Source organism: Helicobacter pylori (genome assembly GCF_014496965.1).
In the GTDB taxonomy this organism is placed as follows: domain Bacteria; phylum Campylobacterota; class Campylobacteria; order Campylobacterales; family Helicobacteraceae; genus Helicobacter; species Helicobacter pylori_CZ.
In genome coordinates this window covers 1-55,560 of sequence record NZ_JACTCR010000010.1, presented here as the reverse complement: position 1 = coordinate 55,560, position 55,560 = coordinate 1, and the positions used below count along the sequence as shown (strand labels likewise).

At 39.2% G+C, this 55,560-nt stretch carries 56 protein-coding genes and 2 pseudogenes; 32 read left to right on the top strand and 26 right to left on the bottom strand.

The genetic code is table 11. The features are described 5' to 3' along the window. On the bottom strand, positions 1-900 hold a 900-nt coding region (locus tag H7O61_RS04995; protein WP_187875319.1), incomplete at its 3' end, for a DUF874 family protein. A gap of 98 nt (positions 901-998) precedes the next feature. Continuing rightward, complete coding sequence (ppsA, locus tag H7O61_RS04990; RefSeq protein WP_187875318.1) at positions 999-3,437, bottom strand: pyruvate, water dikinase; 2,439 nt, start codon at positions 3,435-3,437, stop codon at positions 999-1,001. A 357-nt stretch (positions 3,438-3,794) separates the two neighbouring features. Here ppsA and thrS point away from each other — a divergent pair, with 357 nt between their 5' ends. The 7 genes from thrS (at position 3,795) to H7O61_RS04955 (ending at position 9,154) form a co-directional block, all read left to right on the top strand. Further along, positions 3,795-5,633, top strand: coding sequence for a threonine--tRNA ligase (gene thrS / locus H7O61_RS04985; protein WP_001929141.1), 1,839 nt, complete (start codon positions 3,795-3,797; stop codon positions 5,631-5,633). Then, on the top strand, positions 5,630-6,241 hold the full coding sequence (infC, locus tag H7O61_RS04980) for a translation initiation factor IF-3 (RefSeq protein WP_000091340.1): 612 nt from the start codon (positions 5,630-5,632) through the stop codon (positions 6,239-6,241). The genes thrS and infC overlap by 4 nt, the downstream gene beginning before the upstream one ends. Next, complete coding sequence (gene rpmI / locus H7O61_RS04975; RefSeq protein ID WP_001125542.1) at positions 6,222-6,416, top strand: 50S ribosomal protein L35; 195 nt, start codon at positions 6,222-6,224, stop codon at positions 6,414-6,416. Before infC ends, rpmI begins: the two co-directional genes overlap by 20 nt. 94 nt (positions 6,417-6,510) lie before the next feature. Continuing rightward, positions 6,511-6,861 carry a 50S ribosomal protein L20 gene (gene rplT, locus H7O61_RS04970; protein WP_001264156.1) on the top strand — a complete coding sequence of 117 codons (351 nt, stop codon included), beginning with the start codon at positions 6,511-6,513 and terminating at the stop codon, positions 6,859-6,861. Between the two features lie 200 nt (positions 6,862-7,061). Then, positions 7,062-7,922: an outer membrane protein gene (locus tag H7O61_RS04965; RefSeq protein ID WP_187875317.1), complete on the top strand. Its 861-nt coding sequence runs from the start codon at positions 7,062-7,064 to the stop codon at positions 7,920-7,922. Between the two features lie 506 nt (positions 7,923-8,428). Continuing rightward, positions 8,429-8,860: a DUF1104 domain-containing protein gene (locus H7O61_RS04960; RefSeq protein WP_187875316.1), complete on the top strand. Its 432-nt coding sequence runs from the start codon at positions 8,429-8,431 to the stop codon at positions 8,858-8,860. Between the two features lie 153 nt (positions 8,861-9,013). After that, positions 9,014-9,154: a hypothetical protein gene (locus H7O61_RS04955; RefSeq protein ID WP_158511581.1), complete on the top strand. Its 141-nt coding sequence runs from the start codon at positions 9,014-9,016 to the stop codon at positions 9,152-9,154. Here H7O61_RS04955 and H7O61_RS08060 read toward each other — a convergent pair. After that, positions 9,155-9,345, bottom strand: a pseudogene (locus H7O61_RS08060) (hypothetical protein). Between H7O61_RS08060 and H7O61_RS04950 the strand changes: the two are divergent. Beyond that, positions 9,269-10,126 (top strand): hypothetical protein, encoded by an 858-nt coding sequence (locus H7O61_RS04950; protein ID WP_187875315.1) that lies wholly within the window; start codon positions 9,269-9,271, stop codon positions 10,124-10,126. The pseudogene H7O61_RS08060 and the gene H7O61_RS04950 sit on opposite strands and share 77 nt — an antisense overlap. 291 nt (positions 10,127-10,417) lie before the next feature. On the opposite strand, the gene H7O61_RS04945 is transcribed toward H7O61_RS04950, so the two are convergent. From H7O61_RS04945 to H7O61_RS04935, 3 genes are all read right to left on the bottom strand, one after another. Next, a complete protein-coding gene (locus tag H7O61_RS04945) occupies positions 10,418-10,597 on the bottom strand; it encodes a hypothetical protein (RefSeq protein ID WP_162148107.1) in 180 nt (59 codons plus the stop codon). 432 nt (positions 10,598-11,029) lie between these two features. Beyond that, on the bottom strand, positions 11,030-12,397 hold the full coding sequence (locus tag H7O61_RS04940; protein ID WP_187875314.1) for an L-serine ammonia-lyase: 1,368 nt from the start codon (positions 12,395-12,397) through the stop codon (positions 11,030-11,032). Beyond that, positions 12,397-13,638, bottom strand: a complete 1,242-nt coding sequence (locus H7O61_RS04935; protein ID WP_187875313.1) for a serine/threonine transporter — start codon at positions 13,636-13,638, stop codon at positions 12,397-12,399. The genes H7O61_RS04940 and H7O61_RS04935 overlap by 1 nt, the downstream gene beginning before the upstream one ends. A gap of 181 nt (positions 13,639-13,819) precedes the next feature. On the opposite strand from H7O61_RS04935, the gene H7O61_RS04930 reads away from it, so the two are divergent. After that, the gene (locus tag H7O61_RS04930) at positions 13,820-15,169 is read left to right on the top strand and encodes a class II 3-deoxy-7-phosphoheptulonate synthase (protein ID WP_187875312.1); all 1,350 of its coding nucleotides are present in this window, start codon (positions 13,820-13,822) and stop codon (positions 15,167-15,169) included. A gap of 289 nt (positions 15,170-15,458) precedes the next feature. Continuing rightward, positions 15,459-15,593, top strand: a complete 135-nt coding sequence (locus H7O61_RS07970; protein ID WP_001222899.1) for an HP0135 family lipoprotein — start codon at positions 15,459-15,461, stop codon at positions 15,591-15,593. A 230-nt stretch (positions 15,594-15,823) separates the two neighbouring features. Here H7O61_RS07970 and H7O61_RS04925 read toward each other — a convergent pair whose 3' ends face one another. From H7O61_RS04925 to H7O61_RS04910, 4 genes are read right to left on the bottom strand one after another with little or no spacing between them, the layout of a single operon-like run. Further along, on the bottom strand, positions 15,824-16,282 hold the full coding sequence (locus H7O61_RS04925) for a peroxiredoxin (protein WP_000412964.1): 459 nt from the start codon (positions 16,280-16,282) through the stop codon (positions 15,824-15,826). Between the two features lie 9 nt (positions 16,283-16,291). After that, complete coding sequence (locus tag H7O61_RS04920; RefSeq protein WP_079339313.1) at positions 16,292-16,927, bottom strand: LutC/YkgG family protein; 636 nt, start codon at positions 16,925-16,927, stop codon at positions 16,292-16,294. Next, the gene (locus H7O61_RS04915; RefSeq protein ID WP_000417267.1) at positions 16,920-18,365 is read right to left on the bottom strand and encodes a LutB/LldF family L-lactate oxidation iron-sulfur protein; all 1,446 of its coding nucleotides are present in this window, start codon (positions 18,363-18,365) and stop codon (positions 16,920-16,922) included. The genes H7O61_RS04920 and H7O61_RS04915 overlap by 8 nt, the downstream gene beginning before the upstream one ends. Before the next feature lie 28 nt (positions 18,366-18,393). Next, positions 18,394-19,122 (bottom strand): (Fe-S)-binding protein, encoded by a 729-nt coding sequence (locus tag H7O61_RS04910; protein WP_187875311.1) that lies wholly within the window; start codon positions 19,120-19,122, stop codon positions 18,394-18,396. A gap of 220 nt (positions 19,123-19,342) precedes the next feature. Between H7O61_RS04910 and H7O61_RS04905 the strand changes: the two genes are divergently transcribed. Beyond that, the gene (locus H7O61_RS04905; protein ID WP_187875310.1) at positions 19,343-20,992 is read left to right on the top strand and encodes an L-lactate permease; all 1,650 of its coding nucleotides are present in this window, start codon (positions 19,343-19,345) and stop codon (positions 20,990-20,992) included. 48 nt (positions 20,993-21,040) lie between these two features. Continuing rightward, the gene (locus H7O61_RS04900) at positions 21,041-22,696 is read left to right on the top strand and encodes an L-lactate permease (RefSeq protein ID WP_187875309.1); all 1,656 of its coding nucleotides are present in this window, start codon (positions 21,041-21,043) and stop codon (positions 22,694-22,696) included. Positions 22,697-22,719: 23 nt separating this feature from the next. Here the strand turns inward: H7O61_RS04900 and H7O61_RS04895 are convergent, their stop codons facing one another. Together H7O61_RS04895 and H7O61_RS04890 are read right to left on the bottom strand one after the other, a co-directional pair. Continuing rightward, positions 22,720-23,706 (bottom strand): adenine-specific DNA glycosylase, encoded by a 987-nt coding sequence (locus tag H7O61_RS04895; RefSeq protein ID WP_187875308.1) that lies wholly within the window; start codon positions 23,704-23,706, stop codon positions 22,720-22,722. Then, on the bottom strand, positions 23,707-25,155 hold the full coding sequence (locus H7O61_RS04890; RefSeq protein ID WP_187875307.1) for a DASS family sodium-coupled anion symporter: 1,449 nt from the start codon (positions 25,153-25,155) through the stop codon (positions 23,707-23,709). Positions 25,156-25,324: 169 nt separating this feature from the next. Between H7O61_RS04890 and ccoN the strand changes: the two genes are divergently transcribed. The 8 genes from ccoN to H7O61_RS04850 all read left to right on the top strand — a co-directional run bounded on the left by ccoN (position 25,325) and on the right by H7O61_RS04850 (position 31,492). Next, on the top strand, positions 25,325-26,791 hold the full coding sequence (ccoN, locus tag H7O61_RS04885) for a cytochrome-c oxidase, cbb3-type subunit I (RefSeq protein ID WP_001929161.1): 1,467 nt from the start codon (positions 25,325-25,327) through the stop codon (positions 26,789-26,791). 12 nt (positions 26,792-26,803) lie between these two features. Further along, complete coding sequence (ccoO, locus tag H7O61_RS04880) at positions 26,804-27,502, top strand: cytochrome-c oxidase, cbb3-type subunit II (protein ID WP_187875306.1); 699 nt, start codon at positions 26,804-26,806, stop codon at positions 27,500-27,502. 10 nt (positions 27,503-27,512) lie between these two features. Continuing rightward, positions 27,513-27,731 (top strand): cytochrome c oxidase, cbb3-type, CcoQ subunit, encoded by a 219-nt coding sequence (locus H7O61_RS04875; protein WP_001868213.1) that lies wholly within the window; start codon positions 27,513-27,515, stop codon positions 27,729-27,731. 1 nt (position 27,732) lies between these two features. Further along, on the top strand, positions 27,733-28,611 hold the full coding sequence (gene ccoP / locus H7O61_RS04870; RefSeq protein ID WP_187875305.1) for a cytochrome-c oxidase, cbb3-type subunit III: 879 nt from the start codon (positions 27,733-27,735) through the stop codon (positions 28,609-28,611). 10 nt (positions 28,612-28,621) lie between these two features. Continuing rightward, positions 28,622-28,828 carry a DUF4006 family protein gene (locus H7O61_RS04865; RefSeq protein WP_000670514.1) on the top strand — a complete coding sequence of 69 codons (207 nt, stop codon included), beginning with the start codon at positions 28,622-28,624 and terminating at the stop codon, positions 28,826-28,828. Between the two features lie 100 nt (positions 28,829-28,928). Next, positions 28,929-29,522 (top strand): hypothetical protein, encoded by a 594-nt coding sequence (locus tag H7O61_RS04860; protein ID WP_001933378.1) that lies wholly within the window; start codon positions 28,929-28,931, stop codon positions 29,520-29,522. Between the two features lie 13 nt (positions 29,523-29,535). Then, positions 29,536-30,117, top strand: coding sequence for a hypothetical protein (locus H7O61_RS04855; RefSeq protein WP_000660310.1), 582 nt, complete (start codon positions 29,536-29,538; stop codon positions 30,115-30,117). 607 nt (positions 30,118-30,724) lie between these two features. Next, on the top strand, positions 30,725-31,492 hold the full coding sequence (locus H7O61_RS04850; RefSeq protein WP_187875304.1) for a hypothetical protein: 768 nt from the start codon (positions 30,725-30,727) through the stop codon (positions 31,490-31,492). On the opposite strand, the gene H7O61_RS04845 is transcribed toward H7O61_RS04850, so the two are convergent. Then, entirely contained in the window at positions 31,489-32,355 is an 867-nt protein-coding gene (locus tag H7O61_RS04845; RefSeq protein WP_187875303.1) for a menaquinone biosynthesis family protein, read from the bottom strand. The genes H7O61_RS04850 and H7O61_RS04845 overlap by 4 nt on opposite strands. A 98-nt stretch (positions 32,356-32,453) precedes the next feature. On the opposite strand from H7O61_RS04845, the gene recA reads away from it, so the two are divergent. Genes recA through H7O61_RS04815 form a run of 6 tightly spaced genes read left to right on the top strand, consistent with a single transcriptional unit; the run spans position 32,454 to position 37,141 of the window. Then, on the top strand, positions 32,454-33,497 hold the full coding sequence (gene recA / locus H7O61_RS04840) for a recombinase RecA (RefSeq protein WP_000963126.1): 1,044 nt from the start codon (positions 32,454-32,456) through the stop codon (positions 33,495-33,497). A gap of 11 nt (positions 33,498-33,508) precedes the next feature. Continuing rightward, positions 33,509-34,789 (top strand): phosphopyruvate hydratase, encoded by a 1,281-nt coding sequence (gene eno, locus H7O61_RS04835; protein WP_187875302.1) that lies wholly within the window; start codon positions 33,509-33,511, stop codon positions 34,787-34,789. Then, positions 34,782-35,057, top strand: a complete 276-nt coding sequence (locus tag H7O61_RS04830) for a hypothetical protein (RefSeq protein ID WP_000841057.1) — start codon at positions 34,782-34,784, stop codon at positions 35,055-35,057. Before eno ends, H7O61_RS04830 begins: the two co-directional genes overlap by 8 nt. 16 nt (positions 35,058-35,073) lie before the next feature. Further along, positions 35,074-35,670, top strand: coding sequence for an AMIN domain-containing protein (locus H7O61_RS04825; protein ID WP_187875320.1), 597 nt, complete (start codon positions 35,074-35,076; stop codon positions 35,668-35,670). A 4-nt stretch (positions 35,671-35,674) separates the two neighbouring features. Further along, positions 35,675-36,163, top strand: coding sequence for a shikimate kinase (locus H7O61_RS04820; protein WP_187875301.1), 489 nt, complete (start codon positions 35,675-35,677; stop codon positions 36,161-36,163). Between the two features lie 21 nt (positions 36,164-36,184). Continuing rightward, positions 36,185-37,141 (top strand): PDC sensor domain-containing protein, encoded by a 957-nt coding sequence (locus H7O61_RS04815; RefSeq protein ID WP_187875300.1) that lies wholly within the window; start codon positions 36,185-36,187, stop codon positions 37,139-37,141. On the opposite strand, the gene rfaJ is transcribed toward H7O61_RS04815, so the two are convergent. Then, positions 37,138-38,241 (bottom strand): HP0159 family lipopolysaccharide 1,6-glucosyltransferase, encoded by a 1,104-nt coding sequence (gene rfaJ, locus H7O61_RS04810; RefSeq protein WP_187875299.1) that lies wholly within the window; start codon positions 38,239-38,241, stop codon positions 37,138-37,140. The two genes, H7O61_RS04815 and rfaJ, sit on opposite strands and share 4 nt — an antisense overlap. 151 nt (positions 38,242-38,392) lie before the next feature. Between rfaJ and H7O61_RS04805 the strand changes: the two genes are divergently transcribed. Next, on the top strand, positions 38,393-39,310 hold the full coding sequence (locus H7O61_RS04805) for a tetratricopeptide repeat protein (RefSeq protein WP_187875298.1): 918 nt from the start codon (positions 38,393-38,395) through the stop codon (positions 39,308-39,310). A 660-nt stretch (positions 39,311-39,970) separates the two neighbouring features. Here H7O61_RS04805 and H7O61_RS04800 read toward each other — a convergent pair. The 12 genes from H7O61_RS04800 to H7O61_RS04745 all read right to left on the bottom strand — a co-directional run bounded on the left by H7O61_RS04800 (position 39,971) and on the right by H7O61_RS04745 (position 50,625). Further along, a complete protein-coding gene (locus tag H7O61_RS04800) occupies positions 39,971-40,693 on the bottom strand; it encodes a YebC/PmpR family DNA-binding transcriptional regulator (protein ID WP_000532111.1) in 723 nt (240 codons plus the stop codon). Beyond that, positions 40,694-41,665 carry a porphobilinogen synthase gene (gene hemB, locus H7O61_RS04795; RefSeq protein ID WP_187875297.1) on the bottom strand — a complete coding sequence of 324 codons (972 nt, stop codon included), beginning with the start codon at positions 41,663-41,665 and terminating at the stop codon, positions 40,694-40,696. 21 nt (positions 41,666-41,686) lie between these two features. Further along, complete coding sequence (gene arsS, locus H7O61_RS04790; protein ID WP_187875296.1) at positions 41,687-43,018, bottom strand: acid-sensing histidine kinase ArsS; 1,332 nt, start codon at positions 43,016-43,018, stop codon at positions 41,687-41,689. A 25-nt stretch (positions 43,019-43,043) separates the two neighbouring features. After that, positions 43,044-43,721 carry an acid response regulator transcription factor ArsR gene (arsR, locus tag H7O61_RS04785; RefSeq protein WP_000573710.1) on the bottom strand — a complete coding sequence of 226 codons (678 nt, stop codon included), beginning with the start codon at positions 43,719-43,721 and terminating at the stop codon, positions 43,044-43,046. Between the two features lie 235 nt (positions 43,722-43,956). Then, positions 43,957-44,433, bottom strand: a complete 477-nt coding sequence (locus H7O61_RS04780; RefSeq protein WP_001929177.1) for a CiaD-like domain-containing protein — start codon at positions 44,431-44,433, stop codon at positions 43,957-43,959. Further along, a complete protein-coding gene (locus H7O61_RS04775) occupies positions 44,424-44,687 on the bottom strand; it encodes a hypothetical protein (protein ID WP_001929178.1) in 264 nt (87 codons plus the stop codon). The genes H7O61_RS04780 and H7O61_RS04775 overlap by 10 nt, the downstream gene beginning before the upstream one ends. 33 nt (positions 44,688-44,720) lie before the next feature. Continuing rightward, the gene (locus H7O61_RS04770) at positions 44,721-46,001 is read right to left on the bottom strand and encodes a peptidase U32 family protein (RefSeq protein ID WP_187875295.1); all 1,281 of its coding nucleotides are present in this window, start codon (positions 45,999-46,001) and stop codon (positions 44,721-44,723) included. Between the two features lie 2 nt (positions 46,002-46,003). Further along, positions 46,004-46,735, bottom strand: a complete 732-nt coding sequence (gene cheZ, locus H7O61_RS04765; RefSeq protein WP_187875294.1) for a protein phosphatase CheZ — start codon at positions 46,733-46,735, stop codon at positions 46,004-46,006. 69 nt (positions 46,736-46,804) lie between these two features. Further along, on the bottom strand, positions 46,805-47,896 hold the full coding sequence (prfB, locus tag H7O61_RS04760; RefSeq protein ID WP_139532629.1) for a peptide chain release factor 2: 1,092 nt from the start codon (positions 47,894-47,896) through the stop codon (positions 46,805-46,807). A gap of 60 nt (positions 47,897-47,956) precedes the next feature. Further along, positions 47,957-49,132, bottom strand: a complete 1,176-nt coding sequence (locus H7O61_RS04755) for a molybdopterin molybdotransferase MoeA (RefSeq protein WP_187875293.1) — start codon at positions 49,130-49,132, stop codon at positions 47,957-47,959. 9 nt (positions 49,133-49,141) lie between these two features. Next, positions 49,142-49,909 (bottom strand): flagellar biosynthetic protein FliR, encoded by a 768-nt coding sequence (gene fliR / locus H7O61_RS04750; protein ID WP_001929184.1) that lies wholly within the window; start codon positions 49,907-49,909, stop codon positions 49,142-49,144. After that, the gene (locus H7O61_RS04745) at positions 49,903-50,625 is read right to left on the bottom strand and encodes an EI24 domain-containing protein (protein ID WP_143427830.1); all 723 of its coding nucleotides are present in this window, start codon (positions 50,623-50,625) and stop codon (positions 49,903-49,905) included. Before H7O61_RS04745 ends, fliR begins: the two co-directional genes overlap by 7 nt. A gap of 478 nt (positions 50,626-51,103) precedes the next feature. Here H7O61_RS04745 and cbf2 point away from each other — a divergent pair, with 478 nt between their 5' ends. The 5 genes and pseudogenes from cbf2 (at position 51,104) to H7O61_RS04720 (ending at position 55,433) form a co-directional block, all read left to right on the top strand. Then, positions 51,104-52,003, top strand: coding sequence for a peptidylprolyl isomerase CBF2 (gene cbf2, locus H7O61_RS04740; RefSeq protein ID WP_079339359.1), 900 nt, complete (start codon positions 51,104-51,106; stop codon positions 52,001-52,003). A gap of 16 nt (positions 52,004-52,019) precedes the next feature. Further along, the gene (locus H7O61_RS04735; RefSeq protein WP_000960454.1) at positions 52,020-52,943 is read left to right on the top strand and encodes a class II fructose-bisphosphate aldolase; all 924 of its coding nucleotides are present in this window, start codon (positions 52,020-52,022) and stop codon (positions 52,941-52,943) included. A gap of 21 nt (positions 52,944-52,964) precedes the next feature. Then, positions 52,965-53,528: an elongation factor P gene (efp, locus tag H7O61_RS04730; RefSeq protein WP_000974266.1), complete on the top strand. Its 564-nt coding sequence runs from the start codon at positions 52,965-52,967 to the stop codon at positions 53,526-53,528. Between the two features lie 276 nt (positions 53,529-53,804). Then, a pseudogene (locus tag H7O61_RS04725) lies at positions 53,805-54,112 on the top strand (hypothetical protein); the annotation flags it as partial. Continuing rightward, positions 54,087-55,433 (top strand): McrB family protein, encoded by a 1,347-nt coding sequence (locus H7O61_RS04720; protein WP_187875292.1) that lies wholly within the window; start codon positions 54,087-54,089, stop codon positions 55,431-55,433. The pseudogene H7O61_RS04725 and the gene H7O61_RS04720, both read left to right, overlap by 26 nt. Positions 55,434-55,560 lie beyond the last annotated feature (127 nt).

The window sequence follows — 55,560 nt, the reverse complement described above, 5'->3', positions numbered from 1 at the left end:
AAGCTCTTGCGCTTTTGATCCTCTTTGAGAGCGGGGTTGTTTAGAGTTTGGGAGGTGTTTTGGCTGGATAGGGGTTTGATTGGTTTTTGTGGGTTTAGGGGTTTTGCATTCAGCTTCTATTTCTATAGCAATACCAGTAGTAATACCGGTCTTAATTCTTGCTTTTTTAATAAACAATTGGCCATGTTTTTCTTGGCAATTTTGTTCTGTTTCTTTAATGAAATCTTTCTGTTCTTTAATCAAATCTCTTTGTGTATTAATTGTCTTTTGTTTTTGCTGTTCTAACTCTATCTCACTCTTATTTGCTTTTTGTTTTTCTTGTTCTGTCTTTTGTCTTTCTTGTTCTGCTTTTATTTGACTATTAGCGAGTTCTATCCCACTCTTGTTTGTTTTCTGTCTTTCTTGTTCTAACTCTATCTCACTCTTATTTGTCTTCTGTCTTTCTTGTTCTGTTTTCTGTCTTTCTTGTTCTAACTCTATCCCACTCTTATTTGCCTTCTGTTTTTCTTGTTCTAACTCTATCTGTTTATCAGTATCACCAGTGCTACAAGCGGCTAATAATAAACTTGCCGCTATTGTTAATCCTGAATATTTCCACCAATTGATTTGATTTTCTTTTTCAGCTTGTTTGGATTTATCCTGGACTTTATCGTCCAATTCTTTTGCTTTTTTGCATGCAACATGGGTCAATACTACTAATGCCGCATTGCTTTTCTTGGGGTGTTTTTTTACAAGTTCTCTAACTCTCTTTGCGATCTTTGTAAAAATCCCACCAATTGATCTGAGCCCATTTGTAATGGCACTCACTTGTTTAAAAGAAGTCTCTTTATTTGTCTTTGTGTTAGCCATCTCTGTGTTCTTGCCAACTTTATTTGTTTTTCCTGTTTTTACTGATTTCATTACCAACCTTTTTTTTCAAAAAACAATCCCACTTTTCAAAATTATATCATGGAAACTAATACGAAAAACCCACTCAAGTTAGATCAACCCATTTATTATCAACATACAGTTAAGCCATGGTCTTTCAATTCTTTTTCTAACTTGGCTACGGCGTTCCAAGTGGGGATCACGCTATCAGGGTTTAAAGAAATGGAAGTGATGCCCTCTTTGACTAAAAACTCTGTCACTTCAGGGTAATCGCTTGGGGCTTGCCCGCAAATCCCACAATATTTGTTGTGCCTTTTACAAGCTTCAATCGCTTTTTTAAACATTTTTAGCATCGCTTCATTCCTTTCATCAAAGACATGGCTGACTAATTCGCTGTCTCTATCCACGCCTAAAGTGAGCTGGGTTAAATCGTTTGATCCAATAGAAAAGCCATCAAACAAGCTTAAGAAATCATCAGCCAAAATGACATTCACCGGCAATTCACACATGATATAAATTTCAAGCCCGTTTTTACCGGACTCTAAATTGTTTTTTCTTAAGATTTCTAGGACTTTTTTACCCTCCTCAATGGTGCGTAAAAAAGGGATCATCACTTTCATGTTCGTTAAGCCCATTTCTTCCCTCACTAACGCTAAGGCTTCACACTCCCATGAAAACGCTTCATTATAGCTTTCTGAATAATACCGACTAGCCCCCCTATAACCAAGCATGGGGTTTTCTTCATTGGGTTCATAGCTAGAGCCGCCAAGCATGCGCATGTATTCGTTGGATTTGAAATCGCTAGTCCTTACAATGACAGGTTTAGGGTAAAACGCCGCACTGATCATGCCAATGCCTTCAGCGATTTTTTTCACAAAAAAATCTTTAGGGTTAGCATAGCCTGCCATGAGGTTTTCAATTTCATTTTTTTCTTTCACGCTTTTTTTGTGGTGCAAATCCACTAAAGCTAAGGGGTGGGCTTTGATTTGATTTAAAATAATCATTTCCATTCTAGCTAACCCTACGCCGTGATTAGGGAGCTGAGAAAAGCTAAAGGCTTTTTCAGGGTTTCCAATGTTAATGTAAATTTTTGTTTGAGTTTCTTGCATGTTAGAAAGCTCCACCCTTTCAATTTCATGCTCATAAATGCCTGCATACACATAGCCCTCTTCGCCCTCAGCGCAAGAAACCGTGATTTCCATGCCGGTATAAAGGCTATCAGTCGCCCCGCTCACCCCAACAATGGCTGGCACGCCAATTTCTCTAGCCACAATAGCGGCATGGCAAGTGCGTCCCCCACGATTGGTGATAACCGCGCTCGCTTTTTTCATGCAAGGCTCCCAGTCTGGGTCGGTGTTATCGGTAACTAAAATTTCGCCCTCTTTAAAAGAATTCATATGCTCCAAATCATTGATGATGCGCACTTTCCCTGATCCGATTTTACTCCCAATCGCTCTGCCTTGCAAGATAATCTCTTTTTTTTCGTTAGGGTTTTTGAATTTGAATTTTTCAAAAACTTGATTTTCTTCTTTACTTTTTTGGCTTTGAACGGTTTCTGGGCGCGCTTGAACGATAAAGATTTCCCCGCTATCGCCATCTTTGGCCCATTCTATATCCATAGGGCGGTATTGTTTGGCTTCTTTAGAGTAATGTTTTTCAATTTCAATGGCGTATTTGGCTAAAATCAGCACGTCTTCATCGCTCAATGAAAAGGATTGCCATTCTTTTTTGGTGGTTTTAATGTTTCTGGTAGGGTGTTCGCTGCCTCTTGGGGCATAGACCATTTTTTGCGTTTTATTGCCGAGCTGCCGTTTGATAATGGGGCGTTTGTTTTGCTCTAAAGTGGGCTTAAACACATAAAATTCATCAGGGTTTATCGTGCCGCCCACCACATTTTCGCCTAACCCCCACGCTGAAGTGATAAACACCGCGTCTTTAAAACCGGTTTCAGTGTCAATAGAAAACATCACGCCCGCGCTGCCTTTATCCGCTCGCACCATTTTTTGCACCCCCACGCTCAGCGCAACTTTTAGATGATCAAACCCACGACTCGCCCTATAACTAATCGCTCTGTCGGTAAAAAGCGACGCCAAACAGGATTTGATATAGTGGATCAATTCTGTTTTACCCTTAATGTTTAAGTAAGTGTCTTGCTGCCCGGCAAAAGAAGCGTCCGGCAAATCTTCTGCAGTAGCGGAACTCCTTACCGCCACATCGGCTTCTTTCATGTTGTATTGCTGGCTTAAAATTTCATAAGCTTGAAAAATCTCATCTCTCAAATCGCTAGGAAAAGGCGTGCCAAAAATAAGCTCTCTGATTTGTTTGGAGCGGATTTTTAACACATCAATTTCGGTGGCATCAACATTTTCTAAAAGCTCTATGATCTTTTGTTTAGCCCCCCCTTGCTCCAAAAGATACCAATACGCTTCGCTGGTGATCGCAAAGCCATCAGGCACTTTAATCCCAATTGGCACTAATTCTTGAAACATCTCGCCAATGCTAGCGTTCTTGCCCCCAACCAGATTCACGTTCTTATTGTTCAACTCTTTGAAAAACTTGATATATCGCACAAAACTCCCTTAAAATGATCATTAAGTTTCTTAAAACAAAAATATAACAATAATAGCATGATAGAGCTTTAGTTTTAGCCAGTTTGTATTCTAAGCTTTGTTAATAAGGGGTGTATTTTTTTGGTTTATGATTTTATTGTATAATGGGCGGTTAGTTAGGTATTTTTGAATATAGGAAGGGTGGTTTTGTATAGGCGGTTGTTATTGAATTTGTTTTGTATGGTATTTTTACAAGCGTGTTTAAAGCCTATGAGCGACCCTAAAGCTGAGAAAGTGGATTCGCAAGTGCAATGCGGGTTTGGATCAAAAGATTGCTGAATTTTAAGGTTTAAAGAAAGGAAACATAAGTTTTAAAGAATGAGTGCGGAACTGATTGCCGTTTATAAAGACGAGCAAATAATAGATTTAGAGAGCGCGAAAGTCTTAGGGCTGAGCGATGGGATCAAGGCGTTAAAAGGGAGCGAGCCGGTATTTTTTGATGATTCGCCTTTGGCTTTAGAAGTGATCAGGCATTCATGTGCGCATTTGCTCGCACAAAGCTTGAAAGCCCTTTATCCGGACGCAAAATTTTTTGTAGGCCCTGTGGTAGAAGAGGGGTTTTATTACGATTTTAAGACCGCTTCAAAAATCAGCGAAGAGGATTTGCCTAAAATTGAAGCGAAAATGAAAGAGTTTGTGAAGTTGAAGCTCGCTATCACTAAAGAGACTTTAACCAGAGAGCAAGCCTTAGAGCGTTTTAAGGGCGATGAATTAAAGCATGCGGTGATGAGTAAAATCAGTGGCGATATATTTGGCGTGTATAAACAAGGCGAGTTTGAAGATTTGTGTAAGGGGCCTCACCTCCCAAACACTCGTTTTTTAAACCATTTCAAGCTCACTAAATTGGCTGGGGCTTATTTGGGTGGCGATGAAAACAATGAAATGCTCATTAGAATCTATGGCATCGCTTTTGCCACTAAAGAGGGCTTAAAAGACTATCTTTTCCAAATAGAAGAAGCGAAAAAACGAGATCACAGAAAGCTGGGCGTGGAGCTAGGGCTTTTTAGCTTTGATGATGAAATAGGGGCAGGCTTACCTTTATGGCTGCCTAAAGGGGCAAGGCTCAGGAAACGCATTGAAGATTTATTGAGCAAGGCGTTACTTTTAAGAGGCTATGAGCCGGTTAAAGGCCCTGAGATTTTAAAGAGCGATGTGTGGAAAATCAGTGGGCATTATGACAACTATAAAGAAAACATGTATTTCACCACGATTGATGAGCAAGAATACGGCATAAAGCCTATGAATTGCGTGGGGCATATTAAAGTCTATCAAAGCGCTTTACACAGCTATAGGGATTTGCCTTTAAGGTTTTATGAATACGGCGTGGTGCATCGGCATGAAAAAAGCGGCGTGTTGCATGGGCTTTTAAGGGTTAGGGAATTTACCCAAGACGATGCACATATTTTTTGCTCTTTTGAACAGATCCAAAGCGAAGTGAGCGCGATTTTAGATTTCACGCATAAAATCATGAAAGCGTTTGGTTTTAGCTATGAAATGGAATTATCCACTAGACCGGCTAAATCCATAGGCGATGATGAAGTTTGGGAAAAGGCCACTAGCGCTTTAAAAGAAGCCCTAAAAGAGCACCGCATTGATTATAAGATTGATGAAGGGGGAGGGGCTTTCTATGGGCCTAAGATTGACATTAAAATCACCGATGCTTTGAAGCGTAAATGGCAGTGCGGCACGATTCAAGTGGATATGAATTTGCCTGAACGCTTCAAGCTCGCTTTTACCAATGAACGCAATCACGCTGAACAGCCGGTGATGATCCACAGAGCGATTTTAGGCTCGTTTGAAAGGTTTATTGCGATTTTGAGCGAACATTTTGGGGGGAATTTCCCTTTCTTTGTCGCGCCCACTCAAATCGCTCTCATCCCTATTAATGAAGAGCATCATGTTTTTGCTTTGAAATTAAAAGAGGAATTAAAAAAGCGCGATATTTTTGTAGAAGCGCTGGATAAAAACGACAGCTTGAATAAAAAGGTACGCTTAGCCGAAAAGCAAAAAATCCCTATGATTTTAGTGTTAGGGAATGAGGAAATGGAGACCGAAATTTTATCCATTAGAGACAGAGAAAAACAAGCTCAGTATAAAATGCCCTTAAAGGAGTTTTTAAACATGGTTGAATCTAAGATGCAAGAGGTTAGTTTTTGAGTAGAAGCGAAGTGTTGTTAAACGGAGACATTAATTTTAAAGAAGTGCGTTGCGTGGGCGATGATGGCGAAGTGTATGGGATTATTTCTTCCAAAGAAGCGCTAAAAATCGCTCAAAATTTAGGCTTGGATTTGGTTTTGATTTCAGCGAGCGCGAAACCCCCTGTGTGTAAGGTGATGGATTATAATAAATTCCGCTACCAAAATGAAAAGAAAATCAAGGAAGCCAAGAAAAAGCAAAAGCAAATTGAAATCAAAGAGATCAAGCTTTCCACTCAAATCGCGCAAAACGATATTAACTACAAAGTCAAGCATGCGAGAGAATTTATTGAAGCCAATAAGCATGTCAAATTCAAAGTGGTTTTAAAGGGTAGGGAGAGCCAAAACTCAAAAGCTGGGCTTGATGTGCTTTTGAGAGTCCAAACGATGATGCAAGATTTAGCCAACCCTGAAAAAGAGCCAAAAACCGAGGGGCGTTTCGTTTCGTGGATGTTTGTGCCTAAGGCTAAAGAAGCCCCCAAAAACGAAAAGAAACCTAAAGAAAATAACCCGCCTTTTAATCGTATTAACCTTATGAAAGGAGAAAATCATGCCAAAAATGAAGACTAATCGCGGCGCGTCCAAGCGTTTCAAAGTCAAAAAAAACTTGATCAAGCGTGGCAGCGCTTTTAAAAGCCATATTTTGACTAAAAAAAGCCCTAAGCGTAAAGCCAATTTAAACGCGCCAAAACATGTGCATCACACTAACGCGCATTCTGTCATGTCGTTGCTTTGCAGGGCTTAGGAATGCTCATTAGAAAGTGGAGTTAATCCCCTTATTTAAGGGAAAGTCGTTTGAAAAACGCACCTAAAAATATTTTAAAAAGAAAGGTAAAGAAATGAGAGTTAAAACAGGCGTTGTGCGCAGAAGACGCCATAAAAAAGTCTTAAAACTCGCTAGAGGGTTTTATAGTGGCAGAAGAAAGCATTTTAGAAAGGCTAAAGAACAGCTTGAAAGGAGCATGTATTACGCCTTTAGGGATCGCAAACAAAAGAAAAGAGAGTTCAGGAGTTTGTGGGTGGTAAGGATCAATGCGGCTTGCAGGATGCACGATACAAGTTATTCGCGCTTCATGCATGCTTTAAAAGTGGCTAACATTGAATTAGACCGCAAGGTTTTAGCAGACATGGCGATGAACGACATGCAAGCTTTTAAGAGCGTGTTAGAGAGCGTGAAAGAGCATCTTTAACCTCTATTGGCTGTTAAGGTTTTAGTTTTAGCCTAAAAAAGGTGAGAGGATTTAGGAATTTTTACTAAAAAGTTCCTAAAATTGATTTTTATTTCAATTTATTCTCATTCAATCGCTATATTTAATCAAAAAGAAAGCAATTTTATAGTAGAATGTAGCATTTAGAACTCAAATAGAGAAAATGTAGAAGGAAGGAATACATGAAGAAATCTGTTATAGTAGGTGCTATCTCTCTAGCAATGACGAGCTTGTTGTCAGCAGAGACCCCTAAGCAAGAAAAAGCTGTTAAGACTAGCCCTACCAAAAAAGGTGAAAGAAATGCTGCTTTTATAGGGATTGATTACCAGTTGGGTATGCTTAGCACTACCGCTCAAAATTGTTCCAATGGCAATTGTAATGGTAATCAAAGTGGGGCTTATGGCTCTAACACGCCTAACATGCCCACAGCGTCAAACCCCACAGGAGGGCTTACCCATGGTGTTCTAGGGACTCGTGGGTATAAAGGCTTGAGCAACCAACAATACGCTATCAATGGTTTTGGGTTTGTTGTAGGGTATAAGCATTTTTTTAAGAAATCCCCACAATTTGGAATGCGTTATTACGGATTCTTTGATTTTGCAAGTTCTTATTATAAGTATTACACTTATAACGATTATGGCATGAGAGACGCTCGCAAGGGTTCTCAAAATTTCATGTTTGGCTATGGGGCTGGCACAGATGTGTTGTTTAACCCAGCTATTTTCAATCGTGAGAACTTGCATTTTGGGTTTTTTCTTGGCGTTGCGATTGGTGGCACCTCTTGGGGTCCAACAAACTATTACTTTAAGGACTTGGCTGATGAATATAGAGGGAGTTTCCACCCATCAAATTTTCAGGTCTTAGTGAATGGTGGGATTCGCTTAGGCACTAAACACCAAGGTTTTGAAATTGGCTTGAAAATCCAAACCATCCGCAACAATTACTATACCGCTAGTGCGGATAATGTCCCTGAAGGGACTACCTATAGATTCACTTTCCACCGCCCCTATGCCTTTTATTGGCGTTACATTGTAAGCTTTTAAGGTGTTTTAGGGTTAATTTATGGGGGGGTATAGAAAAGGGCTTTGGCTCTTTGTGGTCTTTTATGACTTTCTTTTCTTATGCTAAAGCCGTTATCAAGCGTTATCATAAACTCACTAAACAATAGCGTGGCGTCAGTCATTGCAAGCAGCCTATCTAATCAAAAGATAGCACAGATTGTTGATTATAAAAAATGTTCAAAGGCATTTTTTAAAAGATTAAACAATGAAAGAGCTTGCGTCAAGCAACCGATATTCTCTTAAAAAGGCGATCTTCTTGGGTTAGGGGATTTAGTTGGGGTTGTAGGGGAACTATTTCAAAATACCCCTATCCCCTTAGTTTTGCATTAAAACAAAGTAACCAAAATCCCATTTTTTAAAAAAATGAAAGAGCGTTAATAAATAAGGTTTATCAATATTTGATGAGAATAAGGAATATAAGTTATTTTTAATGGAGTAGGTGGTAAAATCCTTGCGATTTCATTTTATTTTTGAATTGGGAGCATTTGATGAAAAAATTGGCGTTTTCTTTATTATTTACAGGGACTTTTTTGGGGCTTTTTTTGAATGCGAGCGATTTTAAGAGCATGGATGATAAGCAACTATTAGAGCAAGCAGGGAAAGTCGCTCCTAGCGAAGTTCCAGAGTTTCGCGCAGAAGTCAATAAACGATTAGCAGTGATGAAAGAAGAAGATCGTAAAAATTATAAAGCGGATTTTAAAAAAGCGATGGATAAAAATTTAGCTTCTTTAAGCCAAGAAGATCGCAACAAGCGTAAAAAAGAAATTCTTGAAGTCATTGCTAACAAAAAGAAAACAATGACCATGAAAGAATACCGCCAAGAGGGGTTGGATTTGCATGATTGTGCATGCGAAGGCCCTTTTCATGATCATGAAAAAAAGGGCAAAAAAGAGAAAAAATCAGGCCATCATAAGCATTAGCGCTTAGGGTGTGCTAACTTTTTTTGATTTTTGTAAAAATACGCCGTAATTCTCTAGCTTTTGGCTAGGGGGATGTAAGGCGTTTTTTTTGTTATAATTCTGTTATAGCGTTTGAGCACTTAAAATAGAGGTTGCCTGCTTGGTGGGTGGGCTTTGTTGATTTTAAAATCCTTTAGCTGTGAAGGGCATGCCAGTTTTTTAGAGTTAAAGTTTTTGGAGTGTTTGTATTTTTTGGATATTTATAGTATCATACCCAATAATAAAGACCCTTTGAAAGCCTGTATTTTAAGATGACTAAAATGGCTTGAATTCTAGGTGGTTTTTTATCAATAGAAGAAATTTCAAAAGAGAGCTTATGAAGAACAGTGTCTATTTTTGTTGCGGTTATATATTAATTAGGAGTTTGGTGTGAAACGGATTTTATTTTTTTTAGTAGCTACGACTTTTTTGTTGAGAGCAGAAACGGATTCTGCCACTATTAACACTACAATTGATCCCAATGTTATGTTTTCTGAAAGCTCCACAGGGAATGTGAAAAAAGACCGCAAAAGGGTTTTAAAGAGTATGGTTGATTTAGAAAAAGAGCGCGTGAAGAATTTTAACCAGTATTCTGAAACCAAGATGAGTAAGGGCGATTTATCCGCTTTTGGAGCTTTCTTTAAGGGGAGTTTGGAAGATTGCGTGGAGCAAAAGATTTGTTACTATGAGCATAGGAATGGTAAGGTTTCTTTTGTGGTGAATGACAGAGAAAAGTTTTATAAGCATGTGCTTAAAGACTTAGGGACAGAACTTTCACTCCCCTTGTTCAATTGGCTTTACAAAGGCTCGGATTTTGGGGCTTTGCATGAGCAGTTTGGGGATATGTATGATGGGTATATCAAATATTTGATCAGTATGGTTAGGGTGAGCCAAAAAGAAAAGGCTAGAAAACTGGATGCAGTCGCTCTTAAAAAAATGGAAGAACAAGCTGAAAAAGACACCAAAGCAGCGTTTCAAAAGAGGAGCAATGGGGAGCTTCAAAACCATACTGATAGCCCTGAATTTATAAGTTCTTCTAAGAAAACACAGACTTCTAATCCGGATCTAGACCCTATGACTAACGCTAACACGCTCAAAGAAACAGCTTCAAAAGAGCCAGAGACTTCTTCAAAAAAGGAAAAAAAGCCCAAGAAAAAACGACGCCTTTCAAAGAAAGAAAAGCAACAACGGGCCTTGCAACAAGAGTTTGAAAAGCAAATTAGCGACTCTAGTAAGTCTGAAAAATAGTAAAATAGTTAGCCTACCTTTTTAGGGGGCTTTCAACAAATCTCTTAAGCACTCCTTTTTAGGCTTTATATTTGGGCTTTTAGCTCCCTATCACTCTATCCTAGTGTTTAAGGCTATCTTTTTAAAAACCACCGCTTTTTTAAAATCTTTAGACTTTAAGCTTCTTGGCTTTTTTTGTGGTAACGATTGGTAAGCTTAAGGTTTTGTTACGCAAAAATCTTTGAATATAATGGTTGATAGAGTTAAAAATAATCTCCTTTTAAAACTCCTTAGCAGAAATCCCAAATATCTTTAGCGTTTGGAATGAATGCCACTTAATTCATAGTAATATCCCCATTCGTATCTAGTATAGGAAGTGTGAAAAGTTACGCCTTTGGAGATGTGATGTGTGAGAGAGAATGCGTTGGAGCTTAAACTCTGTAAAATCTCTACGATAGGGATACAGAGTGAGAACCAAACTCTCCCTAACATCAGTCTAGGAAGCCCAAAGCGTCTTTGGCGATTGGGCGCTTCACGATATTTCAACGCATTTTATGAAAGCGTGTAAAAATTTTTGGTTTTATTTTAATGGAATATTAGTAATCAAATTTAAAAAATACCTTTGAGTATTTTTACAATCAAAATAAAAAGCTTGTGTAAGCAAGCGATCGTTTTTCATGATGCGCTCTTAGGGGATTTTAAAAAAGGGGGTTGTAGGGGAATGATTTCAAAAGGCCTCCTATCCTTTTATGAGTTTTAAATAAACTTTTTACTATAAAATGGAATCCAAAACGATGGAATAACACCTTAAACCCTATTTTTTAATTTTCTAAGAATATTAAAGTTGGACAAGGCTATTGGTATTTGATAAAAAACAAAGCCTTTTATTTTGAACTTAAAACCCCTAAAGGTTTATTTTAACCCTTAGCATTTTAAGGTTTTGGCTAACCCTCCTAACGAAGTCTCTTTGTATTTTTCATTCATGTCTTTCCCAGTCGCATACATCGTAGCGATCACTTCATCCAGGCTCACTTTAGGTTTGTATTCATCTTCTAAGGCCAATTTAGAAGCGCTAATCGCTTTAATCGCTCCTAAAACATTGCGTTCAATGCAAGGGATTTGCACCAAGCCCCCCACCGGATCGCATGTCAATCCTAAATGGTGCTCCATAGCGATTTCACTAGCGATCAAAACCTGTTGGGTGGTCGCTTGGCACAAATGGGCTAACCCCCCTGCAGCCATAGAGCTTGCCACGCCAATTTCAGCCTGACACCCGGCTTCTGCGCCGCTCAAGGAAGCGTTTTTCTTGTAAAGATAGCCAATCGCCGCGCTAGTGAGTAAAAAATCATTAATAGCCTTTTGCGATAAATTTTCAAACAAATGGTTTTTGGCGTATAAAAGCACGCTTGGCACTACCGCGCACGCCCCATTAGTAGGGGCGGTTACCACCTTGCCTCCGCTAGCGTTTTCTTCGGCAATGGAACGAGCGTAAAGCGAAATGTAATCAATCAAGGCTAAGGGGTCTTTCCCGCTTGTGGGGTGCTTTTCTAGGCGCGTTTTAACGCTTGGGGCTAATCGTGTTACTTTCAAAGAACCAGGCAGATACATTTCTTTAGAATTAGCCCCATTATGATAACACTCAAGCATCGCATGATAGATTTTAGTCATCGTTGTATCAGGGTGGTTTTTGAGGGCGTTTTCTCTCAAACGCACGATTTCAGCGATGCTTTTTTGGTGTTTTTGGCACAATTCTAGCAGCTCTTTAGCGCTTGAAAAATCATAGGCAATGCTTTCATTTTCACCCTCTTTAGATAAGTTGTCTAATTCTTTTTCAGTATAAACAAACCCTCCACCAACAGAATAATAAGTCTCTTCTTTTAAAACCTCATTTTTAGCGTTAAAAGCTTTTAGAATGAGGGCGTTTTGGTGTCTGGCTAAAGGTTTGTTGTCAAAAATCAAATCTTTAGAATAATCAAATTGAATGTTGCGTTGGTTAGCGAGTCTTAAAACTTTATTCTCAAGTGCTTCATGCAATAAGGCTTTTTTGGTTGTTGCTTCCAATTCGTTAGCATAAATATCATGCAAGCCAATTAAAACCGCCTCATCGCTCAAATGCCCTTTACCGGTCAAGGCTAATGAGCCATGCAAGGTGATTTGAACGCGTTCAATCTGCTCTAAAATGCCTTTTAACAACCCGCAAAATCTCGCCCCAGCTTCCATAGGCCCTATGGTGTGTGAAGAGCTAGGCCCCACGCCGATTTTAAAAATGGATAAAATGGAAAAACTAGCCATTAAAATAGTCCTAAAAACACGCTCAAAGCCGTCAAGCTCCCAAAGACAAACACAAAAATATCCACTTTGAAGTTTCTAAAACGCTTCAAACTAGAAACGCTATAAAAAGCGACCATGGGCATCACAAACAGAATGAGCGCGATAATGGGGCCGCCTAAATTTTCAATAAAATCCAAGATATTAGGGTTAATATAAGCCACCAGCGTGATGGTCAGCCATAAAAAAATCGTTACGCTAACGCTCAAGGTTTTAGAAGCTTTTTTCAATTTTAAACTTTGGATAATAATGCCTTCTAAACCCTCCTTAGCCCCATAATAATGCCCAAAAAAAGATGAAAAAATCGCTAAAAAAGCCACCACAGGCCCCGCATAGTTGATTAAGGGGTTGTTTAAAGTGTTAGCAAAATAGCTTAAAATGGGGATATTTTGTTCCCTTGCTTTCACAAAATCATCAGCATTCAAGCACATGACACACGAAAACACAAAAAACATCACAAACCCTAAAAGCATCAGCGATGTCCCTAATTCAATTTGATTGAGTTTATACTCTTTGAAAGCGCCGTATTCTTTTCCCACATTTTGAGTGAAGGTTGAAATAATGGGGCTATGGTTGAATGAAAACACAAGCACCGGTAAGGTTAGCCAAATCGCTAACACAAATTCTTTAAAACTCGGCACCACAAAAAGATTAGCGCCTTGCCAATAAGGGATAAGATATAAAGAAAAAAGCAATAAAATCAAGCATAAAGGATACACTAAAGCGTTACAAATGCGCGTCACAATCGTAGCGTTAAAAACCATCACCAACATCATTAAAGAAACTAGCGCTACAGCCAGTAAGCCCCGATGAAAAGGCGCTAAATGCAACTGGTTGGTGAAAAAATGATCAAACACGTTAGTGATGCCCACCCCATAAGCCAAACAAATAGGATAAATCGCCAAGAAATAAAGCAAAGTGATAAGAAAACCCCATTGAGCACCAAAATGAGAGCGAACGACCATGGTAATGTCTTCTTGATCTTTAGATCCTATGAAATAAGCTAAAGCCCTATGCCCCAGATAAGTTAAAGGGAAAATGATCGCGCTCATTACCACAATAGCCCATACCCCATGCCCACCGGCTCTAATAGGCAAAAATAAAATCCCAGCCCCCACCGCCGTGCCAAATAAGGACGCCATCCAACGCAAATCAAACAAGTTGAGTTTTTTAGGATCTCTTGTAACCGCTTTTTCTTGTACCATGCTATTAAACCGCCCTTTTAATCGTGTTAAAGAGTTTTCATTGTAGCATAAAGCTTTTTATGATTGGGGTTTTTTGAGATTGAGAGGTGGTTTTGGGCGCGCATTTATTTTCTAAAATCCACGATTTAACCCGCACAAGCTATAATAACGCTTAAAAAAAGATTAATAAAGGATTATAGAAATGTCAAACACAACCTGGTCGCCAACTTCATGGCATTCTTTTAAAATAGAGCAACACCCCACTTACAAAGACAAGCAAGAATTAGAAAGGGTCAAAAAAGAATTGCGCTCCTACCCTCCCTTAGTGTTTGCTGGCGAAGCGAGAAACTTGCAAGAGCGTTTAGCCCAAGTCATTGACAATAAGGCGTTTTTGTTGCAAGGGGGCGATTGCGCGGAGTCGTTTTCCCAATTTAGCGCTAACCGAATTAAAGACATGTTTAAAGTGGTGATGCAAATGGCGATTGTCTTAACTTTTGCTGGCTCTATACCGATCGTGAAAGTGGGGCGCATTGCCGGGCAATTTGCCAAGCCTCGCTCCAATGCGACTGAAATGCTGGATGATGAAGAAGTGTTGAGTTACAGAGGGGATATTATCAATGGGATTTCCAAAAAAGAAAGAGAGCCAAAGCCTGAAAGAATGCTTAAAGCCTACCATCAAAGCGTAGCGACTTTAAACCTTATCAGAGCTTTTGCCCAAGGCGGGTTAGCCAATTTAGAGCAAGTGCATCGTTTCAATTTGGATTTTGTCAAAAACAACGACTTTGGGCAAAAATACCAGCAAATTGCTGACCGGATCACGCAAGCTTTAGGGTTTATGCGAGCATGCGGGGTGGAGATAGAAAAAACGCCTATTCTTAGGGAAGTGGAATTTTACACCAGCCACGAAGCGTTACTGCTCCATTATGAAGAGCCGTTGGTGCGTAAGGATAGTTTGACTAACCAGTTTTATGATTGCTCCGCGCACATGCTGTGGATTGGCGAAAGGACAAGAGATCCTAAGGGTGCGCATGTGGAGTTTTTAAGGGGGGTTTGTAACCCTATTGGCGTGAAAATCGGGCCTAATGCGAGCGTGAGCGAAGTGTTAGAATTGTGCGATGTTTTAAACCCGCACAACCTTAAAGGGCGTTTGAATTTGATCGTGCGCATGGGTTCTAATATCATTAAAGAGCGTTTGCCTAAACTTTTACAAGGGGTGTTGAAAGAAAAACGCCACATTTTATGGAGCATTGATCCCATGCATGGCAACACGGTCAAAACCAACTTGGGGGTTAAAACAAGGGCTTTTGATAGCGTGTTAGATGAAGTGAAAAGCTTTTTTGAAATCCATAGGGCTGAAGGGAGCTTGGCTTCAGGGGTTCATTTGGAAATGACAGGAGAAAATGTTACAGAATGTATCGGTGGCTCGCAAGCGATCACCGAAGAGGGTTTGAGCTGCCATTACTATACGCAATGCGATCCAAGACTAAACGCCACCCAAGCCCTAGAGCTCGCTTTCTTAATCGCTGACATGCTCAAAAAACAACGCGCTTGATTGAAATCAAAATAATAAGAGGCTTTAGTCAAGCGATCGTTTCTTCTAATGCGTTTTATAGGGGGATTTAGTTGGGGGTTGTAGGGGGAGAGTTATTTCAAAATACCCCAGTTATCCCCTTAAGAGAATGAGTTTTACATAAAATAAAGTTTTAAAAATTAAAGAATAATAAGGTTAAATAAGGTTTTGAGTGCCGACATTTGATGAAAACAGAGCTAAATATTAATCTATCTTTAACTCTTTTTCTTTATAATTATCGTAAGCATTTTAATATTCAAAGGAGCTTAGAATGAGAATTTCTCTTTTAGCTGTAATTTTAGCGTTATTGTTTGTGGCTTGCCATGAAACTAAAAAACAAATTTTGCAAAACGAAGCCGATAGCACCCCCTCAGAAAAGACCATTTGGCAACCTGAACAAAAATAAAAATTTAAAAAAGCTAAAAAGCGTTTTTTACCATCAAATTAAAAGGGCTTGATTTTATTAAATAGTGTTTTAAAAAGCGTTTTTGTGGGGTTATTGTCGCAAAATAACCCTATTTTTTATGAGTTTTAGCGTAAACATAAAAAATAAAAGTTTTTGTTAAATAAGACTCAACCAATGTTTGAAAAGAGTAGAGCCTTAGAGTTTGAGGATTAAAAGGCTTGAGAGCGAAATTACAAACTCTCTAAAACCTTTTGAGCATGCCCTTTCGCTTTGACATTGTAGAAGCATTTTTCTAAAACGCCTTGCGTGTTGATAATGAAAGTGGAGCGGATAATCCCCAAATGCTCCTTCCCATAAAGCATGCGTTTGCCATAAGCTTTGTAAAGATTGGCCACTTTTTTATCTTCATCGCAGAGCAAGATCACATTCAAAGAGCATTGGCTGATAAATTTTTGATGCGATTGAGAATTATCAGGGCTTACGCCCACGACAACAGCGTTTTTCTTTTCAAATTCGCTAAACAGAGCGCTAAAGTCTTTGGCTTCTAAGGTGCATCCGGGGGTGTTGTCTTTAGGGTAGAAATACAACACCACTTTTTTATGGAGCAAATCTTTTAAAGAAATCTCTACGCCATCGCTGTTTTTCAATCTAAAATCAGGGGCTAATTGCCCCACTTCTAATTTTTCCATTCTTATCCTTTAATAGAGAATGACAGCGACTTTTTGAGGCCCATGCACCCCAAAAACGGTTTTCAATTCAATGTCGGCTGTCCGGCTAGGCCCGCCAATAAGGAGCATGTTTGTGGGTAATGCGCCGTTTTGGCTTTGATTTTTTAAAGCTTGCACGCCTTCACTCAAGTTGCGCACAATGGATTCTTTCTTCAATAAAATAATGCAATTAAGGGTGATGAGCGAAAGCAATCGTGGGCTTGCATGCGAAGAAACCGCCCCAATCATGCCCAAGCTTGAAATCCCACAAACCCCATGCAATAAAGCCGTATCAATCTCAAACAATTCTTCACGCATCGCTTCAATTTCTTTGTCATAGGGCTGTAAAGTGAAATCCTTAAACGCTTCAAAATTCAAATTTAAATCCGTAGAGTGTAAGACTTTTTTGCTTTGAAAATTTTCTAAAGCCTTTAAAATGGCTTGCTCTAAATTCTCTTTAGCGCTTTCAATGACTTCGGCTTTATTCAATATTTGAAAATGCTTGTATTCTTCCACCAAGTCTTCAAACTCCACTTTAATGATATTTCTATAAATAGGGTTTGCTCCCTTAATGGCATGCTTGGCTTTGGCTTCTTTAATGCGCTTTAAAATAAGCTCTTTACTCATAAATCACCCCTTCTAAGTGCTGGACTTTGGCATGCAAACTCGTGTCCATATTGGGTAAGGTTCTCACGCTCGCCCACTCTTTGACTAAAGGCAGTATGGGGGCTAAAAGCTTGCCTAAAGGCGAGAAAAATTGAGCCATTTTCAATTGGAAACGCCACTTGGCCCCATCGCTTGCCATTTTGGCAAACATTTTCATAGAGAATTTTTCCATCCCGCTGTGTTGGGTGCTTTTAGCCCCCTTGACCACGCCCCTGCCCTCGCCCACTTTATCCGATCGTAAATCTCTGATGAGTTCCGCTAAAGGGATTTCTACAGGGCATACTTCAGTGCAACGCCCACAAAGGCTGCACAAATTAGGGATATGCCCGTAATTATTCAAGCCAAAGAGTTGGGGGGATACCACCACGCCTATGGGGCCAGGATAAGTAGAAAGATAGGCATGCCCACCGATTTTATCATACACAGGGCAGTGGTTCAAACAAGTCCCGCAACGAATGCATGAAAGAGCGCGGTAATACTTTTCATCAGCCAAAATATTGGAGCGGTTGTTGTCTAATAAAATGATGTGGGCTTCTTTAGGGCCGTCTAAATCGCCCTCTTTTCTGGGGCCTGTGATGATGTTTTGATAGCAAGTGATAGGCACGCCCACTGCGCTTGGGGCGAGCAAATTGTTTAAAATCGCCGCATCATCAAAGCTTTCTACTAATTTTTCAATCCCGCAAATAGCGACATGCACATCGCATGCGGTGGTGCTCATTCTGCCATTGCCTTCATTTTCCACTAACCAAATCGCCCCCTCATTAGCGATAGCGAAATTAACCCCACTAATCCCCATTTTAAAGCTTTCAAATTCTTTGCGCATGTGCTTTCTGGCGATCGCATTGAGCTTTTCAGGCTCTTCTTCATAAGCGGCGTTGAGTTTTTCTTCAAAAATCTTACCGATTTGCTTGCGGTTTTTATGGATGGCTGGCACGACAATATGCACAGGGTGTTCATTAATGAGTTGGATAATCAATTCGCCCAAATCCGTTTCTTGCGCTTGAATGCCCTTTTCTTTCAAGTAATGGTTCAAGCCAATTTCTTCGCTCGCCATGGATTTTTGTTTTAAAATGCGCTTGATATTCTTTTCTTTGGCGAGGTTGTAAATGATTTCATTAGCTTCATCGCCGTCTTTAGCGTAATGGATTTTAAAGCCGTTTTGAGTGGCGTTTTTTTCAAACAATTCCAAATACTCATCAAGCCTAGATAAAATTTTAAGCTTGACTTCTTTGCCTAATTCCCTTAAATTTTCCCATTCGCTGTAACGATTTTTAATCAAATTCTTACGATTAGCCCTTAAGGTGTCCATTGCAGAACGCAAATTTTCCCTTAATTGCATATCGCCTAATTGGTCGGTGATGATTTCTTCGTATTCTTGGTCGCTGTGATATTTTTCCATGATTATTCCTTAAAACAATTCTTTAATGTTAAAGCCCAAGCCTTGAGACTAAAAAGTCATAAAAATGCATGGGTTTTGTGGGAGAGCCCATTTTTTGCATAGCGGTGCTGATATTCATCAAACACCCCGCGTCCGCTGAAACAATCACATCCACTTGACGGCTTTCTATGTCTTTAATCTTTTCTTTAACCATAACCGCTGAAATTTCAGGCTCTTTGACTGAAAAAGTCCCCCCAAACCCGCAACATTCTTCTTCTTTTTCCAATTCAATGAGTTCCACATTTTTAAGCTGTCTGATGAGATTTTTCGCCGAGTCAATCACTTTAGCCACCCTTAAGGCATGGCAATTAGAATGCCATGTGATTTTAAGGTGTTCGCCCTTATCTTCATATTTGACTTGCAATTTTTTATCCAAAAATTCGCTCAATTCATACACCCTAGAGCAAAAATCTTTAACCATGTTAAATTCCGCATGCCCTTCAAACAATTCCAAATAATCATGCCGCATCATCCCTGTGCATGAACCGCTAGGCAAGATAATAGGGTAGTCATTATTGGAATAAAGTTTGATATTGTATAAAACGACTTTTTTTGTTTCTTCATAATATCCTGAGTTGTAGCTTGGCTGGCCACAACATGTCTGGTCTTTTTTAAAAACCACTTCCAAATTTTCCTTACGGAGTAATTTGATAGCGTTAAGCGATGCGTTGCTGTATATGGCTGCTCCTAGACAAGTAGCAAAGAAATTGACTTTCAAAGAAGGCTCCTTAAAATTCCAAATTAAGAGTTTCAAACATAATATAATACTCAAAATTAGTAAGATTGTAATCACAAGTTGATAAACCCACTCGCTCAAACATTGTTACTAAAATAAACCACAAAACCATTAAATTTGACTTAATATTAAATGCTACTTAAAATTAGTTTTTTCTTTTAAGTAAGATAAAAAAATACTTTTAATTATTCAAGGAAAATTTATGGAATTTTATCAAGTCTATGACCCATTAGGCCATATTTGGCTGAGCGCTTTAGTCGCACTTTCGCCTATTGCGCTCTTTTTTGTCTCTCTTATTGTTTTTAAACTTAAGGGGTATAGCGCTGGGTTTTTAAGCTTAGCGCTTTCAATCCTTATCGCGTTATTCGTGTATAAAATGCCCGCTCAAATGGTGAGCGCGAGTTTTTTCTATGGCTTTCTTTATGGCTTATGGCCGATCGCTTGGATTGTGATCGCTGCGATTTTTCTTTACAACCTTTCAGTGAAATCCGGGTATTTTGAAATTTTAAAAGAAAGCATTTTAACCCTAACTCCGGATCATCGCATCTTAGTGATTTTGATTGGCTTTTGTTTTGGCTCGTTTTTAGAAGGAGCTATTGGTTTTGGAGGCCCGGTAGCGATCACAGCGGCAATTTTAGTGGGCCTTGGGCTAAACCCCTTATACGCTGCCGGGTTGTGTTTGATCGCTAACACCGCTCCTGTAGCTTTTGGCGCGGTGGGTATCCCTATCACGGCGATGGCTAGCGTGGTGGGTATCCCTGAATTAGAGATTTCTCAAATGGTGGGCAGGGTGTTACCCATTTTTTCCATTGGTATTCCTTTTTTCATCGTGTTTTTAATGGATGGCTTTAGAGGGATTAGAGAAACCTTTCCTGCAGTGGCCGTTACGGGCTTTAGCTTTGCTATCGCGCAATTTTTAAGCTCTAATTATTTAGGGCCGCAGCTTCCGGATATTATTTCAGCTTTAGTGTCATTGATTGCTACCACTTTATTTTTAAAATTCTGGCAGCCCAAGCGCATTTTCACCAGCAATGGCAAAGAGCCTACAATCAGCACAAAAAAGCACCATATTTGTAAGGTGGTTGTGGCGTGGATGCCTTTTGTGTTGCTCACTATTACGATTATCATATGGACGCAACCCTGGTTTAAAGCGCTCTTTAAAGAAGGCGGGGCTTTGGCGTTTTCTAGCTTTGCGTTTGAATTCAATTCTATCAGTCAAAAGATTTTTAAAACCGTTCCCATTGTTACTGAAGCGACCAACTTTCCTGTCGTGTTTAAATTCCCTCTGATTCTAACAACAGGCACTTCCATTTTTTTAGCCGCTCTTTTAAGCGTGTTTTTGTTGCGCGTGAAAATCAGCGATGCGATAGGGGTGTTTGGGGCTACTTTAAAAGAAATGCGCTTGCCGATTTTAACCATTGGCGTGGTTTTAGCGTTTGCGTATGTGGCTAATTATAGCGGCATGAGCGCTACGCTCGCTTTAGCGTTAGCAGATACCGGGCATGTTTTCACTTTCTTTTCGCCTGTTGTAGGCTGGCTTGGGGTGTTTTTAACCGGAAGCGATACGAGTTCCAATCTTTTATTTGGATCTTTACAAATGCTCATCGCTACACAGCTTGGCTTGCCTGAAGTGCTTTTCTTAGCGGCCAACACTTCAGGGGGCGTTGTGGGCAAAATGATAAGCCCTCAAAGTATCGCTATCGCTTGCGCAGCGGTGGGGTTAGTGGGGAAAGAGAGCGAATTGTTCAGATTTACAGTAAAATATTCTATCGCTTTGGCGATCATTATGGGGATTGTCTTCACTCTTATCGCTTATGTCTTCCCCTTTATTATTCCAGTTACTCCTACTTAATGGAGGGGGTTTAGGGGAGTAAGAGAATATTTTTTAAGGGGATTTTTAGTGTCAGAATTTCATCAAGTTTATGACCCTTTGGGTAACATTTGGCTGAGCGCTCTTGTGGCCTTATTGCCGATTTTATTATTTTTCTTATCTTTAATGGTTTTTAAACTCAAAGGTTATGCAGCGGCCTTTTTGAGCGTGGCCTTATCAGCCATTATTGCGGTTTTAGTGTATAAAATGCCTGTTAGCATGGTGGGTTCAAGCTTCCTTTATGGCTTTCTTTATGGCTTATGGCCGATCGCTTGGATCATTATTGCGGCGATTTTTTTATACAAACTCAGCGTTAAATCCGGCTATTTTGAAATCTTAAAAGAAAGCGTTCAGTCCATCACTTTAGATCACCGCATTTTAGTGATTTTGATTGGCTTTTGTTTTGGCTCGTTTTTAGAAGGGGCGATCGGCTTTGGAGGGCCTATTGCCATCACAGCAGCGATTTTAGTGGGGTTGGGGTTAAGCCCTTTATATGCTGCTGGGTTATGCCTAATCGCTAACACCGCTCCTGTGGCTTTTGGCGCAGTGGGTATCCCTATAAGCGCGATGGCGAGCGCGGTAGGGGTGCCAGCGATCTTAATTTCAGCCATGACGGGTAAAATCCTCTTTTTTGTGAGCTTGTTAGTGCCGTTTTTTATTGTGTTTTTAATGGATGGTTTTAAGGGGATTAAAGAAACTTTTCCGGCCGTTTTTATCGCGGCTTTTTCTTTCGCTGGCGCGCAATTTTTAAGCTCTAATTATTTAGGGCCAGAATTGCCCGGCATTATTTCAGCCCTTGTCTCACTCGTTGCGACAGCGCTCTTTTTGAAATTTTGGCAGCCTAAAGCGATTTTTAGAAGCGACGGCAAAGCGATCTCATTCACTAAAAGTAACCATCATATCTGTAAAATCTATGTCGCTTGGTCTCCTTTTGTGATTTTGGTTTTAGTGATTGTGTTATGGATACAGCCTTTTTTTAAAGCCTTGTTTGAAAAAGATGGCTTGTTAGCTTTTTCTAATTTTTATTTTGAGTTCAATAACATCAGCAACCACATCTTTAAAAGCCCGCCTTTTGTAGAAGCCAATCAAAGCGTGAGTTTTCCTGTGGTGTTTAAACTTCTCTTAATCAACACGGTTGGCACTTCCATTTTTTTGGCCGCTCTCATTAGCATGCTCGTTTTAAGGGTGCGAGTGAGCGATGCAGTGAGCGTCTTTGGCGAGACTTTGAAAGAAATGCGCTACCCCATTCTCACCATTGGTTTAGTCTTAAGCTTTGCTTATGTGTCTAATTATAGCGGGATTTCTTCCACTCTAGCCTTAGCACTCACGCATACCGGTTTGGCTTTCACTTTTTTTTCGCCCTTGATCGGGTGGGTAGGCGTGTTTTTAACCGGGAGCGATACGAGTTCTAATCTTTTGTTTGGCTCTTTACAGCAGCTCACCGCCCAACGATTGCAACTCCCTGAGATTTTAACCTTAACGGCTAATACCGTGGGTGGCACTTTGGGCAAGATGATAAGCCCTCAAAGCATCGCTATCGCTTGCGCGGCAGTGGGGTTAGCCGGGAAAGAGAGCGAATTGTTCAAATTCACGGTTAAATACTCCCTTATTTTTGTAGCGATCATGGGAGTCGTGATCAGCGCGATCGCGTATTTGATTCCTGAAGTGGTGCCTGCGATAAAGTAGAATTATTTTGGATTTGGTAGGGTTTAACCCCCAAATAAATTTTTTTGTTTTAAAAAATTCAGGATTTTAAGCGTCATAGAGCTTATAGGTAAGGTCTCTAAATCTTTAAGGCTATAAAAACGAATAGGGTTTTTTAAATCCTTTATCGCAGCTGAATAGAGGTTTAAATTGAGCTTGAATTTAGTGTGGCTGTGTTTGATAGCGCCTAAAAAGGGGAGTTTACATTCTAAATCCTCTTTTAAATTAGGGAAATGGTGCATGCCCAAATAGAGTTTTTGCTCTATTTTTTCTAAAGCGATTTGGTTATTTTGGATCACAACGCCTAAGTAACGCTCTTCTTGAATGATTTCTTGTTTTTTCTTAAGCGTGTGTTTTTCTAGGTGGTTTTTACCCAAACAATAAAGATTGAAAGGGCAAATCGCGCATTTGGGTTTAGGGGAGCAGATTAAAGCCCCTAGATCAATTAAGGCTTGGTTATGATTAAAGCTTTCATTAAGATTGAGAAAGTCATTCGCTTTAATTTGTAAGTCTTTAGCGTGGATATTAGGATCTAAACCAAAAAGCCTTAAAAGTACGCGCTTGACATTAGCGTCCACGCATGCGGTTTTTTCCCTAAAGCCAAAACATAAGATCGCGTTAGCCGTGTATGCGCCAATCCCAGGGAGCTTTAACAGGCTTTGATAGTTATTAGGTAGCTGTGAGTGGTGTTCTTTAACGCAAATTTCAGCGCTTTTTTTTAAATTTTTAGCCCTTGAATAATAGCCAAGCCCTCGCCATAACAATAAAACCTCCTCTAATTGAGCGTTCGCTAAGTCTTTTAAAGTGGGGAAAGCTTCTAAAAAAGGGGAATAAAAACGCTCAACCACCGTGCTGATTTGGGTTTGTTGGCTCATCACTTCGCTGATATAGACTTCATAAGGGGCGTTAATGCCCTTTAAATTCCTAAAGGGTAAATCCTTTCGCCCAAATTCTTCATACCATTTTAAAAGAGCGTTGTGTAAAGTTTCCAACTACAACCACCTAAAAGCGATGAATTTGACCCAAGGCGTGCAAACGCTTAAAAACACGATTAAATACAAAAAGCCAAAAATAAACCCCCATTTCCAAAAATCCTTGCTTTGAATATACCCGCTCCCGTAATAAATGGTGGATGGGCCTGTGCCATAGGGCGTTAAAATCCCCATAATCCCTAAAGAGAGCATTAAAAATAAGCTCAATTCTTGCAAATTGACCCCTTGAAGGCGCGAACCAATCCCCACAAAAAGCGCGAACAACGCGCTCACATGAGCGGTGATGCTAGCGAAAAAATAGTGCGACAGATAAAAAAGAGCGACGATAAACAATACCGCTATTAACGGATCCAAGTTAGCATGCTCTAAAAAATTTTGAGCCGCATTGCCGATAAAATTTAAAAAGCCCACATTTTTAAGCCCGCCAGCCATCGTGAGTAACGATCCCAGCAATAAAAAAATGTTGAACGCGCTCTTGTTTTTAATGATGTCTTCATAGCTTACAATCTTACAAAACGCCATTAACACCATGACAATCAAAGCCGTCGCGCTCGCATGCAAGCCTAAAGATTTGCCAAAAATCCAACCCAGTAAAGCCAATAAAGTGAGGCTGAGCATTAAAATTTCTTTTAAAGAAAACCTCCCCATGCTTTCTAATTCTTTTTTAGCCCACAAACTCACTTCTTTTGAGCCTTTTAAGGTGGGTTTGCAGGTTTTATACGCCAATAAAGGCACGAGTAAGATCAAAACCACCCCACAAGGCAAGAACGCCAAAAACCACGAAAACCATGAAATTTCATTCACGCCCATTTTGGTAGCGATTTCCATTGCTAGGGGGTTAGGGGCGAGCGCGGTTAAAAACATGGACGAAGTGATGCAAGTTGAAGCCAAAGCGACCCACATCAAATAAGCGCCGATTTTGTTAGGGTTATTACTAGGAGTAGAACCCATTAAGGGCGGGATAGAAGAAACGATGGGATAGAGTATGCCCCCACTTCTAGCGGAATTGCTAGGGATAAAGGGGGCTAGACACAATTCGCTCAAACTGATCGCATAGCCCAAACCTAAAGGGGTTTGCCCTAAAAATCTAATCAGTAAAAGAGCGATCCGTTTCCCTAACAAGCTTTTTTCATACCCTAAACCTAAAATAAAAGCGACAAACACAAGCCACACCGTTTTATTCGCATACCCGCTCAAACCCCACGAAATGGCCTTATTAGTGCTCGCTACTTCACTGCTCGCCCCAATTTTTAACGCTATACACAACACTAACGCGCTTAACGCTATCAAACCTGATGGCACCGGCTCTAAAATTAGCCCTATAATCATGCCCATGAAAATACAAAAATAAAGCCATGCGTTAGGGTTTAGCCCGTCTGGTGCGCCTAAAAAATACAATAGCGTTGCGATGAGAAAAGGGGCAAGGATTGAGAGGGTTTGTTTAATCATATGTAGCCTTTAGCCAAAGGTAGTAATAATTTGGCTTAAAAATATCATTCAAATGGGATTGAGTTATTACAATGTTACAGAAAAAGATTAAAAATTAAGCTTTTTGAAAAAGATAAAACTTTATAATTATGTTTATCTTTGTTGAATTTACTACAAATAGGAGTATTGCATGCAAGAAAATGTGCCTTTGAGTTATGATTATTCCATTAGCAAATTGTTTCTTTATGCGATGATCGCTTTTGGGATAGTAGGCATGTTGATAGGGATCGTGTTAGCCTTTGAGTTATCCTTCCCTAGTTTGAACTACATTGCAGGGGAGTATGGCGTTTTTGGCCGCTTACGCCCCTTACACACGAATGCGGTGATCTATGGTTTCACTCTTGGGGGGATTTGGGCGAGTTGGTATTATATCGGTCAAAGGGTGCTTAAAATCACTTATTACCAACACCCCTTTTTGAAAATTGTAGGGTTATTGCATTTTTGGCTCTGGATTCTTCTTTTAGTCCTAGGGGTTATTAGCTTGTTTGCTGGTCTTACTCAATCTAAAGAATACGCTGAATTGATGTGGCCTTTAGATATTATTGTGGTTGTGGCATGGGTGCTATGGGGGGTTAATATGTTTGGGAGCATGAGCGTTAGAAGAGAGAATACTATTTATGTGTCTTTGTGGTATTACATCGCTACTTATGTGGGTATAGCGGTGATGTATATCTTCAATAACCTTTCTATCCCCACCTATTTTGTCGCTGATATGGGGAGCGTTTGGCATTCTATTTCTATGTATTCAGGCAGTAATGATGCGCTCATTCAATGGTGGTGGGGGCATAATGCGGTCGCTTTTGTCTTTACGAGTGGGGTGATTGGCACGATTTATTATTTCTTGCCTAAAGAGAGCGGTCAGCCTATTTTTTCTTACAAACTCACTTTGTTTTCTTTTTGGAGTTTGATGTTTGTTTATATTTGGGCGGGCGGGCATCATTTGATTTATTCCACCGTGCCTGATTGGGTACAAACCCTTTCTAGCGTGTTTTCAGTGGTATTGATCTTGCCTTCGTGGGGGACAGCGATTAACATGCTTTTAACGATGAGAGGCCAATGGCACCAGCTCAAAGAAAGCCCTTTGATCAAGTTCTTAGTTTTAGCCTCAACTTTCTACATGCTTTCCACGCTAGAAGGATCCATTCAAGCCATTAAAAGCGTGAACGCCTTAGCCCACTTCACCGATTGGATTATAGGGCATGTGCATGACGGCGTGCTTGGGTGGGTAGGCTTCACTTTGATTGCGAGCATGTATCACATGGTGCCTAGGCTTTTTAAAAGAGAGATTTATTCAGGGAGGCTTGTGGATTTCCAATTCTGGATCATGACTTTAGGGATTGTGCTTTACTTTTCGTCCATGTGGATTGCAGGGATCACGCAAGGGATGATGTGGAGGGATGTGGATCAATACGGGAATCTCACTTACCAATTCATTGACACGGTTAAGGCGCTAATCCCTTATTACAATATTAGAGGCGTTGGGGGTCTTATGTATTTTATTGGATTTATTATTTTTGCTTACAATATTTTTATGACAATCACGGCAGGCAAAAAATTAGAGCGTGAGCCCAATTACGCCACGCCTATGGCCAGATAAGGGAGGTTGAAGATGTTTAGTTTTTTAGAAAAAAACCCATTCTTTTTCACTCTTGCGTTTATTTTCGTGTTTTCTATTGCAGGCTTGGTGGAGATTTTGCCTAACTTTTTCAAATCCGCTCGCCCCATTGAAGGCTTAAGACCTTACACGGTTTTAGAAACAGCGGGGAGGCAAGTTTATATCCAAGAAGGTTGCTATCATTGCCATTCCCAACTCATTCGCCCTTTCCAAGCTGAGGTGGATCGATACGGCGCGTATAGTTTGAGTGGGGAGTATGCGTATGACAGGCCATTTTTGTGGGGTTCTAAAAGGATTGGCCCTGATTTGCACAGGGTGGGGGATTATCGCACAACCGATTGGCATGAAAAGCACATGTTTGATCCCAAAAGCGTTGTGCCACACAGCATCATGCCCGCCTATAAGCATTTATTCATAAAAAAGAGCGACTTTGACACCGCTTATGCAGAAGCTTTGACACAAAAAAAGGTTTTTGGCGTGCCTTATGACACAGAAAACGGCGTGAAATTAGGGAGCGTGGAAGAAGCGAAAAAAGCCTATTTAGAAGAAGCTAAAAAAATCACAGCCGATATGAAAGACAAGAGGGTGCTAGAAGCGATTGAGAGAGGTGAAGTGTTAGAAATTGTGGCTTTGATCGCTTATTTGAATAGCTTGGGTAATTCCAGGATCAACGCCGATCAAAACGCTAAATAAGGGGTGAATGATGGATTTAGAAAGTTTGAGAGGTTTTGCGTATGCGTTTTTTACCATTCTTTTTACGCTCTTTTTATACGCTTATATTTTTAGCATGTATAGAAAGCAAAAAAAAGGCATCGTGGATTATGAGCGATACGGATACTTAGCGTTAAATGATGCTTTAGAAGATGAGTTGATTGAACCACGCCATAAAAACGCTCATGATAATGGCATAAAGGAAAGTTGAAATGGATTTTTTAAACGACCATATAAATGTTTTTGGCTTGATTGCAGCGCTTGTGATTTTAGTTTTAACCATCTATGAATCCAGTTCGCTCATTAAAGAAATGCGCGACAGCAAATCCCAGGGTGAGCTCATGGGAAATGGGCATTTGATTGATGGGATAGGGGAGTTTGCCAATAATGTGCCTGTAGGTTGGATCGCAAGCTTTATGTGTGTGATTGTGTGGGCTTTTTGGTATTTTTTCTTTGGGTACCCGCTGAGCAGTTTTTCTCAAATCGGGCAATACAATGAAGAGGTTAAAGCGCACAACCAAAAATTTGAAGCCAAATGGAAGCATTTGGGTCAAAAGGAATTGGTGGATATGGGTCAAGGCATCTTTTTAGTCCATTGTTCGCAATGCCATGGCATCACCGCTGAAGGCTTGCATGGGAGTGCTCAAAATCTAGTGCATTGGGGTAAAGAAGAGGGCATTATGGACACTATTAAGCATGGCTCTAAGGGTATGGATTATCTCGCTGGGGAAATGCCCGCTATGGAATTGGACGAAAAAGACGCTAAAGCGATTGCAAGCTATGTGATGGCAGAACTTTCTAGCGTTAAAAAGACGAAAAACCCTCAACTCATTGATAAAGGTAAGGAGTTGTTTGAAAGCATGGGTTGCACAGGTTGTCATGGCAATGATGGTAAGGGCTTGCAAGAAAATCAAGCGTTTGCGGCCGATTTGACCACTTACGGCACAGAGAATTTTTTAAGAAACATCTTAACGCATGGCAAAAAGGGCAATATAGGGCATATGCCATCATTCAAGTATAAAAACTTTAGCGACTTGCAAGTTAAAGCGTTGGCCGAATTTATCCAATCGCTAAAACCCTTAGAAGATTAAAGGAAAAGAGATGAAATTTTTAAACGGATTAGCAGGGAATTTACTGATTGTGGTTATCTTATTGTGTGTGGTCGTTTTTTTCGCGCTCAAAGCGATCCATATCCAAAAAGAGCAAGCCACCAATTATTACCGCTATAAGGATATTAACGCTTTAGAGGCAAAAAACACCCAAAACCGGGCTAATTATGAATTGATCAATCAAGGGAGCAAAAAATGAAATTCACCACTTTAGAAAAAATCTTGGCCTTAATGGTAGTAGCGACCATTTTAATGACGATTGTTATTTCTTTTGTGCCTAACTTGTTTTTGTTTAGCACATGAAAGGCTTATGGCTTGTAATCTCTTTAGCTTTTGTTGGTTTTTTGTGGGCTAATGAATCTTATGTTTTTAACAATTCTAAGGGGCGTTTAACAGAAAAAAGCGTTTGGTTTATAGAGGGCGTTTCTAAAGAGCTTTATCTTAAAACCGGCGTGCGTTTTGCGATTGACATGACGGATTTTGAAAAAAATCCTATCGCTCTAGCGACTAAAAAAGAGCGCCAAAGCTATCAAGAGGGCTTTTTAAAGCAGCTTAAACCCCCTTTTGTGGTATTCTTTTTCTATCATGACGCTCAAAAAATAGAATTAGTGGCTAACCCTAAAGATTTGCTAGACACTGATAAAATCTTTTTTGAAAAAATCGCTCCCTTACTCCCTACCAACGCTAAAGAATACACGCCTCAAAGGATTTCGGCCATGCTCATTAACGGCTATTCGGTCGCAGTAGATGCTTTAGCGGAAAAATATCGTGTGAATATTACGCAAAATTTTAACGCTCCTAAGGGAGCGACTTTTGTAAAAGTCATCATCTATATTTTATTATTGACGCTTTTAGGGGCGTTTTTGGGGCTTTATTTTTTTAAAAAATCTTAGAGGGAAAAAATCAATGAAAGAAAAAAACTTTTGGCCTTTAGGAATCATGAGCGTGCTTATTTTTGGGCTTGGGATCGTGGTGTTTTTGGTGGTGTTTGCCTTAAAAAATTCGCCTAAAAACGATTTAGTGTATTTCAAGGGTCATAACGAAGTGGATTTAAACTTTAACGCCATGCTTAAAACCTATGAAGATTTTAAAGCTAATTATCGTTTTTTAGTGGGTTTAAAGCCCCTTACAGAAAGCCCTAAAACCCCCATTTTGCCCTATTTTTCTAAAGGCACGCATGGGGATAAAAAAATCCAAGAAAACCTTTTAAACAACGCTTTGATTTTAGAAAAGTCCAACACGCTTTATGCGCGATTGCAACCGCTCAAACCCGCTTTAGATTCGCCAAATATTCAAGTGTATTTAGCTTTCTATCCCAGCCAATCACAGCCCAGATTATTAGGAACGCTTGATTGCGCAAACGCATGCGAGCCTTTAAAATTTGATTTGCTAGAGGGCGATAAAATGGGGCGCTATAAGATCCTTTTTAAATTCACTTTTAAAAACAAAGAAGAATTGATTTTAGAGCAACTGGCTTTTTTTAAGTAGCATGGCTTGTATGGGTATATCAATTTTAAAAAACGCTAAAGCATTTTTAAATACAAAATATAAAAGAGCTTGCGAAAAAACAAGCGATAATTTTTAAAAAGCGGTCTTTATAGGTTAGGGGGATTATAAGGGGGTTGTAGGGGGATTTCAAAATACCCTCTATTTCCTTAAAAAAATGAGCTTATGATAAAGGGATCAAAATCCCATTTAAAAATTAAAGAGTGATCCAAAACAAACAAAAAACCCCCATAAACTCGCATTAATTTATTCTAAAAATTTAAAAAACCTTTCTTGTTGTAACGCCCTTTTTAAGGAGGTTACAAAAATTAAAATGGCGCTAGCTTTTAAAAAAGTTTGTTAAATTGTGAGACAATTAAGAGAGCATGGGCTTTTGGGGATTTGAAACCTTGAAAACGCTCGGATTTTTCAAATTAACTCGCTTTGCGCGGTCGTTTCGAAATCGATTTTTATTGTTGCCTTGAGTGGATTTTTTGGCTAATTAAGTTTTTTATTTTATGAAATAAAGAGCGATTAAAGTAAGACTTTTAGTTATCAGTATTTGATGATAAAAGCCTGAATTTTCTATCCAAATGGGTATAATAATCGCATGGGTTTTTTAAAAGTTTTGAAACATGACGCTTTAGGGCAAGTAGGGAATGTTGTTATAGGGAATTTCTTAATAACGCTCACTGTTTTAGCGGTTTGTTTTTCCTCTCAAAGCGCTGAAGAAACGACCATGCTCACCCTAAGCTACACGCTCTTTTTTGTCTTGGGGGCGTTTTTACTAGTCGCAATCAGTGTGGGAGCGATCAAAAATCTCAACGCGCTTTTTTCTAAAAGGGGGGTTTTAAGCTTTTCTTTACCCATTAGTTTAGAGTCTTTGTTGCTCCCTAAAATCTTGCTCCCTATGGTGTTTTTTATCTTCAGTTTGTTCTGGTTTGTGGCGAGCGTGCGTTTGGGCTATTATCTTTTTAACGCGCAATCTAGCGTGCTGTTTATCTTGCACACCGCTTTAAAAACCTTTGTGTTAAAACCCACTAAAACCCTAGGTATCGCGCTGTTTTTAGGGCTTGTTTTAATGAAATTTTTATTTGTTTTGAGCGTTTTAAACGCTGCTAGGATCAAAAAAGCGCGTTTTTTACTAGGGGGGCTGTTGTTCATTCTTGTGGGGGTTGTTTTGGAATTAGCGTTTAATTCGTTACTGCCCTTAATGAATTCCAGTTTAAGCGTCAATGAGGGGTTTTATTATTTCTTGCAACAACAAGAATTACAAGAAAATAAATACTACCTTTTATGGGGGGTGGATTTTTTAAAAATCCTTTTATTGTATGCGATGAGCCGTTACTTGCTTACGCATAAATTAGAACTGGATTAAGAAAAGCGGTATTGCAAATATTCATCAGTGAGCAAGCAATCTTTAGCTTTTAACAAACTAGCATAAAACCCATGCTGATAGCCTAATTCAAAAAGCTTGTCTATGGCGAGGATTTGAATCTCGCTTAAGCGCGTTGAAGTTTCATTCGCATACAAGCTTAAATAAGTTTGTAGCCGCTCTTTATTGACACGAATGAGTGCGCGCTCTAAGAGCATGCTAGAGAGTAAATTTTGGTGTTTTAAAGCGACTTCAACCGCTTTAATCAAAGCCTTTTTAATTAAAATCGCGCGATACAAGGGGATAGAGCGCCTAATCGCCATGCCCCCTAAAGGCAAGGGTAAATCATCAACTTTAATGAGTTCTTTCCAAACATCCCACAATTCTTTTTCCACTTCTAATCCATTATGGAAATCCAAGATATTTTCATGGATGAGCACGCCCGCATGCACGCTCCCTTCAAGCACCGCTTTTTCAATGTCCAAAAAATTCATGTAAGTGATGCGCGCATGTTTGTAATAGATCTTAAACAAGAGGGCGTTGGTGGTGTGCTCCCCGCTTAATGCGACTCTAAAATCTTTTTTCAATTTCACGCCCTTTTTTTTCACTAATTTAGGCCCATAGCCGTTCCCAAAGCTCGTCGCTGTAGGGAGCAGGGCGTAATCGTTTGCAATTTTAGGGTATAGCCCAAAGCTGATTGCGCTCACATCATAAGTGTTTTTTAGGGCTTCTTGGTTTAGGGTTTCAATATCAAGGGCGATATTGTGGAATGTTTTATTTTTAATGGGGCAATCTACCCAACCAAACTTAATCGCATAATACATGAAAATATCATCAGCATCAGGGCTATGAGCGACACTAATCAAAGTAAAATCCTTTTGTGATAGGGTAAGTCCTTTTATTATAATAGATTTTAGGCTAGGATTTGATAGAATAAACAAATCAAATTCAATAAGGTAATTTAATGGCAATAGATGAAGACAAACAAAAAGCGATTTCTTTAGCGATCAAACAAATTGATAAGGTTTTTGGTAAGGGGGCGTTGGTGCGCCTTGGGGATAAGCAAGTAGAAAAGATTGACTCTATTTCTACAGGCTCGTTAGGGTTGGATCTGGCTTTAGGGATTGGGGGCGTTCCAAAAGGTAGGATCATTGAAATTTATGGGCCAGAGTCAAGCGGGAAGACCACTCTAAGCTTGCATATCATTGCAGAATGCCAAAAAAATGGTGGTGTGTGTGCGTTTATTGACGCTGAGCATGCCCTAGATGTGCATTATGCTAAGAGGCTAGGCGTGGATACGGAAAATTTACTCGTTTCTCAACCTGATACAGGCGAGCAAGCTTTAGAGATTTTAGAAACGATCACCAGAAGCGGAGGGATTGATTTAGTGGTGGTGGATTCCGTAGCGGCTCTTACGCCTAAAGCGGAGATTGATGGGGATATGGGCGATCAGCATGTGGGCTTGCAAGCAAGGCTTATGAGCCATGCGTTAAGAAAAATCACCGGTGTTTTGCACAAGATGAACACTACTCTCATTTTTATCAATCAAATCAGGATGAAGATTGGCATGATGGGTTATGGGAGTCCAGAGACCACAACCGGGGGTAATGCCTTAAAATTCTATGCGAGCGTTAGGATTGATATTAGAAGGATTGCGGCTTTAAAACAAAACGAACAGCATATTGGCAACAGGGCTAAAGCCAAAGTGGTTAAAAATAAAGTCGCTCCGCCCTTTAGAGAAGCGGAATTTGACATCATGTTTGGGGAGGGGATTTCTAAAGAGGGCGAAATCATTGATTATGGCGTGAAATTAGACATTGTGGATAAGAGTGGGGCATGGCTTAGCTACCAGGATAAAAAGCTAGGGCAAGGCCGAGAAAACGCTAAAGCCTTACTGAAAGAAGATAAAGCCCTAGCGAATGAAATCACTCTTAAGATTAAAGAGAGCATTGGCTCTAATGAAGAGATCATGCCCTTACCAGATGAGCCTTTAGAAGAAATGGAATAGAAAGGATTTTGATGCTAACCATTAAAGATATTCATGCTTTAGAAGTGATGGATAGTAGGGGCAATCCTACCATTCAAGCCAGCGTGATTTTAAGCGATAACACTAAAGCGAGTGCGATTGTGCCTAGCGGAGCGAGCACCGGTAAAAGAGAAGCGTTAGAATTAAGGGATAATGACAAAACCCGTTTTTTGGGTAAAGGGGTTTTAAGGGCATGCGAAAATGTCAATAGCGTGATCAAACACCATTTAATAGGGCTTGAAGCGATCAATCAAGCCTTTGTGGATGAGAGGTTAAGGGCTTTAGACGGCACGCCTAATTACGCTAATTTAGGAGCAAACGCTGTTTTGGGCGTTTCTATGGCGTTAGCAAGGGCTAGCGCGAAGGCTTTAAATCTGCCATTATACCGCTATTTAGGGGGGGCTAACGCTTTGACTTTGCCTGTGCCGATGCTCAATATTATTAACGGCGGAACGCATGCGAATAATTCCATAGACTTTCAAGAATACATGATCATGCCTTTAGGGTTTGAGAGTTTTAGAGAAGCCTTAAGAGCGAGCGCAGAAGTCTATCACACGCTTAAAAAACTCCTAGATGGAAAGAATCAACTCACAAGCGTGGGCGATGAGGGGGGTTTTGCACCTAATTTTAACAACAATGTAGAACCTCTTGAAGTCATTTCTCAAGCCATTGAAAAAGCCGGCTATAAATTAGGCGAAGAAATAGTGCTCGCTTTAGATGTAGCGAGCAGCGAATTGGTGGATGAAAATTCCAATTACCATTTAAAGGGTGAAAATAAGATTCTAGATTCGCATGAATTAGTGGCTTATTATAAAGAGTTGGTGGCAAAATACCCGATTGTGTCTATTGAAGATGGTTTGAGCGAAGACGATTGGGAGGGTTGGGCGTTTTTAAGCAAGGAATTAGGGCGTCAAATCCAGTTAGTGGGCGATGATTTGTTTGTAACGAACGCAAGCCTCTTGCAAAAAGGCATTGAAAAAAACATCGCAAACGCCATTTTGATCAAACCCAATCAAATCGGCACCATTAGTGAGACTTTGGAAACCATAAGGTTAGCCAAACACCATGCCTATCAATGCGTGATGAGCCATAGAAGCGGGGAGAGTGAGGACAGCTTTATCGCTGATTTTGCGGTCGCATTGAATACGGGAGAGATTAAAACCGGATCCACCGCAAGGAGTGAAAGGATCGCTAAATACAACCGCCTTTTAGAGATTGAGCATGAATTAAAAGGGGGGATTTATATCGGTAAAGAGTTGTTTAAGCATGGCTGAAAGCCTTTTTGAAAACGATGAAATCAAAAACAACAAAGCGCGAGATTTTTTTTATAGCCATAGCTCCCTTATTGTCTTTTTCCTTTTACTGCTTGGGTTTGGGTATTATTTAGGGAAGTTGCTTTTTGGAGGTTCTTCTTTAGAGGTCTATTTGGATTTAAGAGACAAGCATGAACGATTGCAACAAGAAATCACCGAATTGCAAAGCAAGAATGTACGCTTGCAAAAGCGTTTGTTTGAATTGAGGGAATTACGGCCTAGAGATTAGATTTAAGGAAATGGTAGTGTTAAAAAAGATGATAGGTTTGGTGGTGGTTTTAAGCGTCTTATTAGCCAGAGACAACCCTTTTGAGCCTGAAATCAATTCCAAGAATTTGCAAGGGGGCTTTAATGGGATCTATGATAGTTATTTTAAAGAAATCCATGTGGATTTGCCCACGAGCGCTAGGATTTTAAAACAAATCACGCTCACTTACCAGGATATTGATGGCTCTATCCATTCTAAAGTCGTGGGTATTGATAAAAGCATTGATTGGCATTACCCTTTAAAGCTTTCCCAACACCCCCTTAATCCAGCCGCCTTTGAAAAACGCTACCAGATCCAAGATTTTGATTTTTCCATGGCAAACAACACGATGATTTTGCGATCCCCTTATAAAATTTTGCGCTCTTTTGTGCTGGTCAATCCTTATAGAATCGTGTTAGACACGCAAAAAGGCCCTTTGGATATTTATCAAAATAGGGATTTAAACCAGAAGTTTTTTTCTCAAATTAAAGTCGGCACGCACAAAGATTATTACCGCATCACGCTCATTTTAGACGGGAAATACCGCTATCTTTTGGAAGAAAAAAACGGGGCGTATGAATTAAAATTGAAATAAAAGCATGCGGCATTTGGTTTTAATCGGTTTTATGGGGAGCGGTAAAAGCTCTTTAGCGCAAGAATTGGGGCTGGCTTTGAAATTAGAAGTGTTGGATACGGATATGATCATTAGCGAGAGGGTGGGCTTGAGCGTGAGAGGGATTTTTGAAGAGCTTGGCGAAGACAATTTCAGGATGTTTGAAAGGAATTTGATTGATGAATTAAAAACGCTCAAAACCCCCCATATCATTTCTACCGGTGGGGGGATTATCATGCATGATAATCTTAAGGGCTTAGGCACAACTTTTTATCTCAAAATAGATTTTGAGACCTTGATTAAGCGTTTGAATCAAAAAGAAAGGGAAAAACGCCCCCTTTTGAATGATCTCACTCAAGCCAAAGAGCTTTTTGAAAAACGCCAAGCCCTCTATGAAAAAAACGCCTCTTTTATCATTGATGCAAGGGGTGGTTTAAATAATTCTTTAAAACAAGTGCTACAATTCATCGCATAAATTTTTTTTAAAGGCCTTTTGATGTTAAGTAGAGACATTGTCCAATATTCCAAGATCCGCACCGAGCTATACGCTTATCTTACCTATTTGTTTTCGCACAATATCCGCAACCATCTCCCTGAAATCACTTTGGATTATTTAAACAAGCAGATCAAAAAAATGCATGCTGAAATCAAAATGGCAAAAAGTTTTTTTGTGTTAGACGCTAAGGGCATGCTCATGCTTAAGCCAAGCCAATTTAAAGAGCAGGGGCATAAGGAAGGGCTATTAGAGCATGATTTAACAGAAGGGATTGAATTAGAATCGCATGTCAGTTTTAGCGATAAGTATTATTTTTATCAAGCCGTGAATGAAAAGCGTTGCATTTTAACCGATCCTTATCCTTCTAAACAAGGAAACCATTTAGTAGTGAGCGCGTCTTACCCGGTGTATGATCAAAATAACGATCTAGCGTTTGTGGTGTGCTTGCAAATCCCTTTGAGGGTGGCGATTGAAATCAGCTCGCCTTCAAAGTATTTTAAAACCTTTAGCGAAGGGAGCATGGTCATGTATTTTATGATTTCTATCATGCTCACTTTAGTGTCGCTGCTTTTATTTGTGAAATGCATTTCTAGCTTTTGGACAGCGATCGTGCATTTTAGCAGTTTTGACATTAAAGAAGTGTTCCACCCTATCGTGCTTTTAACCCTAGCCTTAGCCACCTTTGATCTAGTCAAGGCGATTTTTGAAGAGGAAGTGTTGGGTAAAAATAGCGGGGATAATCACCATGCGATCCATCGCACGATGATCAGGTTTTTAGGCTCTATCATTATCGCATTAGCCATTGAAGCGTTAATGTTAGTGTTTAAATTCAGCGTGAGCGAACCGGATAAAATCACTTATGCGGTGTATTTGGCTGTTGGTGTGGCAGTGCTTTTGATCAGTTTGGCGATTTATGTTAAATTCGCTTATAGCGTGTTGCCCAAACGAGAACGCTAAGAGTTTAAAAACCTTTCTTTTAAGCGTTTGAAAATCTTACTCAATCTAAAAAAGACATATTCTAAAAGGGTTTTTGGGTTGAGTAGGGGGGCAAGAAATTCAAAGGTTTTTTGTTTGTCTTGAAGGCTTAAAAATCCTGTCATTTGCTTAAGGAATTTCACGGAATATTCAGCATAAAAAGGGGTTTTTAAAAGAATCTCATGCCATTCTTTAGAATATAAAGCAGTGGGTGAAATCCAAGGTTTTCCTACAAAATAAAAATGCAGCATGATAATTTCTTGTTGGCTAGGAATGAAGCGTTTTTGATTGACCATGAAAGGGTGGGCGTTGTAAATATAAGGTAAGATTAAAACTTTTTGATAGCATGCGAGCGTTAAAAGATCCTGTTCAGGGCAAAACACGCACTGGCCTTTTTGATGGGCTAAATTCAATAAGCGTTCTTCTAATTTATCAGCCCGCCACAGCTTTAAATTCACGATTAAAAACCCAACATTATAGTGGTTTTCACAAATGATTTGCATGTCTTTTTCTTTAAGGTAATGCTCATAGAGGGAAAATTTTTGGCGAGGCTCTCTCTCCCTTTCTGTTTGAAAATGTTTAAGGTTTTTAGGAGAAGAAAAATCTTTAGCCGCTCCAAAATAATAAGAATCCAGCGGGATAAAAAAACTCTCGCTCACATCGTTTAAAAATAAAGTGTCCGCATCAAACATGATGATTTTGTAGTATTGCGGGAATAAAGAAGCCAAAAACAAGCGGCACATGACCATTTTAGAAAAGCGAGTCTTAGCGTAAATATTGAGTTGCAAAAAAGCTTCATGGATTTTATCAATCGCAGAGGGTTCTACTGAAGGGGTGTAAGGATTAGGGGTTGAAATGTCTAAAAAATCCACGCTCATAAAAGCGCTAAAGGGGGCTAGAGTTTCTTTCAATTTGCGCTGGTTTTCAAGGCTTAAGTTATCCACTAGGCAGTGGATTTTATAAAAAAGTTTTTTATCATGGTGTTCTGTTTTAGCGCAAGCTAGCATGGAATACAAGCTCACGCCAGCCGGAATAGTATAATTATTGTCAAAAGCGATGACAATAGGAATAGTAATACTCATTTTAAGTGGTTTCCCTAAAATAGGTTTTTAATTAAATTTAATCCAAAAGTTGAATTTATTTTTTGACAATATTATACTATAATAACCAATTAGATTGGGGTTTTACTGATTTTCTTTGTGTGAGCTTTGGCTTAGTTTTGTAAGGAATGAGATGATAAAGAGTTGGACTAAAAAGTGGGTTTTGATTTTATTTTTAATGGCAAGCTGTTTTGGTCATTTGGTGGCTACAACCGGTGAGAAATATTTTAAGATGGCTAATCAAGCCCTTAAGAGAGGGGATTACCATAGAGCGGTGGCTTTTTATAAGAGGAGCTGTAATTTGAGGGTGGGGGTTGGTTGCACGAGTTTGGGTTCTATGTATGAAGATGGCGATGGCGTGGATCAGAATATTACAAAAGCCGTTTTTTATTACAGAAGAGGGTGTAATTTAAGGAATCATCTCGCTTGCGCGAGTTTGGGTTCTATGTATGAAGATGGTGACGGCGTGCAAAAAGACCTTCCAAAGGCTCTCTATTATTATAGGAGAGGGTGCCACTTAAAGGGTGGGGTGAGCTGCGGGAGTTTGGGTTTTATGTATTTTAATGGCACGGGCGTTAAGCAAAATTATGCCAAAGCCCTTTCTCTTTCTAAATACGCTTGCAGTTTGAATTATGGCATTAGTTGTAACTTTGTAGGGTATATGTATAGGAGCGCCAAAGGCGTACAGAAGGATTTGAAAAAAGCCCTTGCGAATTTTAAAAGAGGGTGCCATTTAAAAGACGGGGCGAGCTGTGTGAGCTTGGGATACATGTATGAAGCCGGTCTTTATGTCAAGCAAAATGAAGAGCAAGCCTTGAATCTTTATAAAAAGGGTTGCTCTTTAAAAGAAGGGAGCGGTTGTCATAATGTGGCGGTGATGTATTACACGGGTAAGGGAGCTCCAAAAGATTTGGAGAAAGCCACTTCATATTATAAGAAAGGGTGTGCTTTAGGCTTTAGTGGTAGTTGTAAGGTATTAGAAGTGATTGGCAAGGAGTCTGATAATTTGCAAGATGATGCGCAAAACGACACGCAAGATAGCGTGCAATAAGCCCAAAGCTTAAAGGCTAGAAACAATCCTTAAAACTCATATTCTTACTATCAAATAGGGATTGAAGCGTCTCTATTGATGGATATTGAGACACAATAAAATCTAAACGCTTAGAATTTGGATCCGCTCTCATCTGCTAATAACTAAAGCCTTATTGATTTTTTAATTTTTTAAAAGATGGGGTTTTGATCACTCTATTTTCAAACTCATTTCCTTAAGGGGGTAGGGGGTATTTTGAAGTAATCCCCTTACAACCCTCCCTTAACCCCAAGACCGCTTCTAAAAAGCTATCGTTTGACTAGAAATCAAGCTCTTTATTATTTTTATTTTTAAAAATACTTTGAGTATTTTTAAACTCCTTAGCAGAAAGCCCAAATACCTTTAGCGTTTGAATTGAACGCTACTCATTCATAATTATAATATTCCCATGCATTCGCATCTATGGTGGGAAGCGTTGGGAGTTACGCCTTTTAAAGGTATGATGCGTAAAAGATTAAATGCACTTTGGACGCTCAAACTCTGTAAAATCCCTAATTATAGGGACACAGAGTGAAAGCCAAACTCTCCCCTAACATCAGTCTAAAAAAGCTTAATGCCTTAGCGTTTGGGCGTTCCACTTTCACTATGGATTGTAAAAATGCCTTTGAGCCTTTGAGCCTTTCACTCAATATTCGTATAAAGCGCGACCACATCATCATCGTCTTCAATCCTATCCAATAATTTTTCGGTAAGCTCCATTTGTTCGTCATTCAATTCAATGGGCGTTGTGGCGATGCGTTGCAAACCCGCTTTTAAAATGGGCAATTTCAAGCTTTCAAACCCTTCATTTAAAAGCTTGAAGCTGTTATAATCCCCTCTAATAATGATCTTGTCTCCCACTTCTTCTAATTCTTCCAAACCATAATCAATGAGGGCGAACTCTAAATCTTCTAGGCTGAGTTTTAAATTTTCCACTTCACTTTTCAAGCATTCAAACACGCTTTTTCTATTAAACATAAACTCTAAAGAGCCATTAGGCACGATGCTCGCCCCTTGCGTTTTATTGAAATAGCTTTTAAGGTTGGCGATCGTTCTAGTGGGGTTATCAGTCATGCACTCCATGATGATTAGCACGCCAAAATTCGCCTTACCCTCATAAGTGATCTCGCTCAAATTCCCCTCTTTACTGCTCGCTCTTTTAATCGCCGCATCAATATTGTCTTTAGGCATGTTTTGCGCTTTAGCGTTTAAAATCGCTGTTCGCAGTTTGGCGTTCGTGTCCGGCTCGCTCCCGCCATCTTTTGCCGCTAGAGTGATCGCTTTAGCCAGCTTGGGGAAAACCTTACTCATCTTATCCCATCGTTTTTCTTTAGCCGCTCTTCTGTATTCAAACGCTCGTCCCATTCAATTCCTTTGTAATAAGTTAGCCACTTCTTTAGCATGATAGCTAATAATCATATCCGCTCCCGCTCTTTTAAAACAAGTCATCGTTTCTAATAAAACGCTTTCATAGTTGATCAGGTTGTGTTTTTGCGCGAGTTTGAGCATGGCGTATTCCCCACTCACGTTATAGAGCGCCAAAGGGAGCAAAGTGTGATCTCTAATCTCTTTAACAATATCCAAATACGCCAAAGCCGGTTTCACCATTAAAATATCCGCACCCTGTTTTTCATCTTCCAAACTTTCTAAAAGCGCTTCTTTTTGATTAGCGTAATCCATTTGATAGCTTTTGCGATCGCCAAAACTCGGCGCAGAATTGGCTACATCTCTAAAAGGCCCGTAATAACTGCTCGCAAATTTAGTGGAATAGCTCATGATGGGCGTGTGAAAATACCCGGCGTTATCTAGCGTTTTTCTCAAGCTTAAAACATTGCCATCCATCATGTTGCTTGGGGCTAGAATATCCACGCCACTTTCAGCCAAAATAAGCCCTTGAAGATTTAAAATCTCTAGCGTTTTATCGTTAGACACAGAATCGTTTTCTAAAATCCCGCAATGCCCATGATCGGTGTATTCACAAAAACACAAATCCGCTATAACGATCAAATCCTTGAATCGTTTTTTAACCTCTTTGGTGGCTTTTGCGACAATGTGATCCTTATTTAACGCATGGCTTCCTGTAGCGTCCTTATGTTTAGGAATGCCAAACAATAAAACGGCTTTGACGCCTAAACCCACTAATTCTTCGCATTCTTTTAAAAGAGGCTCGATACTCATTTGATACACGCCAGGCATGGAGCTGATTTCATTTTTAATACAACTATCGCTTTCTATGACAAATAAGGGAGCGATGAAATCATCAATATTTAAATGCGTTTCTCTTAACATCGCTCTTAAATTTTCGCTGCTTCGTAATCTTCTCAATCGTTTGAACATGTTCTCTCTTTTTGTTTTTCTTTAACCCCACAATTGGCTTTTTCTGTTCCTTTCATTCCCTTCATCTCTCTCAAATTTTCGGGGGGGGGGGGGTAGCTCTTCATTATCCGCTTCTAAATCGTAAAAACTATTAAAAACGCAATCATGGATAGTGAAACAAATTCTTCCATTGCCATAATGATAGCTCAAATTCAATCCCATAGCCTCTAAAGCGTTTTTAATGATATACATGCCTAACCCAAAACCATGGGCTTGGCTGGGGTTAGAAGATTTAAAGTAGGGTTGCAAATACTTTTCAAAATCTTCTTTTAAAGGTTTGCTTTTATTAGACACCACCAAATCATTGCCGATGAAATCCAAAAACACCTGTTTGTCATCGCTGTATTTGATCGCATTATCCACCATGTTTTTTAACGCTATAGAAAACAATTCAAAATCCGCTTCAATAATGTAATTGGAAGAGGATACATGGATAGGGCTTTCTTTATCCTCATCAATTAAAAGCATTTTTTCAATTTTATCAATCAAATCGCTCATTAAAAATTTTTCTTTATTGCTCCCATAATTTTTGGAAGCGAGTTGCTCAATGCGGGCAAATTGCTCAATCAGCGTGTTCAGGTGATCAAAAATGGAAATGAAGCGTTTTTGCGGCAATTCTTCTTTGAGCATGGAGCTTAGTATCTTGCCCTTAGTGATAGGGGTGCGCAATTCATGCATGATAGAGCGCAAAAATAAAACCCGAGATTCATTCATCGCATTGATTTTTTGGATGCAATTGTCAAATTCGTTAGCCAGATCCCCTATTTCATCTTTTTGCTTGCTTTTACAACTCACGCTTTTGTCCCCTTGAGCGAATCGCTTCACTTGAGATCTCAACTCTCTTAAGGGCAACAAACTCTGCAAAACAAATAAAAAGAGGAATAAAATCAATAATAAGCCCACCGTAATCGCTAAGAAATAATTCCTGTAAGAAACCGAATGCAAATCTTTATAAAGCACAAAATGCTCATCTTTTTTTAAAAGGATAAAAACCATATCGCTGAATTTGAACACTTCCGCATACCCAATATTTCTGTGGTGCAACTGGTGGCGTCTTTTGGCTAAAACCTTTTCTAAATTTTCTATCGTGGTTTCTCTAAAACCGATTTTATAGAGGTAATCTTCTATGGCTCTATAATCAGAGTAGTTATTTAAAATTTCATTAATAGTGGTAACAAACTGATAATGGCGCATTTCGTTTTGATAGTTTTCGTGATTGATTTGAGAAGACACGAAATAGTAAGCGAACGCTCCAAAACTAAAGAGCGTTATCATAAACAAAGCGACAACTTTAAAAAAGATAGAGAAACGCAAAACCCCTTAACTCCTTATTAGAATATCAGTATTCTAATTTATAACCAATCCCTCTGACAGAGATGATGTATTGCGGTTGCTTAGGATTTTTTTCAATCTTAGAGCGCAAACGGCCAATGATCACATCAATGCTTTTATTAGAGCTTTCAGGGTTGATGCTCTCGCTCTCAATCGCAATGCTTTCACGGCTAAACACATAACCTTTTTTGCTAATGAGGAGCGAAAGGATTTCATATTCAGCCCTAGTTAAGTCTAGCTTTTTTTCATGCATATACACTTCTCGGCTGTCCTTATCTACCCTAAAGATATTCGCATCGCCTGGCTCACTCACTTCTTCTTTTTTATGAGAACGCCTGAGTAAGGATTGGATACGAGCCAATAATTCCTTAGGATCATAGGGTTTAGGGAGGTAGTCATCAGCCCCATAATCCAGTGCTTTAATCTTATCTTCCACATCACTTCTTGCTGAAGAAATAATAATAGGGATATGTTTTTGTTTGGAGATGCGCCTACACACTTCAAGCCCGTCTAAATTAGGCAAAGTCAAATCCAATAACAACAAATCATAATTTTGTGTGTTAGCCGCACTGATGCCGGTGTATGGCTCATCGTAATTGGTTACATGAATGCCATGTTGGAGCAAGAACTCGCTCAAAAACTCGGCTAATTCTATATCATCTTCTATCATTAAAACTTCTATCATACTTCAATTAACTCCTTCAATGATTTCTGCAACTTTAAAAACGATTAACTCTGTTAATGTTTTAAGGGCTTGATTTTAGCATTTTATTACTAAAGATACCTTAAAGATGTCTTAAAAATAAAAATTCAAAACATTATCATAGTTATTAATGGGAATTTAAGGCTTTGTTTTCATGGAATATTAAAAATTAAAGTCTTATTTTTTAATGTTTTTAAAAAATTCCTTTGATCGTTTTTCACTCTGTGTTTTCTCGCTCCAAAGATTCCAATCGTTTTTCAAGCACGCTCAATTGGTATTGCAAGAAACGCGCCACTAAATCCAAACGCTTCAGCGCTTCCTTTTCTTCTAAAGCCTGCATGCCTTGAAACAACACTAAAGTTCTCTCTAGTAAGTTTCTTAAAAAAACCCGCTCGCTTGAAATTGGCGCTTGCGTGGGGATTTCTAGCGTGATTTCTTCTGTAATGATTCCTTTTGCTTCTTCTTTTTCCTCTGTATTTTCTTCTGCGATTTTTTCTTGCGTTTCTATTTTAGCAGCGTTTTTTGGCTCCGTGTTACTCATTGGTGGCGTTTCAGCGTTTTTGGCGTTTTGCAAATAAGGGGGTGTTTTGAAAAAAGAGGGCGTTTTTTGTGCCGCATCAAAGTTATTATCAATGGTTTTAGCCATTTTCTCAATTTCATTAAGGGTTTCTGAAATAATGTTTTTCAATTCCATTCTACCAGCCATTGTTCTAAATTTTCAACGCTCAAAAAATCCCCTTTGATAAAATTCAAATAGTGTTGCTTTAACAGCGCGTCGTGCTTGAAAGGAGCGCAATTTTTTTGGATTTTTTCCAAACGCTTTATTTGTTTTAAGGCCTCTGCATGGTTAGGGGTTTTGTTTAAAATATTAGTATAAATTTGCAACGCTTCTTCAAAAAACCCTTGTTCTTCATAAATATGAGCGAGCGTGATGGTTTCTAAGGGCATGCGTTTCTCTTAATCGCTTGTAATACCTAATCTCTAAACGCCATTTTTAGACTCTACTTGGGTGCGCAAAAAACTAAAAGCCGGTAAAGATGCGGGCAGTCGCACTAAATTCACATTCCCGCTATGGATAGTTTCTAACTCGGTGTTATTTTCTAAAAGGATTTTATACAGCACTAAATAAGAGCGTTTGTCAAAGGTATAAATCTTGCCAATTTCATTGACTACGGGCGTGATAGCGGCATTTTTGGGAGCGATGATTTCATAAGCCATGTTAGTGGTGGTGGTGAATTTGCATGCAAAAAAACGCCCGTCTTCTGTTATTTCGCCATTGACTTGAAAATCCCCTTCGCTAATGGCTGTCTGGTGGTTTTGAGTGTCTAGCCTTTCAAAAGGCCTTCGCATCAAATAGCCGTCCGTAAAACCCCTGTTTTTAAGCGTGTTCAATTCGCTAGCATAAAAACTCGGCTTTAAGGTGTTATGGTAAAAATCATCAACCGCTAAACGATAGATGCGCGTGGTTTGTGCAGCGTAGTAACTGGACTTGGTGCGCCCTTCAATCTTGAGCGCGCTAATGGCGTTGGAACTTAAAATTTCAGCGATATGACTAGAGAGGTTCAAATCTTTAGCGTTAAAGATATGCGTGCCTACGCCTTCTTCTTCAACCAACCTCATCATCACGCCGTTATCAGGGTTTTTCACATAATATTCATAATCAAACCGGCAATCGTTCGCGCAACTCCCTCTATTAGGCACGCGTCCCTTTTGTAAAGCCGAAATCAAGCAACGCCCTGAAAAGGCAAAGCACATGCTCCCATGCACAAAGATTTCTAATTCCAAATTAGGTAAGGCTTTTTTAATCTCAATCGCATCATTCAGGCTCAATTCCCTAGCGCACACGATGCGTTTAACCCCTAAATCATAAAACACTTGCGCATCGAGCAAATTTAAAACATTCGCTTGCGTGGATAAATGGATGGGAATATGCGGGGCGATCTTTAAAGCGAGTTTCACCACACCAGGTGCAGCGATAATGAAAGCGTCTGGCTCTAATTCTGCCATTTTATAAATGTGTTCTTCTAAAAGTTTGAGCTGTGAATTGAAAGGGAAACCATTGATGGTCGCATAGACTTTTTTATTCAATGCATGGGCGTAATCAATCCCTTCTTTAAAAGTCTCTAAAGTGAATTCTTTACTCGCGCGATTGCGTAAAGAAAAATGACTCACCCCCCCATAAACCGCATCAGCCCCATAGTTGAGAGCGATTTTAAGTTTTTTCAAATTACCGGCTGGAGAGAGTAATTCAACTTGATTCAAAACTATTTGGCTCCAAAAGAAGCGATCAAGGCTTCAATATCATCAGCGCTGGCTAAATCTTTATCGTCATCGCCGGTGATAAAAGTCGCTGAACTCACGCGCTTAGAATCATCAATTTTGCCTTCAAAAAGCGAATTCATGTATTGGCTGAGCGCTCGCATGACATTGACCACTCGTTCAATTTTTTGGCGGTGAATATCTTGAAACTGCATAATATCCATCGCTTGCATGGAGCTATCAGAGCAATTGGTGGCTTCTTCTTCAATGCTCTTAAGGGCGTTTAGGATTTCTTGTTGCTCATTGAGTGCGGTTTTAAAAGATTCAACATGGGGGAAATGACCATGCAAATTTTCAAAAATTTCTTGGTGTTTTTGCAAAGGTTCTTGGATTTTTTTAACCATTTTAGCGATTTTTTCAGCGCTAGATCCGATCAAATCCAATTGATCAAAAATTTGCGTGGCTTTCACTTCAGAATCTCTTGTAACATCGTCTAATTGATGCACGACTTTATGCTCTTCAGTGGGGGGAGGGGGAGGCCATTCATTGGGGCTAATCTTGCCGTATTTTTCAGCGTCTTCTTTTTTGACGGTCATTTTTTCATTATAACTGGAATTTTCTTTACCCTCTTTAGGCTCTTCTTTAGTTCCTTCTTTAGCATCCTCTTTAGTCTCTAGGGCTTCCAAGTTTTCCAAATCGCCACCATTCATCAAAGCGTCTAATTCTTCTTGTGTCATTGTTGTTCCTTGCCAATTGGTTTTAAAAAGCGTTTTTAACCATAATTCCTAGCTGTCATTTTAGCGCACTTAAGCTTTAGCAATCAAAACGCCCTCTAAAATTGCATCAATATCGCCATCTAGTATCGCTTCCACATTGCTATAAGCGGTGTTGGAGCGCGCGTCTTTGACTTGCTGGTAGGGGGCTAGGACATAGCTTCTTATTTGATGCCCCCAGCCGATCTCGCTTTTTTCTTCATTTTTGGCGCTGCTTTGCTGCTTTTCTAATTCCAATTCATAAAGTTTGGATTTAAGCATTTTTAACGCGCTCGCTTTGTTTTTATGCTGGCTCCTGTCGTTTTGGCATTGCACCACAATACCGGTAGGAAAATGCGTGATTCTAACCGCGCTTTCTGTTTTATTGACATGCTGACCGCCTGCCCCACTGGCTCTGTAATAATCATAACGGACATCTTTTTCATCAATTTCTATATCAATATCATCGTCTAATTCAGGGCTAATTTGCACGCTCGCAAAACTCGTGTGCCGTTTGGCGTTCGCATCAAAGGGCGAAATCCTTACAAGCCTATGCACCCCATTTTCATTTTTCAAATAGCCATAAGCGTTTTCGCCCTTAATGATAAAGGCGACCCCTTTAATGCCCGCTTCTTCGCCATCTTGATAGTCTAAAATCTCGCTTTTAAAGCCCCTTCTTTCCGCCCACCTCAAATACATGCGATACAAAATACTCGCCCAATCCTGGCTTTCCGTCCCCCCCGCTCCAGGCTGAATGGTGATAATAGCGTTTGAAGCGTCGTTTTCACCGCTTAACATGATTTCAATTTCTACTTTTTGGACGCTGTGCTCTAAAACAGGAGCCTCTTCATAGAGTAAGGATAAAGTAACCTCATCGTTATCGTTTTGAGCGAGTTCAAACAATTCTATGCTTTCATCTAAAGAATTTTTCGTTTTTTGATAGGTTTCTAGCAAGCGGTTCAAGCGCACTTTTTCTTTATTGGTGTCTCTGGCTTTTAAGACATCTTGCCAAAAATTAGGGTCTTCTTGCTCTTTTTCAATGCGTTCTAATTCCTGTTTGATCTTTTCAGGCTTGATGATTAAGGCGATATTATCGCATTTGTTTTGCAAGCTTTTTAACAATTCGCTATAGGTGTAGTTATCCACAAACAGAACCTTTATGAGTGGGGTTTTAAACTCACCATTATAGCATTGTTAAAAGCTAATTTAATTTTCAAACCTTAAAATTTCAATTTCGCCCTGAACCAATCCCACTCCTTCATCAATTAAAGCGATAGAATCCACTTGCACAAGGGCTTGGATCGCTCCTGATTCATAGCGGTTGTTGTTGTAAGGAATGAATTGGTGGTTTGAATAGTTGCCTAAAATCAAATGCGTCCGTTTGTCTTTAAGCTTTAAAGGGGCATTGATTTGAGCCTTAAGGGGTTTTAATTTAAAATCTTTATTCAAGGATAAGCGCTCCAATAAGGGTAGAATCAAAACTCGTAAAACGACTAAGCAACTCAAAGGATTACCCGGTAAGCCTATAATAATGCTTTGATTGAGTTGGGCTAAAGTTACCGGCTTTCCAGGTTTGAGGTTGATTTTTTCGTAATAAAAAAGGGCGTTTTTTTCTTTCAGGGCGTCTCTAAAAAAGTCTTTATCCCCTACGCTCACCCCCGCGCTTGAAAGGATGACATCATAGTCTTGCAATTCAAGTATTTTAAGCTGTAAATTTTTATCATCTTTTAAAACCCCTAGAAAATGCGTGTTGTAGTTTTTAAGCATGTTGAAAATACCCACTGAATTAACATCATAAACTTGGCATTCTGGGGCGTTCTGCCCTAAAGGCACTAATTCATCGCCGCTGCTAAAGAGAGCGATTTTTAATTTTCTAAACGCTTTGATTTCTTTTAACCCTTGAGAGGCAATGAGCGCGATATGCCCATAATTCAAACGGGTATTTTTAGGGACTAAAACGCTGTTTAAAGAAGCGTTCTCGCCCTTTTGACGGATATTGGCGTGAATTTTAAAATCTTTAGGAGCTAGGGCGAAATTTTTATGGCTTTCTAGCATGCATTCTATGGGAACGATCGTTTCTATTCCCTTTGGCACCATCGCTCCAGTCATGATTTTAACGCATTCATTTTCTTTGACTTCTAAAGCGCTCACATCATCTCCGGCAAAAATGTGCTGAATGACTTGAGTTTTTTTGCCTAAATCCTGCATTTTAAACCCATAGCCATCCATTGCACTTTGATTGAATTTAGGCAAAGCGTGAATGCAAATAATATCTTCTGCCAAAACGCGCCCTGTACTTTCAAACAAAGAAATAACCTCTATTTCTAAGGGTTTTAGGGGAATGCTAGAATGGATTTTTAGAGCTTCTTTAAAACTAATCATGTTTATCCTTTAAAAGATTTTACTAATAACGCTAAAGGCCAGGCTGATTTCATCTTTAAAACGCCCCATGATAGCCGAAGTGATTAAAATAATGCCCACAAACCCGATCGCAATTTTAACCGGAAACCCGATAGCGAGCAGGTTGAATTGAGGGTGGGTTTTCATGATCATGCCAAAAATAATATCGCTCAATAACACCAAGCATAAAATAGGGAACGCCATAGAAAACCCTATGACAAACAAGTGTGAAAAGGCTTTGACAATGTTTTTAGCTAATTCTGGCTCAAAGACAAATCGCCCTAAAGGGACGGCTTTTAAGCTGTGATCCACAAATAAAATGATTTGATGGTGGAACGATAAATCCAATAAGATTAAAATCGCTAACAATAAAAGGGCTTGCCCCACGATGGGTTTTTGCGATCCTGAAATGGGATCATAAGCACTCGCCATGGTAAGCCCCATAGAAAAGCTAATGCTGTCAGTGGCAAACACTAAGCTCGCAAAAACGATTTGTAAAAAGACAGACGCACACACCCCTAAAAACAGCTCGCATAAACAAGCGATGATAAAACCCTCTGGCGTGTAAGCAGCGTTTGAAAACTCTAAAGTGGGGTAAAAAATCGCGCTCACATATAAGCTCAAAGCCCCACGCACCGACAATGGCACTAAATGGTTTTCAAAAAAAGGGAAAAAAGATAACACCCCACTAACCCTTAAAAACAACAAGAAAAAATCCCTAACATGGGGGGTACTAAGCTCTTGAATAAAATCTAGCATTCTTTTTCTTTAAGGATAAAAAAGTAGTGCGTTAGCATTAGGGTTTGTAATAAAGTAGCAAAAAAATTAAAAAAAGGGATTAAGGAAAAAAGATAGCAAAAAAAAGAGAAACGATAGTGCTTCAATCGGTGTTGTTTGAGTAGGTTTTGATAGCTTTGATGATTAAAAATCGCGCTGGCTATATCCAAGCTCATGGTGTTTTTAAAAAAAAGGAAATGCGGGATTATGGAAAAAAAGACCCCAAAGACCCCTATGAAAGGAATGAAATAAAAGGGCGTTAAAAGTGCCATCCATAAAAGCATAAAAATGAGCGCTTTTAAAAAATACTTGATAGAAAAAAGGATAGAGTCAAATTCTTCTAAAACGACATGGGGATAATATTTTTGGTGTAAATAAGAGACCACTAAAGGGGTGTAAAAAATAGACGCAAAAACATTGATGACTAAACCCAAAAGAATCGCAATCCAAAAAATAAGAAAATACACCAACGCTTTAAAAACCCAAGCAAACACGCCAGCAAAAAAGCCTTGAGAATGAGCGTAATCATTCAAAGATTGCGGCAATAAAGTTTGGCAATAATTCACAACATTTTCGCCATTGTAGTAAAAGATAGCTCCAAAAAACGCCAAACTCAAAAGGATAGGGCCAAGATTGATTAAAAGCATTCTGGCGCTTAAAAAATCATTAAAACTTTTTTTAAAAATGGATAGAAACAAAACCATAAGCCTTTTTTAAACTCACTTTTTAAGGGGTATTTAAGCGCAAAGTCCCTTAATCTTATATAGTGTAAGCTTAAATGTGAGATTGACTAAAGGAGTGTAGAAGTTATTTAATATGGAATAACATGTAATGCTAAAAAACCAAATATTATAGAATAATAACCCTGGTAACCAAGGAAAGAGAATGCATACAACAATAATTACGAATATAATATTCATAATTGCATCGAGAATTTTTGAATCCTTTTTAACATTCTTTTCCTTTCCAAAAAGAATAAAACTAACACTAAAAAAGATAAAATATTATTACAACATCTGAGGCGAACATTTTTACCCACTTTGAATGGAATGAATCACTTTAAGCATTTCTTACCCCTCAATGTGAGTTTTCTATAATCATGATAGCTGATTTTGTTTTAAATTTGCTATAATGCGAATTTAATGATGAAAATTAGTTTAGAGTGGAGAACACACAATGAAAAAAAATATCTTAAATTTAGCGTTAGTGGGCGCGTTGAGCATGTCGTTTTTGATGGCTAAGCCGGCTCATAATGCGAATAACTCTACGCATAACACGAAAGAAACGACTGATGCTTCAGCAGGCGTGTTAGCGACAGTGGATGGCAGACCCATCACCAAAAGCGATTTTGATATGATTAAGCAACGAAATCCTAATTTTGATTTTGACAAGCTTAAAGAGAAGGAAAAAGAAGCCTTGATTGAGCAAGCTATCCGCACTGCGCTTGTAGAAAATGAGGCTAAGGCAGAAAAGCTTAATCAGACTCCAGAATTTAAAGCGATGATGGAAGCGGTTAAAAAACAGGCTTTAGTGGAATTTTGGGCTAAAAAACAGGCTGAAGAAGTGAAAAAAATCCAAATCCCAGAAAAAGAAATGCAAGATTTTTACAACGCTAATAAAGATCAGCTTTTTGTCAAGCAAGAAGCCCACGCTAGGCACATTTTAGTGAAAACCGAAGATGAAGCCAAACGGATTATTTCTGAGATTGACAAACAGCCAAAGACTAAAAAAGAAGCCAAATTCATTGAGTTAGCCAATCGTGATACGATTGATCCTAACAGCAAGAATGCGCAAAATGGCGGTGATTTAGGGAAATTCCAGAAAAACCAAATGGCTCCGGATTTTTCTAAAGCCGCTTTCGCTCTAACTCCTGGGAATTACACTAAAACCCCTGTTAAAACGGAGTTTGGTTATCATATTATTTATTTGATTTCAAAAGACAGCCCTGTAACTTATACTTATGAGCAAGCCAAACCCACCATTAAGGGGATGTTACAAGAAAAGCTTTTCCAAGAACGCATGAATCAACGAATCGAGGAATTAAGGAAGCACGCTAAAATTGTTATCAACAAGTAATGGATGAGGTGTTATCATGTTAGTTAAAGGCAATGAAATCTTATTGAAAGCCCATAAAGAAGGTTATGGGGTGGGGGCGTTTAATTTCGTGAATTTTGAAATGCTAAACGCTATTTTTGAAGCAGGAAACGAAGAAAATTCCCCGCTTTTCATTCAAGCGAGTGAAGGAGCGATCAAATACATGGGGATTGATATGGCGGTGGGCATGGTGAAAATCATGTGCGAACGCTACCCGCACATTCCTGTAGCCTTACACCTAGATCATGGAACGACTTTTGAAAGCTGCGAAAAAGCCGTGAAAGCGGGTTTCACTTCTGTGATGATTGACGCGTCTCATCATGCTTTTGAAGAAAATTTGGAATTGACTTCTAAAGTGGTCAAAATGGCGCATAACGCTGGAGTGAGCGTGGAAGCGGAGTTGGGGCGTTTAATGGGGATTGAAGACAATATTTCAGTGGATGAAAAGGATGCGGTGTTAGTGAATCCTAAAGAAGCGGAGCGGTTTGTCAAAGAATCTCAAGTGGATTACTTAGCCCCAGCCATTGGGACAAGCCATGGAGCGTTTAAGTTTAAGGGCGAGCCAAAATTGGATTTTGAACGCTTGCAAGAAGTCAAAAGACTCACTAATATCCCTTTAGTCTTGCATGGAGCGAGCGCGATACCAGATGATGTGAGAAAATCTTATTTGGACGCTGGAGGCGATTTGAAAGGCTCTAAGGGCGTGCCTTTTGAATTTTTACAAGAATCCGTAAAAGGGGGGATCAATAAGGTCAATACCGACACGGATTTAAGGATCGCTTTCATCGCAGAAGTGCGCAAGGTGGCTAATGAAGATAAGAGCCAATTTGATTTGAGGAAGTTTTTTTCTCCGGCCCAATTAGCGCTTAAAAATGTGGTCAAAGAGCGCATGAAACTTTTGGGCAGCGCTAATAAAATTTAATCAACAAGGAAAGAGTGTAACATGGCAATTGGGATGAGCGAGCTCAAAAAGGGCTTGAAAATTGAATTGGGCGGTGTGCCTTATAGAATTGTAGAATACCAGCATGTCAAGCCCGGCAAGGGTGCGGCTTTCGTGCGCGCGAAAATCAAGTCGTTTTTAGATGGCAAGGTGATTGAAAAGACTTTCCATGCGGGGGATAAGTGCGAAGAACCTAACCTGGTTGAAAAAACGATGCAATACCTTTATCATGATGGCGATACATACCAATTCATGGATATAGAGAGCTATGAGCAAATCGCTTTAAACGACTCTCAAGTGGGCGAGGCTTCTAAATGGATGCTAGACGGCATGCAAGTGCAGGTTTTATTGCATAATGACAAGGCGATTTCAGTGGATGTGCCGCAAGTTGTGGCTTTAAAGATTGTGGAAACGGCTCCTAATTTTAAGGGCGATACTTCAAGTGCGAGCAAAAAGCCAGCGACTTTAGAAACCGGTGCGGTCGTGCAAGTGCCTTTCCATGTTTTAGAGGGTGAGACGATTAAGGTGAATACGGAAACAGAAGAGTATCTTGAAAAGGTGAAATGAGGTTATCTCTTTATTGAATTGGTGCTTTAGATACAGCCTTTTTATAATAAGGGGTGTTATTATTCCCTTATTTGGGCTTTGTTTAGAATGCATGTGAAATCTGTGGTTAAAAATTATTTAAAATTGATTGACTTTTTTCATTGAGTGTCAATAAAAATATTCAAAGGCATTTTTTAAGATTAAATTAAGGGATTGATATAAGAGATTGATTTAATCAAGAGCGGATAATCTCTTAAAAAAGCATTTTTTGGGGTTAGGGGAGATAAAAGAGAGAGAATTTTACCCCCTTACCACTTCGGTGATAGCGCATCAAAAAAGACTTGTTTGTGGCTTAAAAACTTACCGCCCTTAAAACATACGAACATCGTGATCTTGGCGAGTTTATAGAATTTAAAAGCGGTAAAAAAATAGCAAAATGGTATAGCGATGGGCTGACTAAAACAAAATCAGCTAAAGAGCGTCAAATTTGGAGGAGTAAAACATTTCCAGGGTTTGCAAAGGCGATGGCAGAGCAGTGGGGGGAGTTTGTAAAAAATGAGATGTTTAAAAAGGTGAAAAATGAAAGTTTATTTAAGGAAAATTGATAATCAAATATTACATAATAAACGAATCAGTATTAAAAAAGGTATTTTAGAGCATTTTTTTGATAAAGCCAACAACCAAGACGAAGTAGATATGAGTGGTATCTTATCTAACTATAACGATAAAGTTAGCATTCTCTTAACGACAGATCCCAGACTTGGTGGAGGAATTAAGAGAATCATTAATGCAGAAGCTGATAAAATAAAAGAAAACCGATCAAACTATGAATTAAGTGTTGATGATATTCTGCTTTTTATTTACATATCTTATAAAAAATACACATTAGAAATCATTTTACCAACTGATACAAGATACAATGTTTTAAATGGCTTAATCAATAGTAGCAAGCATTTATTGGTTTTCAGCGAGAATGAAACGAGAACTTTAGATGATGGTAAAATAGATGAAAGCGTTAGAATAGATGGGGGAAAAAATATCATCCTTTATGGTGTTCCTGGTAGCGGCAAAAGTTATACTTTGCAAAGAGATTATTGCAATAATAGCGTGGTAGAAAAGATAGTGTTCCACCCTGATTATTCTTATAGTGATTTTGTGGGACAGATTATGCCAAGTGTAGATGATAGCGGTATCGTTAGTTATAAATTTAATCCTGGACCTTTTACAAATATCCTTAAAAAAGCGTATCATAACCACAAACTTAAGCATGTTCTGGTGATTGATGAGATCAATCGTGGTAACGCGCCTGCCATATTTGGAGAAATTTTTCAACTTCTTGATAGACTAAAACATGACAAAGATGGCTTTAAAAAAGGCTCTAGTGAGTATGCTATCAATAATATGGATATTGCCAATATTGTCCATAACGATAAAAATGCAAGTATAAGAATCCCGTCAAATTTATGGATAGTCGCTACAATGAATACGAGCGATCAAAATGTATTCACACTAGATACTGCTTTTCAGCGTAGATTTTCTATGCAACTCATTGAAAATTCCTTTGAAAATGTTGATGATGATTTTAAAAATATGAAAATTTTAGATACTGATATAACTTGGCAAAAATTTTGCACCACCATCAATGAAAAAATAGCTCAAAATAACGAGGGGCTGAGTTCTATGGAGGATAAGCGATTTGGCGTTTATTTTGTAAGTGTTGATGATCTAAAGAGCAAAGAAAATTTTGCGCATAAAGTTATAAAATACCTTTGGGATGATGTCTTTAAATTTGATAGAAATATAATATCTAATACTATAAAATTTAATACGCTTGAAGCTGTTGTAAAGAATTTTACCAAAGAAAAAGGTAGAACCCAATTTGATATTTTTAGCGATGATATAAAAGAACTTTTATTCAATGTTTAATTTAAAACCACCCAAGCAGAAATCCCAAATATCTTTAGTGTTTGGGATGAATGCTTTAGTTCCGCTAGGAACTATATAAAAACCTTAAGTGAAACTAACCTTGATTTTCTATATACGCCTTGATAGT

Bases quoted from the DNA above. Each gene is read 5' to 3' on its own strand.
- thrS (WP_001929141.1), top strand. From the start codon at position 3,795: ATGAGTGCGGAACTGATTGCCGTTTATAAAGACGAGCAAATAATAGAT.
- rpmI (WP_001125542.1), top strand. From the start codon at position 6,222: ATGCCAAAAATGAAGACTAATCGCGGCGCGTCCAAGCGTTTCAAAGTC.
- rplT (WP_001264156.1), top strand. From the start codon at position 6,511: ATGAGAGTTAAAACAGGCGTTGTGCGCAGAAGACGCCATAAAAAAGTC.
- H7O61_RS04965 (WP_187875317.1), top strand. From the start codon at position 7,062: ATGAAGAAATCTGTTATAGTAGGTGCTATCTCTCTAGCAATGACGAGC.
- H7O61_RS04960 (WP_187875316.1), top strand. From the start codon at position 8,429: ATGAAAAAATTGGCGTTTTCTTTATTATTTACAGGGACTTTTTTGGGG.
- H7O61_RS04945 (WP_162148107.1), bottom strand. From the start codon at position 10,597: ATGTTAGGGAGAGTTTGGTTCTCACTCTGTATCCCTATCGTAGAGATT.
- H7O61_RS04940 (WP_187875314.1), bottom strand. From the start codon at position 12,397: ATGGCTAGTTTTTCCATTTTATCCATTTTTAAAATCGGCGTGGGGCCT.
- H7O61_RS04935 (WP_187875313.1), bottom strand. From the start codon at position 13,638: ATGGTACAAGAAAAAGCGGTTACAAGAGATCCTAAAAAACTCAACTTG.
- H7O61_RS04930 (WP_187875312.1), top strand. From the start codon at position 13,820: ATGTCAAACACAACCTGGTCGCCAACTTCATGGCATTCTTTTAAAATA.
- H7O61_RS07970 (WP_001222899.1), top strand. From the start codon at position 15,459: ATGAGAATTTCTCTTTTAGCTGTAATTTTAGCGTTATTGTTTGTGGCT.
- H7O61_RS04925 (WP_000412964.1), bottom strand. From the start codon at position 16,282: ATGGAAAAATTAGAAGTGGGGCAATTAGCCCCTGATTTTAGATTGAAA.
- H7O61_RS04920 (WP_079339313.1), bottom strand. From the start codon at position 16,927: ATGAGTAAAGAGCTTATTTTAAAGCGCATTAAAGAAGCCAAAGCCAAG.
- H7O61_RS04915 (WP_000417267.1), bottom strand. From the start codon at position 18,365: ATGGAAAAATATCACAGCGACCAAGAATACGAAGAAATCATCACCGAC.
- H7O61_RS04905 (WP_187875310.1), top strand. From the start codon at position 19,343: ATGGAATTTTATCAAGTCTATGACCCATTAGGCCATATTTGGCTGAGC.
- H7O61_RS04890 (WP_187875307.1), bottom strand. From the start codon at position 25,155: ATGATTAAACAAACCCTCTCAATCCTTGCCCCTTTTCTCATCGCAACG.
- ccoN (WP_001929161.1), top strand. From the start codon at position 25,325: ATGCAAGAAAATGTGCCTTTGAGTTATGATTATTCCATTAGCAAATTG.
- ccoO (WP_187875306.1), top strand. From the start codon at position 26,804: ATGTTTAGTTTTTTAGAAAAAAACCCATTCTTTTTCACTCTTGCGTTT.
- H7O61_RS04875 (WP_001868213.1), top strand. From the start codon at position 27,513: ATGGATTTAGAAAGTTTGAGAGGTTTTGCGTATGCGTTTTTTACCATT.
- ccoP (WP_187875305.1), top strand. From the start codon at position 27,733: ATGGATTTTTTAAACGACCATATAAATGTTTTTGGCTTGATTGCAGCG.
- H7O61_RS04865 (WP_000670514.1), top strand. From the start codon at position 28,622: ATGAAATTTTTAAACGGATTAGCAGGGAATTTACTGATTGTGGTTATC.
- H7O61_RS04860 (WP_001933378.1), top strand. From the start codon at position 28,929: ATGAAAGGCTTATGGCTTGTAATCTCTTTAGCTTTTGTTGGTTTTTTG.
- H7O61_RS04855 (WP_000660310.1), top strand. From the start codon at position 29,536: ATGAAAGAAAAAAACTTTTGGCCTTTAGGAATCATGAGCGTGCTTATT.
- H7O61_RS04850 (WP_187875304.1), top strand. From the start codon at position 30,725: ATGGGTTTTTTAAAAGTTTTGAAACATGACGCTTTAGGGCAAGTAGGG.
- recA (WP_000963126.1), top strand. From the start codon at position 32,454: ATGGCAATAGATGAAGACAAACAAAAAGCGATTTCTTTAGCGATCAAA.
- eno (WP_187875302.1), top strand. From the start codon at position 33,509: ATGCTAACCATTAAAGATATTCATGCTTTAGAAGTGATGGATAGTAGG.
- H7O61_RS04830 (WP_000841057.1), top strand. From the start codon at position 34,782: ATGGCTGAAAGCCTTTTTGAAAACGATGAAATCAAAAACAACAAAGCG.
- H7O61_RS04820 (WP_187875301.1), top strand. From the start codon at position 35,675: ATGCGGCATTTGGTTTTAATCGGTTTTATGGGGAGCGGTAAAAGCTCT.
- H7O61_RS04815 (WP_187875300.1), top strand. From the start codon at position 36,185: ATGTTAAGTAGAGACATTGTCCAATATTCCAAGATCCGCACCGAGCTA.
- rfaJ (WP_187875299.1), bottom strand. From the start codon at position 38,241: ATGAGTATTACTATTCCTATTGTCATCGCTTTTGACAATAATTATACT.
- H7O61_RS04805 (WP_187875298.1), top strand. From the start codon at position 38,393: ATGATAAAGAGTTGGACTAAAAAGTGGGTTTTGATTTTATTTTTAATG.
- H7O61_RS04800 (WP_000532111.1), bottom strand. From the start codon at position 40,693: ATGGGACGAGCGTTTGAATACAGAAGAGCGGCTAAAGAAAAACGATGG.
- hemB (WP_187875297.1), bottom strand. From the start codon at position 41,665: ATGTTCAAACGATTGAGAAGATTACGAAGCAGCGAAAATTTAAGAGCG.
- arsR (WP_000573710.1), bottom strand. From the start codon at position 43,721: ATGATAGAAGTTTTAATGATAGAAGATGATATAGAATTAGCCGAGTTT.
- H7O61_RS04780 (WP_001929177.1), bottom strand. From the start codon at position 44,433: ATGGAATTGAAAAACATTATTTCAGAAACCCTTAATGAAATTGAGAAA.
- H7O61_RS04775 (WP_001929178.1), bottom strand. From the start codon at position 44,687: ATGCCCTTAGAAACCATCACGCTCGCTCATATTTATGAAGAACAAGGG.
- cheZ (WP_187875294.1), bottom strand. From the start codon at position 46,735: ATGACACAAGAAGAATTAGACGCTTTGATGAATGGTGGCGATTTGGAA.
- H7O61_RS04755 (WP_187875293.1), bottom strand. From the start codon at position 49,132: ATGATTAGTTTTAAAGAAGCTCTAAAAATCCATTCTAGCATTCCCCTA.
- fliR (WP_001929184.1), bottom strand. From the start codon at position 49,909: ATGCTAGATTTTATTCAAGAGCTTAGTACCCCCCATGTTAGGGATTTT.
- cbf2 (WP_079339359.1), top strand. From the start codon at position 51,104: ATGAAAAAAAATATCTTAAATTTAGCGTTAGTGGGCGCGTTGAGCATG.
- H7O61_RS04735 (WP_000960454.1), top strand. From the start codon at position 52,020: ATGTTAGTTAAAGGCAATGAAATCTTATTGAAAGCCCATAAAGAAGGT.
- efp (WP_000974266.1), top strand. From the start codon at position 52,965: ATGGCAATTGGGATGAGCGAGCTCAAAAAGGGCTTGAAAATTGAATTG.
- H7O61_RS04720 (WP_187875292.1), top strand. From the start codon at position 54,087: ATGAAAGTTTATTTAAGGAAAATTGATAATCAAATATTACATAATAAA.